Raw genomic sequence first — 56774 nt, 5'->3', positions numbered from 1 at the left:
ACATGCCGCGCGCGATCCCCGAAGCGCTGCTCGAGGGGCTGGGCTGGGATGCCTCGGGCCGCCGCTATCAGACCCTGTCGGAGCTGCGCGATTATTCCGCGCGCGTGGCCTCAACGGTGGGCGTAATGATGTGCGTCCTGATGCGCGTCCGCGAACCCGACGCGCTGGCCCGTGCGGCCGATCTGGGTGTTGCGATGCAGCTGACCAACATCGCCCGGGACGTGGGTGAGGATGCCCGCGAAGGGCGCCTCTACCTGCCGCTCGATTGGCTCGATCAGGCAAGAATAGAGCCGCAATCCTTCCTCGATCATCCGGAACCGAGCGCCGCGATCCGGCGCATCGTGCGCCGTCTTCTGGCCGAAGCCACGCGGCTATACCTCAGGGCCGAGGCCGGTCTGTCGGCGCTGCCGGTGGATTGCCGCCCGGGCATCTACGCCGCGCGGCACATCTATGACGGCATCGGCGGCAACCTCGCGCGGGCCGGTCATGACAGCATCACCCGGCGGGCCCGCACGACCAAGGCGCAGAAGATCGGCTGGCTCGCCCTGTCGACCATGCGCACCGGGCTCAGTACGGTGACGCCGCACTCGGCGGTGCTTTATGCGCGACCCTTGGCCGAAACCGCGTTCCTCGTGGATGCGGCGACCATCGGGGCGCCGGAAAGCTGGACCCGGCAGGACACGCTGTTTTCGGTGCTTGCCCAACTCGCCGAACGCGACCGGAGGAGCGGCATGACCTTGATGGAGGACGGTGTCCGCTCTACTTGACTCCAATGTTCTGGGTCCTTTTCCTGATTTTCCTCGCGGCGTGCTTCGCCGCCGGCACGACCGGTGCGATCTTTCCGCCGGGCCCGTGGTATCGTGACCTCGACAAACCTTCCTGGACGCCGCCCGACTGGGCCTTTCCCGTCACCTGGACCACGCTCTATCTGTGCATGGCGGTGGCCGGTGCGCGACTGGCGCTGAGCGAGGACAACCAGATCGCGATGGCGCTCTGGGCGCTGCAGATCGCGCTCAACGCGCTGTGGACGCCGGTTTTCTTCGGGCTGAAACGCATCCGCAGCGGCATGCTGGTGCTGTCGCTGCTCTGGCTTTCGGTCGCGGCCTGCACGGTGGTCTTCTGGGGCGTCGACCGGCTCGCGGGGTTCCTGTTCCTGCCCTATCTCGTGTGGGTCAGCATCGCCGGGGCGCTGAACGCCGCTGTCTGGCGCCTCAATCCCGAAGTCGCCAGGAACCCGCCGGAACAGGCGCGCTGACCGGGCGCATTCGGGGCCTGCTCAATCGTCGAAGCGCCACCGCGTGCGACGCGGCACGCGCACCGCGATCATCGGCTTCAACCAGGGCTTGGCGAACCGGGTGAGGTCGAGCGCCTCGTGCACGCCGACAGCCGGCTCGCCCTGAAGCTCGGTCTTCACCATGGAGCGGGAATAGAACGGCGCATCGAGCATGTTCATCACCTGCGTCGGCTCCGCGCCCTCGTCGCCCCGGGTCGCCCGCTTCACCTGCCAAAGGCTGCGCTGCATCGGGCGTGTCTCGGGCAGTTCGGTATTGTGGACATTGCCGCCCTCATCGAAGGTCGCGGCCTGCGCCAGATGCGTGCCGTCTTGGCGCTGCGCGTCGTAGAAACAGGTTGCGCCGGCCCGCGTGGGATAGCGCCCCCAGGTCCAGTAGGCGAAGTCGTCCTCAAGCGCGCGGGTGCCGAAATTGGCGTCGAAATAGCCATGCCCCTGCCATTGCCAGCCCTGCGCCTCCATATCGACCTCGATCCGGGAGACCGGCGCGAAAGGCCGCCAGACATGCGCCCCGTCCTGCGTCAGCGGCAATTCCTGGTCGGTGATCGCGCTGGGCGTCACGCGGATCATGCCGCGCACCCGCGACAGCTGCGGCGGGGCCGTGACCTCGTTCACCTCGATCACCAGCTGATTGCCGTTCCAGCCCATGGACGAGGGGCCGATCTGTATGCGCTGCGCGCTTTGGCGCAGAGCGGAGCGGCCCCGGTCGGTCATGGTGAAGCGCCCCTTCGGTCCGTAGGTCGCGACGTTCATGCAGATGTGGTTTTCCGGGTCCTTGCGGCCCGACCAGCGGTACCAGGGCGAAAAGACCGATCCTATGAAGGCGATGATCGAGATGGCCCGGCTGCCGTCGTCGCTGATGCCGTCGACATACCACCACGCGTAGCCATTGGGCGGGACCGCGAGGTTGAAGCACGGTCCGTCATGATCGCCGCGGCCGCGTGCCGTCCGGAAAGCGCCGCCATCGGGACGCCCGGCCCCGGATGCGTCCCGCCCCCGCAGAGATACAGCCCCGGAATGCGCGTTCTCGCGCGGGGCCGAGACAATGCCGCCGTCAGACCATGCGGGCTCTGCCCGTAAAGGGAACCGCGGCTCTCCGGGAACAGTGTTGCGAAATCCTGTGGCGTGGCCAGATTCTCTGGCCCGGGCATCGGATCGACGGTCAATCGGTGACGGGCGAGTGCCGCAAAGGTTCTGGTCTGACATGCTGCGAAATCCTCCGGAGCAGAAGGGCTACGTCCAAGCGGGGCCGCGTTGACGATCAACTCGATACGTTCGGCCTCCGGTACGGGATGGCCGATCCCGCGATCCTCGGCGCATAGGTAGACGGTGGGGTCGGGCGCGTTTGCACCCTTCGACAAGGCGTCGAATTCAGGTCGCGGATCGTCTCGGAAGAAGACGTTGTGATGCACGAGGTCGGGGCCCGAGATCCGCGCCCGGAAGCTCCAGACATTGGCGGAGAGGGCCCGCGGCGCGTCGGTGAGATCGGGGATCGCCCGGCGCATGTCGTCGCCGAGCGCACCGGTCGACAGCGCGCGCGGATCGCCGTTGAAGAGAATCTGCGCGGCCCGGACATATCGGCCGTCCCGCGTTTCGACCCCGGTGACGCCGTCGCCATCGGTCACGATGCGGGCCACATGGGTGTCGCAGCTGATCTCGGCTCCGAACCCCTCCAGAAGCCGGGCCAACGTGGCGGCGAGGGCGGTCATCCCGCCATCCACCGCCCAGACACCGGAGGCTTCCGCGTCCCAGATCAGCGCCAGAAGCGCGGGGACACGGGCCGGATCGCCGCCGATATAGGTGGCGTAGCGCCCGAAAAGCTGCCGCAGGCGGTGATCGGTGAATCCCTGCCGCAACAGCCCGTCGAGACTGCGCCACGGCGCCATGTCCAGAAGCAGGCGCGGATCGGTCGCCACCCGGCGGGTCAGCGCCAAGGGATCGGGATCGGCGGCCAGCATCATGGGATCGCGGAACGCCGCGAAAAGCCGCCGCGCCCGGGCCGAGAAGGCGTCGAATTCGGCGGCGCCCTTGGGGCCGGACATGGCCCGGATCGCCTCGACGCTCCGGTCATGGTCGGCGAACAGGTCGAGCACGCTGCCATCCTGCCAGAAATGCCGGGCCAGAACGTCCTGCCGCACCAGCGTCAAGTGATCGGCGATGCGCGTGCCCGCCGCCTCGAACAGCGCATCGAAAACCCAGCGCATCGTCAGGACGGTGGGGCCCGCATCGACACCGTCGATCTGGCGCATCTTTCCGCCGGGCATCGCGGCGCGTTCGAGCACATGCACGGCATGCCCGGCCGCGGCCAGGCTTAGCGCGGCCGCAAGTCCGCCGATCCCGGCGCCGATGACGATGATCGGATCATGGCGCGTCGTCGGAAAGAAGGGAGTCTCTGAATTCACCTCTGAATTGTTGACTCGACATACCAATGTGTCCAGTGTGATTTACACATTAATGTAAATCGTGATCGACACCGGTCGCGGGAAAGAGGGCCGCATCATGGGCGTATCCCAGCGTATCGACACCGCCATCACGCGTGCCATCCGCCTCGGACAGGACGGACAGGCCGCGCCGAAGCAGCTTGCCGACGCGCTGATGTATGCCTGCACACCCGGCGGCGCCCGCATCCGTCCGACGATCCTCGTCTCGGTCGCGATGGCCTGCGGCGATGACCGGCCGGAAATGACCGATGCCGCCGCCACCGCGCTTGAACTGATCCATTGCGCGAGCCTCGTGCATGACGATCTGCCCTGTTTCGACGATGCTGATCTGCGGCGCGGAAAGCCCTCCGTACACCGCGCCTTTTCGCAGCCGCTTGCCGTGCTGACGGGCGACTCGCTGATCGTCATGGCGTTCGAGGTTCTGGCCCGCGCCTCCGCGGTTGCCCCCGATCGGCTTGCGCCCCTTGTGTCGCTTCTGGCGCGCCAGACCGGCATGCCGCACGGTATCTGCGCAGGGCAGGGATGGGAGAGCGAGGACAAGATCGACCTCTCGGCCTATCACCGCTCGAAGACCGGTGCGCTGTTCATCGCTGCCACCCAGATGGGTGCCGTTGCCGCCGGTCAGGATTCCGAGCCGTGGTACGAGCTGGGCGCGCGCATCGGTGAGGCCTTCCAGGTCGCCGACGATCTGCGTGACGCGCTGGGCTGCGAGGAAAGCCTCGGAAAGCCCGCCCATCAGGACGAGGTGCACAACCGGCCCAACGCCGTCGCCGCACTGGGCGTCGAGGGCGCGGTCACCCGGCTGACCGATATCCTGTCGGGCGCGATCGCCTCGATCCCGTCCTGCCCCGGCGAGGCGATGCTGGCCAAGATGGTGCGGCTGCAGGCCGAACGCCTGACCCCGGGCCTGACCCCGGTCCGGGTCTGAGCCATGGCCTGGGTCGCGGGCGACATGCCTCCGACGGTCGCCCGTCCCTCCTGGCGCATGCGGCTGGCGAAACTGGCCGCAAAGCCTTCATTTCAACGCTGGTCCGCCCGCTTTCCGCTGACCCGGACCCATGTCCGCAAGGAAGGTGAGGCGCTGTTCGACCTCGTGCAGGGCTTCGTCGCAAGCCAGGTCCTGCGCGCGCTGATCGAGCTGCGCCTGCTGCACCGCGCGATGGACGGCCCGCTTGATCCGCGCGCGCTGTCCGGACCGCTGGAGATCCGGGCCGACCGGCTGGCGCAGCTGCTTCAGGCGGGCGCCGCGCTGGGCCTTTTGCGCAGAAACAGGGACAGATTCGAGATCACGACGCGCGGCGCCGCCCTCTTGGGGGTGCCCGGCCTCGAGGGCATGATTCGGCACCATGACGTGCTCTATCGCGACCTCGCCGACCCGGTCGCGCTGCTGCGCGGGCAGGTCGATACCGAGATGGTCGGATTCTGGCCCTATGTCTTCGGCGGCGCCGCCGGCGATCCGGACACGGCCAGGCTCTATTCCGGCCTGATGAGCGATACGCAGGGCCTCGTGGCCGAGGATACGCTGGATGCGGTTTCGCTGTCCGACGTGACCCATCTGATGGATGTGGGCGGCGGGCACGGCACCTTCGCCAAGGCGGTCGCGGCCCGGTATCCCCGCCTTGCGCTGACGGTGCTGGATCTGCCGGTGGTCGTCGATGGCGCGCCCGATCTGCCCGGGATCACGTTCCGGTCCGGCTCGTTCCGCGACGCGGCCCTGCCCGCGGATAGTGGCGCCGATGCGATCAGCCTGATCCGGGTGCTCTACGACCACGACGACGACACCGTACGCGACCTTCTGCGGAAGGCCCGCGCGGCGCTGCCCGCGGGCGGGCGGATCATCATTTCCGAACCGATGTCGGGCGGTGCTGAGCCCGATCGCGCCTGCGACGTCTACTTCGCGTTCTACACGATGGCGATGCGCACGGGCACGGTGCGGTCCGCCGCCCGAATCTCGGAATTGCTGGACGCCGCCGGTTTCGCGGCCACGCGCCGCCATGCGTCCCGCCGCCCCTTCGTGACGCAGCTCGTGGAAGCGCGCAGAGCCTAGGCTTCCGGGAAAACTGTCTATTCTGATTGACACATCTGTATGTCATAGTAATCTTACAACAAGAACTGTAAGAGTCGTCTGACAGAAGGATGCGCTGACGCATCCGATCCGGCGCCGTGTTCGAGGGAGTGATCGATGTTCGCAGAGGCCGTCTTGCTGCAAAGCCCCAAAGAGCTTTCGCTCGACGCTTTGCCGTTGATCGCGCCCGGGGCGGACGACCTCGTCGTCGACATCGCCTATTCTGGCATCTCCACGGGCACCGAAAAGCTTTTCTATACCGGCGAAATGCCGCCCTTCCCGGGCATGGGCTATCCGCTGGTCCCCGGCTACGAGGCCGCGGGCGAGGTGGTGGAAGCCGGACCCGGCAGCGGCTTCAAGCCCGGCGATCATGTCTTTGTGCCCGGTGCCGCCTGTTTCGAAGGCGCGCATGGCCTCTTCGGCGGTGCCGCGACGCGACTTGTGACCAGCGCCGACCGGATCAGCCGAATCGATCCCGCGATGGGTGAAACCGGCGCGCTTCTGGCATTGGCCGCGACCGCGCGTCACGCGCTTGCGGGCTACCGCGCCGACCTGCCCGACCTGATCGTGGGACATGGCGTTCTGGGCCGCTTGCTGGCGCGCCTGACCCTTGTCGCCGGAGGTGCCGCGCCGACGGTCTGGGAAATCGATCCGCAGCGCATGTCTGGCGGTCATGATTACCAGGTGCTGCGCCCCGAAGACGATCCGCGCCGCGACTATCGCAGCGTCTACGATGCCTCGGGCAACGGCGCGATCCTGAACGAACTCGTGGGGCGGCTTGCCCGCGGGGGCGAGATCGTGCTGGCGGGCTTCTACGCCGCGCCGCTGTCTTTCGCCTTTCCGCCCGCCTTCATGAAGGAGGCGCGCTTTCGCGTCGCCGCCGAATGGGCGCGCGAAGACCTCGTCGCCACACGGACGCTGATCGAGACGGGCGCGCTGTCGCTCTCCGATCTGGTGACCCACCGCACCGACAGAGGCGGCATCGCCGCGGCCTACGAGACCGCGTTCAGCGATCCGGCCTGCCTCAAAATGATCATCGACTGGAAGGACGCCGCATGAAGGACGAAGTGCAGAAGCACGCAGGGTCGGACGAGGTGCCGAATCTGAAGGACTTCGATCAGCGCCTGCGCGACGAAGCGGGCGAGGACCTCGCAGATATCGTCACGGACGAACCCAAGAGCAAGACGCAGATCATCGCGATCTACGGCAAGGGCGGTATCGGCAAGTCCTTCACGCTGGCCAATCTCAGCCACATGATGGCCGAGCAGGGCAAGCGCGTGCTGCTGATCGGCTGCGACCCGAAATCCGACACCACCTCGCTCTTGTTCGGCGGCAAGGCCTGCCCCACGATCATCGAGACCTCGACCCGCAAGAAGCTCGCCGGCGAAGAGGTGCAGATCGGCGATGTGTGCTTCAAGTCCGGCGGCGTCTTCGCGATGGAGCTGGGCGGGCCCGAAGTGGGTCGCGGCTGCGGCGGGCGCGGGATCATCCACGGCTTCGAACTGCTCGAGAAGCTCGGCTTCCATGACTGGGATTTCGACTACGTTCTGCTCGATTTCCTGGGCGACGTGGTCTGCGGCGGTTTCGGCCTGCCCATCGCGCGGGACATGGCGCAGAAGGTCATTCTGGTCGCTTCGAACGACCTGCAATCGCTGTACGTGGCCAACAACGTCTGCTCGGCGGTGGAATATTTCCGCAAGCTCGGTGGCAATGTCGGCGTCGCGGGCCTCGTGGTGAACAAGGACGACCATTCGGGCGAGGCGCAGGCTTTTGCGGAAGCCGCGGGTATCCCGGTTCTGGCCGCCATCCCGCAGGATGACGACCTGCGCAAGAAATCCGCCAATTACCAGATCGTCGGCACCTCGAAATCGCCATGGGGCGACCTTTTCGCAGGGCTCGCCGCCGAGGTCGCGGAGGCGCCGCCGATCCGGCCCACCCCGCTCGATCAGGACGGGCTTCTGGCGCTGTTCGATGCGTCCGAAGTGGGGGGCGGCGTCGTGCTGGAGCCCGCGACCGACGCGGATATGCGCGGCAAGCACGCGGCCACCAGGACCAGCCTGGAAGTGATCTACGACGACGCTTGAGCGACCTGCCGGACCGGGGGTCAGCCCCCGGACCCCCGGCAGTATTTGACAAGAGGCAAGACAGGAAGAGACGTGAAAGACGAGACGCATCATACCGCGAAAGACGCATCCGAGACTGCCGCACCCCGGGAAGGGATGGGCTGTCATTCGGGCGCGGAGCTCGAGCGGGCCGCGCGCGAAGCCGGGGCGTCCGATATCCTGGACCGTTACGCCGAGGACTATCCCAAGGGCCCGCACGACAAGCCGCAAAGCATGTGCCCGGCCTTCGGGTCGCTGCGCGTCGGCCTGCGGATGAAGCGGGTCGCCACGGTCCTGTCCGGGTCCGCCTGCTGCGTCTACGGCCTGACCTTCGTGTCGCATTTCTACGGGGCGCGGCGGTCGGTGGGCTACGTGCCCTTCAGCTCCGAGACACTGGTCACCGGCAAGCTTTTCGAGGACATCCGCGAGTCGGTGCATGAAATGGCCGATCCGGATGCCTATGACGCCATCGTCGTGACCAATCTCTGCGTGCCCACCGCGTCGGGTGTGCCGCTGCGGCTGCTGCCGCGGGAAATCAACGGCGTACGCATCGTGGGCATCGACGTGCCGGGCTTCGGCATCCCGACCCATGCGGAAGCCAAGGACGTGCTGGCCGGTGCGATGCTGGCCTATGCCCGCGAGGAGATCGCGGCAGGCCCGGTGCCCGCACCCGAGACGCGCGTGACCGACCGCCCGACGCTGACCCTGCTGGGCGAGATGTTCCCCGCCGATCCGATGATGATCGGCGCGCTCTTGGCCCCCATGGGCATCGCGGTCGGTCCGACCGTGCCCTGCCGCGAATGGCGCGAGCTTTACGCCGCGCTCGATTGCGGCGCGGTCGCGGCGATCCATCCATTCTACACCGCTGCCGTACGCGAGTTCGAGGCCGCGGGGCGTCCCGTCATCGGCTCAGCCCCTGTGGGCCATGACGGGACCGAAGCTTGGCTCGAGGAGATCGGCGCGGCTTTCGCCGTCGAACGCGAGAAGATCGACGCGGCCAAGGCGGCGATGCTGCCTACGATCAAGGCGGCGCTCGCCGCCAATCCCGTCGAGGGCAAGATCACCCTGTCGGGCTACGAGGGCTCGGAGCTTCTGGTGGCGCGCCTGCTGATCGAAAGCGGCGCGGATGTGCCCTATGTCGGCACCGCCTGCCCGAAGACGCGGTTCTCCAAGGCCGATGCGGATTGGCTCGCGGCGCATGGTTGCCGCGTGCAGTACCGCGCCTCGCTCGAGGACGATCTCGCGGCGATGAATTTCCACAAGCCCGACCTCGCCATCGGCACGACGCCCATCGTGCAGAAGGCGAAGGAGCTGGGTGTTCCGGGACTTTACTACACCAACCTCATTTCCGCGCGTCCGCTGATGGGGATCGCCGGGGCCGGATCGCTGGCCGAGGTCGTGAACGCGGCCATCGGGGGCAAGGCCCGGATGGACAAGATGCGGGACTTCTTCGAAGGCGTCGGCAGCTCGGACACGGCGGGCGTCTGGGAAGGCGCGCCGAATCTGCGGCCCGATTTCCGCGCGCAGCATCAGAAAAAGCTCGACAAGGCGGCGAAGAAAGCCGCGGCGGAGCGGATGATATGACCGCAGTTTGTTTCCATGAAACGCGCCGCACGCGGGTTAACGTCTGGCGCAGCCAAATGTGGCCGCGCACCTCCGAATGGGGGATGGGCACATGCTGATCCAGGATCACGACCGCGCCGGCGGCTATTGGGGGGCGGTCTACGCCTTCTGCGCCGTGAAGGGCCTGCAGGTCGTCATCGACGGACCGGTGGGCTGTGAGAACCTGCCCGTCACGTCGGTTCTGCATTACACCGACGCGCTTCCGCCGCATGAGCTGCCCATCGTGGTGACCGGCCTCGGCGAGGAAGAGCTTGGCCGCGACGGCACCGAGGGCGCCATGCGCCGGGCCTGGGAAGTGCTCGACCCGGCGCTGCCCGCCGTGGTCGTCACGGGCTCCATCGCCGAGATGATCGGCGGCGGCGTCACGCCGCAGGGCACCAACATCCAGCGCTTCCTGCCGCGGACCATCGACGAGGACCAGTGGCAGGCGGCCGACCGCGCCATGACCTGGATCTTCACCGAGTTCGGCATGACCAAGGGCCGGATGCCGCCCGAGAGGAAGCGCGCGGACGGCGAGAAGCCGCGGGTCAACATCCTCGGGCCGATGTACGGCACCTTCAACATGCCTTCCGATCTGGCCGAGATCCGGCGCATGGTCGAGGGCATCGGGGCCGAGGTGAACATGGTGATGCCGCTCGGTGCGCATCTCGCCGAGATGCGGAACCTCGTGAATGCCGACGTGAATATCGTGATGTATCGCGAGTTCGGGCGCGGCCTCGCCGAGGTGCTGGACAAGCCTTACCTGCAGGCGCCCATCGGGATGGAATCTTCGACCCTGTTCCTGCGCAAACTGGGCGAACAGCTCGGTCTCGACCCAGAGCCCTTCATCGAGCAGGAAAAGCATTCGACGCTGAAGCCCGTCTGGGATCTCTGGCGCTCGGTCACGCAGGATTTCTTCGCGACCGCGAATTTCGCCATCGTCGCGAACGAGACCTATACCCGCGGGATCCGCAAGTATCTCGAGGACGATCTGGGATTGCCCTGCGCGCTTGCGGTCGAACGCAAGGCCGGCGCCAAGACCGACAACGATCACGTGCGTGCGACGCTGCATTCGGCGCGGCCCATCATCGTGATGGGCTCGATCAACGAGAAGATGTACCTCGCGGAGATGAGCGGCGGCCACGGGCCGAAACCGGCCTTCATCCCGGCCTCGTTCCCGGGCGCCGCGATTCGGCGCCATACGGGCACGCCCTTCATGGGCTATGCGGGGGCCGCGTATCTTCTGCAGGAAATCTGCAACGGACTGTTCGACGCGCTGTTCCACATCCTGCCGCTCGGCTCGGCGATGGATGCGGGCGATGCGACGCCCACGCCGCTGCGCCGCGACTTTCCCTGGGATGCCGATGCGCAGGCCGAGCTTGACCGCATCGTCGCCTCCCATCCCGTTCTCACCCGCATTTCCGCGGCCAAAACGTTGCGCGACGCCGCAGAGGCAGAAGCGCTCCGCCAGGGGGCCGAACGCGTCGTTCTCGAAACCGTCGCGGCCCTCGATCCATCCACGAAAGGACAGACCCCATGACCGATATCAGCTCGAACGCGCCTCAGCGGACCCGCTCGGCCAAACGCGGCACGGAGTTTCTTCTCTATTTCAGCCTGATCTTCGTGCTGGCGATCCCCTTCGCCACCGTCTTCTGGCTGCTCGAGGTGTTCCAGAAGCAGACGCTCAACCTGCACGGGCCGCTGGCCCGCGCCTGGGCCGAAGCGGATCGGATCACCCCGCTCATTTTCTCGGCTTAAGACAGCCGAGTCCCGAGACTGACCGCTTCGATCCGGAGTGGGCAGGCCTGGAGGGGGAGACCCCGAAAGGACCCGGCCGTGGGGGTGCCACGGCGTCAGCGTAACGTTCCGGAGGAAAGTTAATGGCTGATAATACCGACCTGTCGTTCACGGGTCTTACCGACGAGCAGGCGCAAGAACTGCACTCCGTCTACATGAGCGGCCTCTGGCTGTTCTCGGCGGTTGCGGTGGTCGCACACCTGGCGACCTTCATCTGGCGTCCTTGGTTCTGAGGAGGGAAGAGGCATGGCAAAGTTCTACAAGATCTGGCTCATCTTCGACCCCCGCCGCGTTTTCGTGGCGCAGGGCGTTTTCCTCTTCCTGCTCGCGGCGATGATCCACTTGGTCGTTCTTTCGAACGGCATCAACTGGTTCGAGACCGCAGCAGCAGCTGGCATGGCCAACTGAGAGGGACGGTGCGCCATCCGTGCGTGCCGGTCCAAGGTGAACACGACAAAGCTGTGGGCGGATGAGGCAGAGGTCGCAACCGCCCACGGCAAACCACCAACAACAAGAATACGACGAATCGACGGCACACGGTCGCTGACCGCACGACGCCGCCACAAGCGGAGACAAAGACGATGGCTATGCTCAGCTTCGAAAAGAAGTATCGCGTCCGCGGAGGGACGCTGATCGGCGGCGATCTGTTCGACTTCTGGGTGGGCCCGTTTTACGTGGGCTTCTTCGGAGTCACGACCGCCTTTTTCGCGCTCCTGGGGACAATCCTCATATTCTGGGGCGCGGCACATCAGGGCACGTTCAATCCCTGGCTCATCAACATTCCGCCGCCCGACCTGTCCTACGGTCTGGGGGCAGCCCCGCTCATGGAGGGCGGGCTCTGGCAGATCATCACCATCTGCGCGATCGGGGCGTTTTCGTCCTGGGCCCTGCGCGAGGTGGAAATCTGCCGCAAGCTCGGCATCGGCTACCACGTGCCCTTCGCCTTTTCCGTGGCGATCTTCGCCTACGTGACGCTCGAGGTTTTCCGCCCGCTTCTGCTGGGCGCCTGGGGACATGCCTTCCCGTATGGCATCTTCAGCCATCTCGATTGGGTGTCGAACACCGGCTACGCCTACCTGCACTTCCATTACAACCCGGCGCACATGCTGGCGGTGACGCTGTTCTTCACCACCACGCTCGCGCTTGCGTTGCATGGCGGTCTGATCCTCTCGGCGGCGAACCCCGAGAAGGACGAGATCATGAAGACCCCCGATCACGAGGACACCTTCTTCCGGGACTTCATCGGCTATTCGGTCGGCACGCTCGGCATTCACCGCGTCGGTTACCTTCTGGCCATCAATGCAGGCTTCTGGTCGGCCGTCTGCATCATCATCTCCGGTCCCGTCTGGACCAAGGGCTGGCCGGAATGGTGGAACTGGTGGCTCGAAATGCCCATCTGGGGCCATCTGTGAGGAGGATGTGAACAATGCCTATGGTTGAATATCAGAACATCTTCACGCAGGTCCAAGTCCAGGGCACGCCTGAGATGGGGATGAACGACAACGGCCGGATGATGGAGGAGCGGACCAAGAATCCTTTCTTCTCCACCCTCGCCGGCTTCTTCGGAAACGCCCAGATCGGGCCGATCTACCTGGGCTGGACGGGTCTCGTCTCGCTCGTGACCGGCATCCTTGCGCTGAACATCATCGGTCTGAACATGCTGGCGCAGGTCGGCTGGTCGATCCCGGAGTTCATCCGCCAGGGCTTCTGGCTGGCGCTCGAACCGCCGAGCCCGGAATACGGCCTCAAGATCCCGCCCTTGCAGGATGGCGGCTGGTACATCATCGCGAGCTTCTTCCTGCTCATTTCGGTGATGACCTGGTGGGCGCGCTCCTACCTGCTCGCGAAAGAGCAGAAGATGGGCAAGCACATCTTCTGGGCCTTCGGCTCGGCGATCTGGCTGTTCCTGGTCCTGGGCCTCTTCCGCCCGGTGCTGATGGGCTCCTGGTCCGAGGCGGTGCCCTACGGCATCTTCCCGCATCTCGATTGGACCACGGCCTTCTCGATCCGCTACGGGAACCTCTACTACAACCCGTTCCACGCGCTTTCGATCGTGTTCCTCTACGGCTCGGTCCTGTTGTTCGCCATGCATGGCGGCACGATCCTCGCGGTGACCCGCTACGGCGGCGACCGGGAGCTCGAGCAGATCGTCGATCGGGGCACGGCCACCGAACGCGCCGCGCTCTTCTGGCGCTGGACCATGGGCTTCAACGCCACGATGGAAGGTATCCACCGCTGGGCCTGGTGGTTCGCGGTCCTCACGCCGATCACCGGCGGGATCGGGATCCTGCTGACCGGCACGGTCGTGGACAACTGGTTCATCTGGGCACAAGAGCATCACTTCGCTCCGGCCTATGACGGCAGCTACGGCTACCAGTCCTACGGGACGACCTATCAGTCCTTTATCGGCGGAGGTGAGTGACATGCTACCCTGGTTCAAGAAGTGGAATGAGGATCGTCCCACCGATATCTACGGCCCGGCCATTCTGGTCGGAGCCGTGGGGGCCGCCGTCATCGTCGCAGCCTTCCTCGTGGTGGTGGGCCAGCCCTTCGCCACGAAGTCGATGCAGACCGGTCCGGCGGGCACGGGCATGGTGGTCACCGAGTTCGTGAACGAAATCGAAGCCGCCGATCCGACCATCGCCGACTATTACACCGAAGCGGCCTACGTGCCCGAGGAGGGCGATCCGCTCGCCTCCGAGGTCTACGAGAACGTGCAGGTGCTGGGCGGCGTGACCGAAGGCAACTTCCTGCGGCTCATGAACGCAATGACCCAGTGGGTCGCACCCGAACAGGGCTGCGTCTACTGCCATGCGGGCGCCAATGACGGCAACTATGCCGGTGACGATCTTTACACCAAAATCGTCTCGCGCCGGATGATCCAGATGACCCAGAACATCAACGAGTACTGGGCGGGCCACGTGAATGCCAACGAGGAGGTGGGTGTGAACTGCTATTCCTGCCACCGCGGGCAGAACGTGCCGTCCGAGATCTGGTTCAAGATCGCGCCCGTGAACGAGGCGGCGGCAGGCTGGGCGGCGGTGCAGAACCGCGTCACCGTGCAGAGCCAGTTCACCTCGCTGCCTTCGGACGCGCTCGAGAAGTACCTCCTCGATGGCGAGCAGATCAACGTGCACAACCTCGAAGCGCATGTGGCCGAACTGCCCAGCCAGGAAGGCGTGCGGAACTGGCAGCAGACCGAGCGGACCTTCAGCCTGATGAACTACGTCTCGAACTCGCTCGGGGTGAATTGCAACTTCTGCCACAACAGCCGGGCCTTCTACGACGGCGGGCAGATCACGCCGCAATGGGCGACCGAGAGCCTGGGGATCCAGATGGTGCTCGAGATGAACAACGATTATCTCGTGCCGCTCGAGGACCAGTATCCGCCCGAGCGCCTCGGCCCGGTCTACGCGGATGCACCGAAGGCCGCCTGCAAGACCTGCCACAAGGGCTATCAGCAGCCGCTGCAGGGCATGAACGTGATCGCGGACTGGCCGGAACTGGCCACCACATCGGGCGATTACGTCTACGAATGATGCGATCCGGGCGGCGGCCTCCCCGTCGCCCGGAAGCGTCGCCGGATCCGGTCATTTTCCTTTCCCAGGATGACCGGATGTCGGGGGGAGACCCCCGGTTCCCTTCCTGTTGGCTACAGGAGCTGGCGCCGCGTCGCGTAGAACGAGAGTTTTGCATGACGCGGCGCCGTTTTCAATTCTGGAGACCGCGCCATGACCCGTCCCGACACTCCGATCCTCGACCGCGTCGCAGGACCCGCCGATCTGAAGCGGATGGACGACCGGACGCTTGCCAAATTGTCGGACGAGCTGCGCGCCGAGGTGATCTCGGCAGTGTCGGAGACCGGCGGGCATCTCGGCTCCTCGCTCGGGGTGGTGGAACTGACCGTCGCGATCCACGCGGTCTTCAACACGCCGATGGACAAGCTGATCTTCGACGTCGGCCACCAATGTTACCCGCACAAGGTCCTGACCGGGCGGCGCGACCGCATCCGGACGCTGCGCCAGAAGGGTGGGCTGTCGGGGTTCACCAAGCGCTCGGAAAGCGAATATGACCCGTTCGGGGCCGCGCATTCCTCGACCTCGATCTCGGCCGCTTTGGGCTTCGCGGTGGGCCGCGACATGGGCAAACCCACGGGCGACGCGATCGCGGTGATCGGCGACGGATCGATCTCGGCGGGCATGGCCTACGAGGCGATGAACAACGCGGGCGCCGAGGGGCGGCGCCTTTTCGTGATCCTGAACGACAACGAGATGTCCATCGCGCCGCCTGTCGGCGCCATGTCGACTTACCTGTCGTCGCTCTACGGCCAGGAGCCGTTCCAGAAGATGAAATCGCTGGCCGAGGGCTTCGAATCCGCGCTGCCCGGGCCGATGCGCGACGGTGCGCGGCGCGCGCGCGAGCTCGTGACGGGGCAGGGGGGCGAAAGCGGCTCGCTCTTCACCGCACTCGGATTCGACTATCTCGGGCCCATCGACGGGCATGACATGGGCCAGCTTCTGAGCGTGCTGCGCTCCGCCCGCGCGCGGGCCACGGGCCCGGTTCTGATCCATTGCTGCACGGTGAAGGGCAAGGGCTACGCGCCTGCCGAAAAAGCCGCGGATTGCGGGCATGGCGTGTCGAAATTCGACCCTATTACGGGCGTACAGGCGAAATCCAAACCCAATGCGCCAGCCTATACCAAGGTCTTCGGGCAGGCGCTTTGCGATGCCGCCGCGCGCGATCCCGACGTCGTGGCGGTGACCGCGGCGATGCCCTCGGGCACCGGGGTGAACATCATGGCCGAACGCTTCCCGGCGCGGGTCTTCGACGTGGGTATCGCCGAACAGCACGGGGTGACCTTCGCTGCGGCGCTCGCGGCCTCGGGGCTGAAGCCTTTCGCCGCGATCTATTCGACCTTCCTGCAGCGCGGCTACGACCAGGTCGTGCATGACGTGGCGTTGCAGAACCTGCCGGTGCGCTTCGCCATCGACCGCGCGGGGCTCGTCGGCGCCGACGGGGCGACCCATGCCGGGGCTTTCGACATCGGCTATCTGGCCTCCCTGCCCAACATGACGGTGATGGCGGCTGCCGACGAGGCGGAGCTGGCGCGCATGGTCGAGACCGCGCGCGGCCATGATACGGGCCCAATTGCCTTCCGTTACCCGCGCGGCAACGGCACCGGGGTCGCGATCCCGGACGTGCCGCAGGCGCTCGAGATCGGGAAGGGGCGCATCGTGTCGGAAGGAGCCGATGTGGCGTTCCTGTCCTTCGGCGCGCATCTGGGCGAGGTCGAGACGGCCGCGTCGATGCTGGCCCTGCAGGGGGTCACCGCGACCGTGGCCGATGCCCGCTTCGCCAAGCCTCTGGACATGGACCTGATCCGTCAGCTCGCGCGCCATCACAAGGCGGTGCTGACCGTCGAGCAGGGAGCCCAGGGCGGGTTCGGCGCACAGGTGCTGCACGCGCTGGCCGCCGAAGGGGCCTTCGACAAGGGCCTCGCGATCCGAACGCTGACCTTGCCCGACCGCTTCATCGATCAGGCCAGCCCGGCGGACATGTATGCGGATGCGCAGCTCTCGGCGAACGACCTGGTGCTGGCGGCCATGCGGGCGCTAGGACGGGACGCCAAGGTGGTGCCGCTGCGCGCCTGAATACGGCCCGGACCGCGCATCGAGCGCGGCCCGGCCCGACGAGAGGCCAGCCTCTCGCGCTCTCCGACGTTTCTTGGAAAGATGAAGGATAAGGGCGGTCAGCGCATGCTGAGCGTCGGCGCGGATATGCGATGCCGGAGCCGAGGGTGGCCAAACGGGTCGCGGTTATTCGGCCGCCTGGTGCATCCGGTCCGGGAAAATCCGCGCCGCATGGTCGGTCAGGTAGATCCGAAGCCAGGGCGTGTAGGCTTGCGGCGCTTCCTGGATGCGTGCGCGCAGCGCTTCGAGCGGCACCCATTCGGTCGCCATGACCTCGTCGGGATCGGGCGCGATGCGCAGGTCCGAAGGCGCTTCGGCGGTGTAGAGATCGACCACCTCGTGCTCGATCAGGCCGCCGCCCACATCGGCGCGGTACTCGATCCGGTCGCGGTATTCGAGGTCGAGGCCGCGAATGCCCAGCTCCTCTTCGAGACGGCGGCGCGCGCAATCGCCCGGTTCCTCGTCCCAATGCGGATGGGTGCAGCAGGTATTGGCCCAAAGCCCGGGCGTGTGGTACTTGCCCAGCGCCCGGCGTTGCAGCAGCACCGCGTCATCCCGCATCACGAAGACCGAGATCGCCTTGTGGCGCAGGCCGCGGCGATGCACCTCCAGTTTCTCGATGGCGCGCAGGGCGCCGTCTTCCCATGCGGGAATGAGCGTCGTCATACATGCGTCTCCGGCACCAGGCCCGCGAGGTGGCGCAGGTTCTTGAAGCCGATCTTCAGATGCGCCATGGGCCTCGCCTTGACCAGCTTCTTGTTCATGTAGGCCTCGAAGGTCAACCGCTGCACGTCGATGTCGTGGCAGAGCGAGACGAAGCGTTCGCGCCGCTCGTCGGAGCGGTAATAGGCGCTTTGCATCGAGGCGAGGACCCGGAAGACCGTCTTGTGCTCGCGCATGAACAGCTTCCGCGCGAGCTTCAGCGCACGCGGATTCGCCGTGGCGAGATAGGCCTCGGCGGCGGCGGCAGCGACGCGGCCGCCGGTCATGGCGTAGTAGATGCCTTCGCCCGAAGACGGCGCCACGACGCCCGCCGCGTCGCCCGCGAGGATCAGGTCGCGGCCATTGTCCCAGCGATCCAGCGGCTTGAGCGGGATGGGCGCGCCTTCGCGGCGCAGCGTTTCGCAATCGGCAAGACCGGACGCGACCCGCAGATCGGCGGTGGCCTGTTTCAGATTCACCTCGGCGCGTTCGGTGCCCATGCCGACCGAGACAGTGTTGCCGTGCGGAAAGACCCAGCCGTAGAAATCGGGCGAGATACGCCCGTCATAGATCACGTCGCAGCGCTGCGGATCGTAATGCGCCGACGGCTCTGGGGCGGCGATGATCTCGTGATAGGCGAAGACCAGCGGGATACGGTCGGCGCCGGGGATCTCGCCGCGGGCGACGCGGCTTTTCGCACCGTCGGCGGCGATGATGAGGCGGGTGCAGAGCTGTTTCTCGTCGCCGCTGGCCTTGTCGCGGTAGATCACCCGGGGCCAGCCGCGGGAACGGTCGATCCGCAGGAAGGTCCCCACCACCCGCTCGGCACCGGCCGCCACCGCGCGGTCGCGCAGCCAAGGGTCGAAATCCTTGCGGTCGACCATGCCGACGAAGCCGTTCTCGACCGGGATATCCACATGCCGCCCGCGCGGCGAAATCATGCGCGCGGTCGAGATCTTGGTCAGCAGCTGGTCTTCGGGGATATCGAAATCCTGCATCAGCCGGGGCGGGATCGCGCCGCCGCAGGGCTTGATCCGGCCTTCGCGGTCCAGAAGCGCCACGCGTTGGCCGTTCGTGGCCAGATCATGCGCGGCAGTGGCCCCGGCGGGCCCGCCTCCGACAACAACGACATCATAGACCATGGTTATTCTCCGGGTTGCAGGACGGGTGCGGCGGACGGGGCCGCCATGACATGGCGCGCCAGCCAGGCGGCGGCGACGAAGAGAGCGGCCTCGATCAGGAAGACCGAGCCGAAGGCGGTGGCATCGGGTGCGAATTGCCGCGCGAGATCGGCAAGACCGGCCCCGGCCAGCCCGCCGAAGCCCGCGGCAATGGCCTGCGCCGCGCCCCAGAGGCCCATGCGCGTGCCCTCGCGGGCGGCGCGGCCTTCCCCGGCCAGCGCCATCATCGAACCGATGGCGGCGACCGCGAACATGCCGTTGAAGAAGCCGAGCGTGACCGTGGCCGGGATCAGCGGCGCATTCGGACCGGCCTGACCCAGCAGCGCGATGGCGACCAGCGCCGCGGCAGAGCCCAGACACCCGGCGATCACCCAGTGCCGCAGCGCGCCGATGCGCAAACCGGTGGCCATGATGCCGACCGTCAGCATGCCGAGGAACACCCCGCCATTCTGCGCGCCGGAAAGCTGCGTGGATTGGCCCGGCGTGAAGGCGAAGACCAGACCGGCATAGGGTTCGAGGATCAGCTCCTGCATGAAATAGGCGGTCATCGACAGGAACACGAAGATGGTGAAGGCGCGGGCATGCGGCTCGGCCCAGATCTCGGCCATGCCCTCGCGGAAGCGCATCGGCGCGGGACCGGGTTCGCTCCGGGCGACGAGACCCGTTTCGATGCGCCAGGTGGCGAGCAATGTCAGGACAAAGGAGAGCGCGGCGACGCTCGCGACGATGGTCAGCAGCCGCGCCGGCGAATAGGGATCGAGCAGCCCGCCCACGACGCCGGCCGTCATCGCGATGCCGAAGATCATCATCAGCCAGGTGATCGTGGCAGCCGCGGCCCGGCGGTGCGGTGCCGTGGCGGTGGCCAGCAGCGCCAGAAGCGACGTGCCCGCGGCACCGACGCCGAGGCCGATCAGCGCATAGGCCAGGATCGACAGGGCGAGACCCGCGGCGAAATGCGTCTCCAGCAATACCACGCCGCCGGCGGCACCGACCCCGCCCGCGCCCAGCGCCAGCATGCCGCGCAGGATCCACGCGGTGCGGTTGCCGCCGGTATCGGACAGAAAGCCCCAATTGGGCCGGGTGATCTGGATGCCGTAATGCAGCGCCACGAGGAGGCCGGGCAGCACCGCGGGCAGCGCGAGTTCCACCACCATCAGCCGGTTCAGCGTCGAGGTGGTCAGGACCACGACAGCGCCCAGACACATCTGCACGAGACCGAGCCGCACGATCGAGGTCCAGGACAGGGTCATGGCGCCACTCCCAGCGAGCGCAGCGCGAAGGCCGCCACCATCATGCCGGACACGTAAAGCAGGACCCCGGTTCCGTTGTACCAGGGCGCCTTCGCCTTGGGGTCGCGCAGCATGACGCGCATCGCGAGCAGCTGCAGGCCGACAAGCGCGCCGATGGCCAGCGCATGGACCGGGCGGTCCAGCGAGACGAGCAGACCGATCACGCCGAGCTGCGGCAGGATCATCCCCCAGCAGGCCACGCGCGCGGCGCGGTCGGGGCCGAGCGTCACCGGCAGGGAGGCGACGCCGGTCTGGCGGTCACCCTCCAGCGCCTTGAAATCGTTCAGCGTCATGATGCCATGCGCGCCGAGGCCGTAGAGAAGCGCGGTCAGGATGACCGGGCCGGAGGGCAGGCTTTGCGCGAGGATCGCGGCGCCGGTGAACCAGGGCAGGGTCTCGTAGGAGAGGCCCACGAGGCCCGGACCCCACCAGCCCGACTTCTTCAGGCGCAGCGGTTCGGCGGAATAGGCCCAGGCGGCGGCGACGCCCGCCATCGTGGCGATGAAACCCCAAAGGCCCAGGAGCGATCCGACCGCCAGGGACAGCACCGACATCGCCAGCGCGATCCAGAGGCCCCAGCGTCCGGGCACGCGGCCCGAGGGAATGGGGCGGTCCGGCTCGTTGATCGCGTCGACGTGGCGGTCGCACCAATCGTTGGCGGCCTGGCTCATGCCGCAGACGATGGGACCGGCCAGCAGGATGCCCAGAACGACGAGACCCGGCTGGCTGCCGAGCGGCACGCCGGAGGAGACCGCGCCGCAGAGATAGGCCCACATCGGCGGGAACCAGGTCACGGGCTTGATCAGCCGCAGCATGGCCGCCGGTTCGGGATATCGCCGTGTGTGTAAACTTAAGCTGACACTCATACGTCAGTTAGACACGACAGATTGAGTCGGCGCAAGTATTTCGCGCCGTCCGCATCGTCGCGTCGGTGGAGCTTCGGCCAATTGTGGGACAGGTCAGTCCTGATCGCCGCTTTCGCGGTTCAGCAGCCCGTATTTGCGCAGCTTCACATAGAGCGATTGCCGCGACAGGCCCAGCATCTCGGCGGCGGCGACGCGATTGTTCCGGGTCAGGTTCACCGCGGTCTCGATGCACATCTTCTCGACCACGTCGGTCGTCTCGGCCACGATTTCCTTCAGCGTGGCGGAGCCCACGAGCTCCATCACGTTGCGGCTCGATTCCTCGGAGGCATGCATCTGCGACCGGCGCATCGTCTCGGTGCGGGACGTGTCGCGGATGATGAAGCCGAGCATCGGTTCGGAGCGGGTGGCGATCATCGTCGCCGACATCTCGATGGAGGTCTCCGCGCCGAATTCGTTCACCACCTTGGTGGCGTAGAAGCGCATCTTGCCGGTGCGGCGCGCATTCTCGATCACCACATTCATGTCGATCTGACCCCGGCTCAGGAAATCGGCGAGCTTGCGGCCCTTCACGTCGACGAAATGCGCCGCGTCGATCATCTCGAGGAAGCTGTCATTGGCGCTTTGGATGAGCCCCGAGGCGGAGGTCAGGACGATGGCGTCCGGACCCTGTTCGAACAGCGCGGCGAATTCGTCCTGCCCGCCGGTGCTGCGCTGGTCCCGCGTTCCCGATGCGTCGAGGCGCAGGATCAGCACCCGCTCGCCGGCGGCGCGGAACACATGCGGCACGAAGGCCACTTCGCCCTGGCCGCGGCGCGTGCGCGCGGTGACCGGCTGCGAGCCTTCCGAGATCGCGGCGTTGACGAGGCTCTCGATGAATTCCTCGCGGCCGCGATCCACGAATTCATTCGCGAAGATGGCGCCGATGAAGTCTTCCCGCGACGATCCGAGCAGGGCCGCCGCCGGATCGTTGAGGTCCTTGATGCGGCCACCCGAGACCGAGACGAAGACGATGGGATCCTCGACGGTGCGCAGCAACAGGCGGTAGCGGGCATCGAATTCGCGCCGCGCCTCGTAGCCCTGTTCCAGCGACATCTGCGCCTGGACGAGCTGCGCCTGCGTCTCGGCGACGATGCTCAGATCGCGCCCCAGTAGGATCACCCCGCGTCCGGCCGGATCGGCGAAGAAGTTGTAACGGATGGGAAATTCCCAGCTGCGCCCGTCTTCGTGATTGAGTTCGACGGGACGCGCGACCGTTCCGGTCTCGAGGAAGGTCCGGTAGGCGCTTTCGAATTTCGGCTGGCTTTCGATGGTCAGCACGTCCGTGATGGACTTGCCGATCCAGGTCTCGACCTTGGCGGGCGCATGTTCGCCCAGCACCTCGTGGATGCGGGCCTCGTTGTCGAGGATCAGCGCGATATCGCATGCGGAAGCAAGAAGACCGTTCAGCACGTCCCGATCTTCGGCCAATCCCGACCACGGGGTCTGATCATGTGCTTCGGTCTGTGACATTACCTCACCTTGGGTGGGTCTGTTTTCATGCGGCGCCGACAGAATTCGAATGCAGCGAGGGCGTTGTCCGTCACCAGGTCGGCACGGGACGCTTTGGCTTCTTTTTCCGCAGAAGTCAAAGCGAGGCCACCGAGGATAAGCGCTGGAGGCCGCGTGAAAGAGGATTTAATGCGCGTCATCATTTCTGCAATGGCGGGCAGCTTCGATTTCCGCGTGCAGCTAAAGAACACGCCGTCGAAGGGATCATTGCGCAGAATTCGCAGAAGCGTCGCGGTGGTCGGCCCGAACAGGAGCCGGACGGAGGCGTTCTTCCGGCGCAGCTGCGCGGTGATCACGTGCACTCCAAGCGTATGGGTTTCGCCATCCGGCAACACGATGGCGATGGCGGGTTCGCTGTCGCCGTCGCTGGGAACGCTCCAGGGCGGGGCGAGCAGGCTCAGCAGGCCCTGAAGACGGGCGCTGCCGATGGTGACCTCGGCGAAGTTCAACTGGTCCTCGCACCACATCGCACCTAGGACCCGGGCGGCGGCAGGAATGCAGACATCGATGAGGTCATCGGCATGCAGCCCGTCCGACAGCAATTCGGAAACCAGCTTGTCGGCGGCGAACGGACCCGGGGCGCGCACGCGCAGCACCAGATGATCGGTCATCGCTTGGAGGTGGCGTTCGACCTTGCGCTTGGTGTTGTCCTGCATGAGGGACACGACCGTATGCGCCAGCGCCGAGATCTCGGGGCGATCTTCCTGCACATTGGCTGGGTTCGAGAGAAAATCCGACATGGGTATGGGGCTCCAGATGCCCTGTCCCCATCGGAACGATTCCCGCGGGACATGAAGGAACCGTGCCGCGTTCGCCAAAAAATGTCAAATCAAACTGACAATCCGCGATTTTCGACGGCGTCAACGACAGGAAATCGCGGGATATTCCAACCTTTCACAGCGGAACTGTCTGCCTTGTTTTACAGATTATCCGGAACAATCGCCGAATACACCGGAGCACTGTAAGTTTGAATTGACACTTTTCGGCTTGGGCAGCTACCTTGAGCCCATGACCCACGCGGAATCGCCCCTGAATTACCCCGAGCGCCAAGCGGGCCGCGCGCCTCGTGCCGTGCCGCTTTACACCCCGGAGGAACGTGCCCGGCGTGATGCCACGCGCTGGACGCTGGTGCAGGGCATCCTGGCGCCGCTGCAATTTCTCGTCTTCCTCGTGTCGCTGGTCCTGGTGGTCCGCTACCTCGTCTCCGGCGACGGCTATGCCGCCGCGACCTGGTCGATCATCGCCAAGACCGGCATCCTCTACCTCATCATGGTGACCGGCGCGATCTGGGAGAAGGTCGTCTTCGGCCAGTACCTCTTCGCGCCCGCCTTCTTCTGGGAGGATGTGGTCAGCTTCGCGGTGATCGCGCTGCACAGCTATTACCTCTGGGCCCTGCTCACCGGCAGCCTTGGCCCCGTGGCGCTGATGCTCGTCGCGCTGACCGCCTATGCGATCTACGTGGTCAACGCCGCGCAATTCGTCCTCAAGCTGCGCCGCGCGCGCCTCGACGGGGGTGCGGCATGAACGATCATTCCCCCCCGACGCCGTCGCGCGGCTGCCTTGACACCCCGGTCCTGAAGGAGCGGGGCCAGCACGAGGTGTTCTGCGGGCTGACCAGCATCGTCTGGCTGCACCGCAAGATGCAGGACGCTTTCTTCCTCGTGGTGGGCTCGCGCACCTGCGCGCATCTGCTGCAATCGGCCGCCGGCGTGATGATCTTCGCGGAGCCGCGCTTTGCCACGGCGATCCTCGAGGAAACCGATCTGGCCGGCATGGCCGACGCGCAGGAAGAACTCGACCGCGTGGTGCACGAACTGCTCGCGCGGCGTCCCGATATCCGGCAGCTCTTCCTTGTGGGCTCCTGCCCGTCCGAGGTCATCAAGCTCGATCTCGCCAAGGCGGCGGAACGTCTGACCGTGGCCCATGCGCCCAATGTGCGCGTGCTGAACTATTCGGGCAGCGGGATCGAGACGACCTTCACCCAGGGCGAGGATGCCTGCCTTGCCGCCATGGTCCCGGTCCTGCCCGAGACGCAGGCGCGCGAACTTCTGCTGGTGGGCGCATTGCCCGACGTGGTCGAGGAACAGGCGCTGGGCCTTCTCGAGGCCATCGGCGTCGGGCCCGTGCGCGTGCTGCCCGCCCATACCAAGGCCGAGGAATACGGCGTCGGGCCCAACACGGTCTTCGCGCTGACGCAGCCTTTCCTGGGCGAGACCCATGCGGCTCTGATCCGGCGCGGCGCGCAGCATATCCCCGCGCCCATGCCCTTCGGCGAGGAAGGCACGACGCGCTTTCTCGAAGCCATCGCCGCCGAGTTCGGCATCGGCGCCGACGTGGTCGCTCGCGTCACCGAAGGCCCCCGCGCCCGCGCCCGGGCCGCCATCGCCAAGGTGTCCGAACCCCTGCGCGGTAAGCGCATCTTCTTCTTCCCCGACAGCCAGCTGGAGATCCCGCTGGCGCGTTTCCTGACCCGCGAATGCGGCATGGACGCGGTCGAGGTCGGCACCCCCTACCTGACCCGCGACATCCTCGGGCCGGACCTCGCACTCCTCCCCGCAGGTCCGCGCATATCCGAAGGACAGGACGTGGACCGTCAGCTTGCGCGCGTCCGTGCGGACAAGCCCGATCTGACGGTCTGCGGACTTGGTCTCGCGAACCCGCTCGAAGCCGAGGGGCTCGCCACGAAATGGGCCATCGAGCTCGTCTTCACGCCAGTGCATTTCTACGAACAGGCCGCCGATCTGGCGTCGCTCTTCGCCCGGCCCCTCCGCCGCCGCGCGGCGCTTCGGGTGGAGGCGACCTGATGGCTTGCCTCTTTACAAATACGCAGCCCGGAGGTCGCAAGTGAAGCTGACCGTCTGGACATATGAAGGCCCGCCGCATGTCGGCGCGATGCGCGTGGCCACGGCGATGAAGGGTCTGCACTACGTGCTGCATGCCCCCCAGGGCGACACCTACGCCGACCTGCTTTTCACCATGATCGAGCGGCGCAACCACCGCCCGCCGGTGACTTACACGACCTTCCAGGCCCGCGATCTGGGCTCCGACACGGCGAACCTCTTCAAGACCGCCTGTCTCGAGGCTTATGACCGGTTCAGGCCGCAGGCGATGATCGTCGGGGCCTCCTGCACCGCCGAACTCATTCAGGACGATCCCGGCGGCATGGCGGAGACCATCGGCCTGCCGATCCCGGTCATTCCGCTGGAATTGCCGTCCTACCAGCGCAAGGAAAACTTCGGCGCGGACGAGACCTTCCTGCAGATCTGCCGCCACCTCGCGCGGCCCGTCGAGAAGACCGCGCATCCGAGCGCGAACCTGATCGGCCCGACGGCGCTGGGCTTCCGGCACCGCGACGACATCACCGAGGTGACGGCGCTGCTGGAGGACATGGGCATCAGCGTGAATGTCTGCGCGCCCTATGACGCGACACCCGAGGACATCACCCGGCTCGGGGCTGCGCAGTTCAACGTGCTGATGTATCCCGAAACCGGCGAAAGCGCCTGCCGCTGGATGGAACGCGAGCTGGGCCTGCCCTACACAAAGGTGGTGCCCATCGGTGTCGGCGCGACCCGCGATTTCGTGGCCGAAGTGGCTGCTTTGGCCGGAACAGAGCCGAAATTCGACGAAAGCCGCCTGCGTCTGCCCTGGTATTCGGCCTCGGTCGACAGCACCTACCTGACCGGCAAGCGCGTCTTTCTGTTCGGTGACGGCACCCATGTCGCCGCCGCCGCGCGCATCGCCCGCGACGAGATGGGCTTCGAGGTCGCGGGCATGGGCTGCTACAACCGCGAGATGGCGCGGCCCATCCGGGCGTTGGCCCGGGAATACGGCGTCGAGGCGCTTATCACCGACGATTACCTCGAGGTTGAGGCGACGATTGAGGCGCTGGCCCCCGAGATGATCCTCGGCACCCAGATGGAGCGCCATATCGGCAAGCGGCTGGGCATTCCCTGCGCGGTGATCTCGGCCCCCGTCCACGTCCAGGACTTCCCCGCGCGCTACTCGCCCCAGATGGGGATCGAGGGCGCGAACGTCATCTTCGACACCTGGGTGCATCCGCTGGTCATGGGGCTGGAGGAACACCTGCTGACGATGTTCCGCGAGGATTTCGAGTTCCACGATGCGGCCGGGCCTTCGCATCACGGCGGCCATGCCCCGCGCGTCCTGGGCGAGACCGAGGCGGCGCACCGTGCCGAAAAGGCACCGGAAGCCGCCGCACCGGCCTCGAGCGTCGAGGTGGTCTGGCTGCCCGCCGCCGAGAAGGAGCTGAAGAAGATCCCCTTCTTCGTGCGCGGCAAGGCCAAGCGCAACACCGAGACCTTCGCCTCCGAGCGGGGCCAGTCCGAGATCAGCGTCGAGACGCTTTACGAGGCAAAGGCCCATTATGCGCGATGAGCTGGCACATATGGGCGGGTATCACATCGCCATCGTCACGCTCGACGCCCATAGCGCCGGGCCCGTGGCCCGTGCGAAAGCCCGGCTGGCCGAGGATTTCCCCGGCCTCGAAATCAGCGTGCATGCCGCGGCCGAATGGGGCGAGAGCCCGCAAAGCCTGACCGACGCCAAGCGCGCGGTTGCGCGGGCCGACATGATCGTCGCGAACCTTCTGTTTCTCGAAGAGCACGTCAAACATATCCTGCCCGACCTGCGCGCCGCGCGCGAGCGCGTCGATGCCTTCGTGGGCGTCATCGCCGATGCGGAGATCGTCAAGCTCACCAAGCTCGGCAAGCTCGACATGTCCGCTCCGCAAAGCGGCATGATGAAGCTGATGAAGAAGCTGCGCGGCTCGTCCAAGCCCTCCTCCGAGGATGGCGCGAAGAAGATGCGCATGCTGCGCCGCCTGCCGAAGATCCTCAGGCTCGTTCCCGGCAAGGCGCAGGACCTGCGGTCGTGGTTCCTGATGATGCAGTATTGGCTCGGCGGGTCGGACGACAATTTCGAGGCGATGATCCGCTACCTGATGTCGCGCTATGCGGGCCCGGAATCGCTGCGGGGCGGCGAAGCGCCCGAGCCGCTGGAATACCCCGAGGTCGGGCTGTATCACCCGGATCTCGACAGCCGCATCACCACCGATCCTGCCGACATCCCGGGCCCCGCGAACCCCGTCGCCACCATCGGCATGCTGATGATGCGCTCCTACATCCTCGCGGGCGACACGGCGCATTACGACGCCACGATCCGCACCTTCGAGGAGAAGGGCATCCGCGTTCTGCCCGCCTTCGCGGGCGGCCTCGACGGACGGCCCGCGATCGAGGCGTATTTCCAGGATCAGACCGGCACGAAGATCGATGCGCTGGTGTCCCTGACCGGGTTCAGCCTCGTGGGCGGGCCCGCCTATAACGACAGCGACGCCGCGGTCTCGGTTCTGAAGGCGCTCGATGTTCCTTATGTGGCCGCGCATCCGCTGGAGTTCCAGACGCTCGGCCAATGGGCCGAGGCGAATCAGGGGCTGGGTCCCATCGAGACGACGATGCTGATCGCGCTGCCCGAGCTTGACGGCGCGGTCTGCCCCACCGTTTTCGGGGGCCGTCACGGCGAGGCAGGCTGCGATGGCTGCACCCATCGCTGCCGTCCGCAAAGCAGCGTGAAGGCCATGGCGCCCTGCCCGGAACGGATCGAAAGCCTGTCCGAAAAGGTGCTGCGCCTTGCGCGGCTCCGTCGCAAGACGCGCGCCGAGACGAAGATCGGCATCGTGCTCTTCGGCTTCCCGCCCAATGCCGGGGCCGCCGGAAGTGCCGCCTATCTCGACGTGTTCGAGAGCCTCTTCAACGTGATGCACGCGATGAAGCAGCGCGGCTACACAATTGTGCCGCCCGCCTCCGTGGCAGAGCTGCGCGCTGCCGTGCTCGAGGGCAATGCCACGCAATACGGTCAGGACGCCAATGTCATCGACCATGTCAGCGCCGACACGATCGTGCGCACCACGCCGCCCCTGAAGGCCATCGAGGCGGTCTGGGGACCGGCTCCGGGCCGCATTCAGTCCGACGGGCGCGGCGTCTTCGTGCTGGGGCAGCATTTCGGCAATGTCTTCGTCGGTCTGCAGCCCGCCTTTGGCTGGGAAGGTGACCCGATGCGGCTGCTGTTCGAGGGCGGTTTCGCCCCGACCCATGCCTTCACCACCTTCTACCTGTGGCTGCGCAACACCTATCAGGCCGATGCGCTGCTGCATTTCGGCATGCATGGCGCGCTGGAATTCATGCCCGGCAAGCAGGCGGGCCTGGGCGCGCGCGACTGGCCCGACCGGCTGATCGGCGAGATGCCGAACGTCTATCTCTATGCGGCGAACAACCCCTCCGAAGCGACGCTGGCAAAGCGCCGTTCGGGCGCCGTGACCGTCACCCATCTGACGCCGCCGCTGGCGCAATCGGGGCTCTACAAAGGGCTGCAGGCGCTCAAGGAAAGCCTGACGCGCTGGCGGTCGATGAATGCCGACGATCCCCGCCGGGACGAATTGCGCGCGCTCATCGCCGAGGAGGCCGAGGCCGTCGACATGGCGGGCCGCGATCCCGAAGCCCTGTGGCTCGCGCTTCTGGAGACCGAGGACGCGCTCATTCCCGAGGGCCTCCATGTTCTGGGCCGCACGATCACGCCGGAGATGCGGGCCGATTATCTCGCATTGATGGCCGATCAGGACGACGCGGCGCAGGCCCATGCGGCGGAGATGCTGGACAATGGCAGCGAGATGGCCGGCCTGATGGCCGCGCTCGAGGCGCGCTTCGTGGCCCCGGTGCCCGGCGGCGACTTGATCCGCAGCGCCGACATCCTGCCCACGGGCCGCAACATCCATGCCTTCGACCCGTTCCGCATGCCGACGGCCTTTGCCTGCCGGGACGGAGCGCGCCAGGCGCAGATGCTGCTCGATACCCATGCCAGCCTGCCGCGGTCCGTCGCGCTGGTCTTGTGGGGATCGGACAACATCAAGTCGGACGGCGCACCGCTGGCGCAGGCGCTAGCGCTGATGGGCGCGGTGCCGCGGATGGACAGCTTCGGGCGCATTTCAGGGGCCGATCTCGTTCCGCTGGAAGCGCTGGGCCGCCCGCGCATCGACGTGGTGATGACCCTGTCGGGCATCTTCCGCGATCTTCTGCCGCTGCAGACCCGCATGCTGGCGGAGGCGGCGCTGAAGGCCGCCGAAGCGGATGAACCCCTGGAGATGAACTTCATCCGCGCCCATGCGCTGGCCTACCAGGACGAGCATGGCTGCGATCTGGAGACCGCGGCACTGCGCGTCTTCTCGAATGCCGAAGGCGCATACGGCTCGAACGTGAACCAGCTCGTCGAAAGCTCCGCCTTCGGCGACGAGGACGAGCTCGCCGACGCCTACCAGTCGCGCAAGAGCTTCGCCTACGGGGCCAATGGCAAGGCCGCCGCCAACCCTGCGCTACTGCAGGCCACGCTTGCGCGGGTCGAAGTGGCCTATCAGAACCTTGAATCCGTGGAGCTGGGTGTGACCACGGTCGATCACTATTTCGACACGCTGGGCGGCATTTCCCGCGCGGTGAAGCGCGCCCGCGGCGAAGAGGCGGCGGTCTATATCTCGGACCAGACGCGCGGGGCTGGCAAGGTGCGCACACTCGCCGATCAGGTCGCGCTCGAGACGCGCTCGCGCTCGCTCAACCCGAAATGGTTCGAGGGCATGCTGAAGCATGGCGCGCAGGGCGTGAAGCAGATCGAGGCGCAGGTCACGAACACGATGGGCTGGTCGGCCACCACCGGGAAGGTGGAGCCGTGGATCTACCAGCGCCTGTCCGAGACCTTCGTTCTCGACCCGGAGATGCGCGCGCGGCTCGCGGCGCTCAACCCGACCGCGTCGAGCCGGATGGCGAACCGCCTCCTCGAGGCCCATGACCGCGCCTATTGGCAGCCCGATGCGGAAACGCTCGCGGCGCTCGAGGCGGCGGCGGACCAGCTGGAAGACCGGATGGAAGGGGTGGCCGCGGAATGACCATGCGCGCGCATATCCCCGGCTGCGGCCAGCCCTGCGGGGCGGGTGCGTATTTTGAAAGAGGCAAAGCAGGGGTCTGCGCCCCTGCCGGAAGGAGTGCTCCATGAGCCCGCTCGACAAACAACCGCCGAGCCACCGCGCCGCGATGCGCGAAGCCGCCGGGCTGAAAGAACGCTGGGTGCAATCGCCCCCCGTTCTGAAAGGCCAGGACGGCGAGGGATCGGTGCAGGTGCATCAGGACGATTCCATGAAGATCGAGGGCGCGAAGGTGTTCTCGGTCTACGGCAAGGGCGGGATCGGCAAGTCGACGACATCCTCGAACCTCTCGGCCGCGTTCTCCAAGCTCGGCAAGCGGGTGCTGCAGATCGGCTGCGACCCGAAGCACGATTCGACCTTCACCCTGACGGGGCAGTTGCAGCCCACGGTGATCGACATCCTGAAGGAGGTCGATTTCCACGCCGAGGAATTGCGGCCCGAGGATTTCGTGACCGAAGGCTTCAACGGCGTGAAATGCGTGGAAGCCGGCGGGCCGCCCGCGGGCACCGGCTGCGGCGGCTACGTGGTCGGCCAGACCGTGAAACTGCTCAAGCAGCATCACATGCTGGACGACACCGACGTGGTGATCTTCGACGTGCTGGGCGACGTGGTCTGCGGGGGCTTCGCGGCCCCGCTGCAGCATGCCGACCGGGCGGTGATCGTCACCGCCAACGATTTCGACTCGATCTACGCAATGAACCGCATCATCGCGGCGGTGCAGGCCAAGTCCAAGAATTACAAGGTGCGGCTCGCGGGATGCATCGCCAACCGGTCGAAGGACACCGACGAGGTGGACCGCTATTGCGACGTGGTCGGCTTCAACCGGATCGCGCACATGCCCGATATCGATGCCATTCGCCGGTCGCGTCTGAAGAAGAAGACCCTCTTCGACATGCCCGACGAGGAGGACATCGTGATGGCGCGCAAGGAATACATCCGCCTTGCCGAAGCGCTGTTCAACGGCACCGAGGCGCTGGCGCCCGCGCCGCTGCCCGACCGCGACATCTTCGAGCTTCTGGGATTCGACTGATGAGCTACGAGCTGACCCGCGCCCGCGTCGAGACCTATTTCGACCGCACCGCCACCCGCACCTGGGAGGCGCTGACCTCGGACGCGCCGGTCAGCCGGATCCGCGAGACCGTTCGCAAGGGCCGCGACGAGATGCGGGCCCGGATGCTGTCGGCGCTGCCTGCCGATCTGCGGGGCGCGCGGGTGCTCGATGCCGGATGCGGGGCGGGACAGATGACGGCAGAGCTGGCCGAGCGTGGCGCGGAGGTTGTCGCCGTCGACATCTCGCCCGAGCTTCTCAAGGTCGCGGCGCGCCGCTTGCCGGACCACCTGCAGGGCCGCGTCACCTTCCGGGCGGGCGACATGCTCGATCCCGGGCACGGGACCTTCGACGCGGTCTTCGCGATGGACAGCCTGATCTATTACAGCCCCGCCGATATCGACGCGGCGCTGTCGTGCCTGTCGTCGCGGTCCGAGAAGACGATCTTCACCGTGGCGCCCCGGACCCTGCCGCTGATGGCGATGTGGTATACCGGCAAGCTCTTTCCGCGCTCGGATCGTTCGCCGGTGATGGTGCCCCATGCGCCGGAGCGCCTGATCGCGCGCCATAACGGGCGGGACCTCGGGCGCGTCTCCTCGGGCTTCTACATCTCCCACGCGATGGAGGTCCGCGCATGAGCCAGCCGCGCCTCATCCACCTGACGAAGCGCTTCCTGCCCTTCGCCGATGCGGCCTCCACGGAGCTGCCGCTGGCGCAGCTTCTGCGGCTGTCGCTCTTTCAGGTGTCGGTGGGGATGGCGACGGTGATGCTTCTGGGCACGCTCAACCGCGTGATGATCGTCGAGCTGTCGCTCGCGGCGACCATCGTCGCAGTTATGATCGCGCTGCCGGTTCTCATCGCGCCGTTCCGCGCGCTTATGGGCTTCCGGTCGGACACGCATCGGTCGGCCATCGGCTGGAAGCGGGTGCCCTATCTCTGGTTCGGCTCGCTCTGGCAGATGGGCGGCCTCGCGGTCATGCCCTTCGCGCTGCTGGTGCTGGGCGGCGACGTGGTCCACCAGGTGCCCTTCGCGGGCGAGGTGCTGGCCGCGTTGGCCTTCCTGATGACGGGCCTCGGCCTGCACATGACGCAGACGGCGGGCCTCGCGCTGGCCTCGGACCGCGCCACGGACGAGACCCGCCCGCGGGTCGTGGCGCTGCTTTACGTGATGTTCCTTCTGGGCATGGGTGTCTCGGCGCTGATCATCGGCTGGCTCTTGACCGATTACACGCCGCTCCGGCTCATTCGCGTGGTGCAGGGGGCCGCGGTGGCGGGTCTGGTCCTGAACCTCATCGCGCTCTGGAAGCAGGAGCAGGTGCGCCCGATGTCGGCCGCCGAGCGCGCCGAGCCGCGCCCGAGCTTCCGCGACGCCTGGGCGGATTTCGCCAAGGGCGGCATTGCCGGGCGGCTTCTGGTCGTCGTCTTCCTCGGGACCATGGCCTTCAACATGCAGGACGTGCTGCTCGAGCCCTATGGCGGCGAGATCCTCGGTCTTTCCATCTCCTCGACCACGCTGCTGACGGCGATGTGGGCGGCGGGCGCGCTTCTGGGCTTCGGGCTCGCGGCACGGGTTCTGGCGCGCGGCGGCAATCCCTACCGGATGTCGGCAGCGGGCGTGCTGGTGGGGGTCGCGGCCTTTTCGACCGTGATCTTCGCGGCCCCGATGAATTCCGCAGCGCTGTTCTTCGCCGGGGCCGGGCTGATCGGGCTGGGCGGCGGCTACTTCGCGGTCTCAACCCTCATGGCGGCGATGACGATGCCGGCCGAGGGCCTTGCCGGACGCGGACTCGCGCTAGGGGCCTGGGGCGCGGCGCAGGCCACGGCCGCGGGCCTGTCGACGGCCTTCGGCGGCGCGATCCGCGACTGGGTGAATATGCATGCCATGGCGGGCGATCTCGGCACCGCCCTGGCTACGAAAGCGACGGGCTATTCCGTCGTCTACCATATCGAAATCGGACTTCTGTTCCTGACGCTGGCGGTTCTCGGGCCGCTCGTGACCCGGATGCGGAAGCCCATCGGGGGTCCGGCGAAGTTCGGCCTCGCCGACTTCCCGACCTGACGCAACCATGATGGAGGACCCTAACAATGGTTGAAGACTACATTTTCGGAAATCTGGACCTCGCGAGCATCTCGCTGTGGCTGTTCTTCATCTTCTTCGTGGGGCTGGTCATCTGGATCCAGCGCGAGAACCAGCGCGAGGGCTATCCGCTCGTCAATGACGACGGCAGCCAGGCCGATGCGGGCGGGGTATTTCCGAACCCAAAGGACAAGACCTTCCACCTGCCCCATGGCCGCGGCACCTATACCGTGCCCTCGCAGCAGCCGCCCGATCGCGACGATCACCACGCCAACATGACCCGCGAATTCGATTCGGGCGGTTTCCCCTGGGATCCGGTCGGCGATCCGCTGGCCAACGGCATCGGCCCCGCGGCCTGGGCCAATCGCCGCGACGAGCCCGAGCTCGACGGTCACGGAAAGCCCAAGATCATCCCGATGGGTGGCGAGGGGCATTTCCACGTCGCCGCGGGACGCGATCCGCGCGGATTGCCGGTGCAGTCGGGTGACATGAAGGTGGTCGGCATGGTCTCCGACATGTGGGTCGACGAGCCCGAGCAACTGGTCCGCTACCTCGAGATCGAGCTGGAAGGCGGCGCGGGCAAGCGCCTGGTCCCGCTGACCCTGGCGCGGATCTGGGGCAACCGGGTCGATGTGAAGACGCTCTACGCCGATCAGTTCGCCGGCGTGCCGCAGATCAAGACACCGGGACAGGTGACGAAGCTCGAAGAGGACAAGATCAGCGCCTATTACGGCGGTGGCGTCCTCTACGCGGACAAGTCGCGTCTCGAACCGCAGCTTTAAGCCGAAGCTGTTCGCCGCATAGGAGGGAAAGCCATGCACCACGATGATTTCGCAACCGAGCCCGTCCGCGGGCTGCCGGAAACCCCGCCGGAGGGAGAATGCATCCTCTGGCAGGGGCGTCCGAACAGCTGGGCGCTCGCCCGCGAGGCGCTGAACCTCAAATGGGTGGCGGGATATTTCGTGGTGCTGGTCCTGTGGCGGTTCCTCGCCGTGGTCGACCTGATGCCGCTGGGCCAGGCGATCGGCGCGGCGGTGCCGATCATGATCCTCGGCGCGATCGCGCTGGGGCTTCTCTATCTCATCGCCTACGTTCAGGCGCGCGCCACGGTCTACACGATCACCAATCGCCGCGTGGCGATGCGGATCGGCGCGGCGCTGACGATGACGCTGAACCTGCCCTACAGCCAGATCGCTTCGGCGGATCTGGCGCGGCGGCGGGACGGCACTGGCACGATCTCGTTCCAGACGCTGGGCAAGACGCGGCTGTCCTACCTCGTCTGCTGGCCGCATGTGCGGCCCTGGAAGATGAACCCGACGCAGCCCGCCTTGCGCTGCATTCCCGAGGCCGACCGGATTGCCACGCTTCTGGGCGAGGCCGCGATGACGCGCATCACCGACCCGCGGGTCGAGCGCCGCGCGCAGACCGACACGCCCGCACGCGGGGCCGATGCCGGCGCCGCCGTGGCCGCGGAATAGGGAGGGTCAGCCATGTCCACGAACACACAGCCGAGCCTGCGCCACGAAGACCGCGACCTGGTGCCGCTGGTCCTGGTGCGGGCGATGACCGCGCTCGTCCTGGTGATCCTCGCGCTCACCAGCTTCTGGGTCTGGACCGACCGTCCGCTGGAGGCGCTGCCGCCGGAAAGCCCGGTCGCGCAGGAACGCATAATCTTCCTTGCCGGCGAGATGTCCGGCGCGGCGCGGGTCCTCGACCAGAACGGCACCGTGATCGTCGATTTCGGGCCCAAGGAAGGCGGGTTCATCGCCGGTGTCGCACGCGTTCTGGAACGCGAGCGGACCAATGCCCGCCAGCCGCTCGACGGGCCGGTGCGGCTCGTCGCCTACGAGAACGGCCGGATGGGGATCTTCGATCCCTCGACCGGATGGCGCGCCGACCTCATGGGGTTCGGCGCAGACAACGCAGCGGCCTTCGCCAGGCTTCTGCGGGACTAAGCAAAGGGAACAAGACCATGGGAATACTGACACGCGAGATCGAGAGGGCGCCCTGCACCGTCGAGATCTCACATAAATTCGAAAGCCTGCACGCGCATGTGCGCTTCAACAACGGCGCCGTGATCTATCCGGGCGACGAAGTCACCGTCCAGGGGCCCGAGATCATGGCCCCCTTCGGCGAGATCGTCTCAGAGGACCGCGAGGCGATCATCGTCCGCGCCTCCAAGCTCGAACAGCTCTGGACCCGCATGACCGGCGATCTCGAGGTGATGGAGCTGTGTGAATTCTCGTTCTCCGAGGAGGTGCGGCTATGAATGTCCAGAACACATCCGACATGAAAGGCGCCAAGCCGACGCATACCGCCGACATCACCAATGTCGAGGACAGCCTCGCGCTGCAGCAGGAGCAGGCCAAGTACGACGACGATTTCGCCACCAACACGGCGATGTCCAACACCCTTCTGACGCCGCGCTTCTACACCACCGATTTCGACGAGCTCGACGCGATCGACGTCTCCCCGGTGCGCGAGGACTGGGACAAGCTGATCGCCCAGATGGTGAGCGACCCCAACAAGGGCCACTTCAAGAAGAACGAAGACTGGGATCACGTCGACTGGGAGAACATGGAGCCGCAGCTAAAGAAGGAATTCATCGACTTCCTGATCTCGTCCTGCACCGCCGAGTTCTCGGGCTGCGTGCTTTACAAGGAGATGAAGCGGCGCGGCAACAACGACGATATCGTGCAGCTCTTCCAGCTCATGGCGCGGGACGAAGCGCGGCATGCGGGGTTCATCAACGACGCGCTGCGTGAGGCGGGCCTGCGGGTGAACCTGGGCTTTCTGACACAGTCGAAGAAATACACCTATTTCCGCCCGAAGTTCATCTATTACGCGACCTACCTCTCCGAGAAGATCGGCTATGCCCGCTACATCACCATCTTCCGGCATCTCGAGGCGCATCCCGAGCACCGCTTCCACCCGATCTTCAAGTGGTTCCAGGAATGGTGCAACGACGAGTTCAGCCATGGCGAGGCCTTCGCGCTTCTCATGAAGACCGACCCCAAGCTGACCTCGGGGCGCAATGTCCTGTGGATCAAGTTCTTCCTCACGGCGGTCTATGCGACGATGTATGTCCGCGACCACCAGCGTCCGGCCTTCCATGAAGCACTGGGCGTCGATCCGGACTGGTACGCGCATGAGGTCTTCACCAAGACCTCGAAGCTGTCGGAGCAGATCTTCCCGATCACGCTCGATATCGAGCATCCGCGCTGGCAGCCGACGCTGGAGCGTCTGCAACGCGCCAACGTGGCGATCGCGGAGGGCAAGGAAGCCGGCGGGCTGGGCGGCAAGCTGAAGGCCTGGGCGAACTCGGCCAAGGCGGCTTTGTGTTTCGCGCAGCTCTACACGATCCCTGCCCACAAGCACCGGGTGCCCGAGAGCACGCGTCTGGAGCCGGTCTATTGAGCCCCGCGTCGCACCGGCCGCGTTTTCCCGCACGGAAAACGCTCCGAATTCCCGCGCGGAATTCGGGGCGGCCGGGCGACACCGGTGCGACCCTTGCGCATGCCGCGGACATCCGTGCCCGCGTTTTCGCGTCGAAAACGCACCGCGCTCTTCGCAAGAGCGCGTTAGGCGAGGCTTGGCCATGCTGACCGACCCCTGGATCGCGGCGCTTCTGGCGCTCTTTGCCTGGTGGTTCTCCACCGGGCTGATCCTTCTGGTCGTGCGCGGTGCGGATCGCGGCAACCGCTCCCTCGCCGTCACGCTTCTGTCCCTGCCGGTGCTCTGTCTCGGTGCGTGGGGTCTCTGGACGTCCGGATCGCAGGCCAGTGTGGACGGCGTCTATATCGCCTTCCTGTCGGCCCTGGCGATCTGGGGCTGGATCGAGCTTGCGTTCCTTGCCGGTGTCGTCACCGGTCCCAACACCCATCCCTGTCCCGAGGGACGCCCGGGCTGGGAGCGCTTCCTGCGCGCCTGGGGCACCATCGCCTATCACGAGATGGCGCTGGTCTTCTCGCTCATCGCCATGTGGGGCGCGCTGCACGGCTCGGCCAACATGTTCGGCGTCTGGACCTTCGCGGTGCTCTTCGTGGCGCGCGTCTCGGCCAAACTGAACCTTTTCCTGGGCGTGCCCAAGATCAACACCGAGTTCCTGCCCTCGGCCTTGTCGCACCTGCCCAGCCATTTCCGGATCGCGCCGATGAACGTGCTCTTTCCGGTCTCGATCACCGCGCTCAGCTTCGCCACCGCCTGCTGGCTCGAGCGTATCTATTCCGCGACCTCGCCTGCCGAGGTTGCCGGATTCGCGCTTCTTTCTGCGCTGACCGCCCTCGCTCTGCTCGAGCATTGGTTCATGGTTCTGCCGCTGCCCGACGAGAAGCTTTGGCGCTGGATGTTGCCCGCGCCCAAACAAAACCAGAAGACCCGGGAGGACGCCCATGGACTTTGACGCCCTTTTCAACGCCGAGCTCGACAGCCTGCGCGAGGATGGAAACTACAGGATCTTCGCCGAGCTGGAGCGCAAGTGCGGCGCGTTCCCGAAGGCGAAAAGCCATGACACGGATGCGCCCGACGAGGTGACGGTCTGGTGCTCGAACGATTATCTCGGCATGGGCCAGCACCCCGAGGTGATCGCCTCCATGCAGAACGCCGTGGCCAGGCATGGCTGCGGGGCAGGGGGCACGCGCAACATCTCCGGCAACACCCACCAGCACGCGCTGCTGGAGGCGGAGCTCGCGGACCTGCACGGCAAGGAAGCGGCCCTTCTCTTCACCAGCGGATACGTTTCCAACTGGGCGGCCCTGTCGACCCTGGGCGCAATGCTGCCCGACGCGGTGATCCTGTCGGACGAGAAGAACCACGCCTCGATGATCGAAGGCATCCGCCATTCGCGGGCCAAGAAGGTCATCTGGAAGCACAACGATCCCGCGGATCTCGATCGCAAGCTGGCGGCCCTGCCGTCGAACGCGACCAAGATCGTCGCCTTCGAATCGGTCTATTCCATGGATGGCGATATCAGCCCGATGGAGGCGATCCTCGATGTCGCCGAAAAGCACGGCGCGATGACCTATCTCGACGAGGTGCACGCGGTGGGCATGTACGGCCCGCGCGGCGGTGGCCTTTCCGAAGAGCTGGGCCTGCGCGACCGGATCACCCTGATCGAGGGCACGCTCGGCAAGGCCTACGGCGTCGTCGGCGGCTACATCACCGGTTCCGTGGCGCTGTGCGACTTCATCCGGTCCTTCGCTTCGGGCTTCATCTTCACCACCGCGCTGCCGCCCGCCGTGGCCGCGGCCGCGCGCACCTCGATCCGGCACCTGAAGCACAGCAGCGCCGAGCGCGACCGCCAGAAGGCGCAGGTCGCCAAGTTGCGGATGCGTCTCGACGCGCTGGGCATCCCGCATCTCGACAATCCGAGCCATATCATCCCGGTGATGATCAAGGACCCGGTCAAGTGCCGCCAGCTCGCGGACATCCTGATGCAGGATTTCGGCATCTACGTGCAGCCCATCAACTACCCCACCGTGCCCAAGGGCACGGAGCGGTTGCGCTTCACGCCGGGGCCGCTGCACAGCGATGCGGATATCGAACACCTCGTTCAGGCGCTTGCAACGCTCTGGAAACGCTGCGCGATTGCCCACGCGGTCGCGTGATCGTGTGATCGGAGACCGTGCAAGAGCAGGCGCGGCGCGCTAGGATCACAGGCCATTGAGGCCGAAAAGTGATTTGTATGCCGCGCCTGTTCCTTGTCTGTCTTCTGCTCCTGCCCCTGCCCGTATCCGCCCAGGACGGCGCACGGCTTTTCGAACGCTGTGCGGCCTGCCACTCGGTGACCGCCCCGGATGGCACGAAACTGGTCGTGGGCGGTCGCATCGGCCCCGATCTCTACGGCATCGCCGGGCAATCCGCGGCGGCCAAGCCCGGCTTCAACTATTCCCGTTCCCTGCGGAAGGCGGCCGCGCAGGGGCTCGTCTGGTCCGAAGACGCCTTCGTGAGCTACCTGCGCAATCCGACGGAATTCCTCAAAGCCTATCTCGACGATCCATCCGCCCGGGCCCGCATGGCGTTCCGGCTCGAACGCGGCGGTGACGCGATCTATCGCTATCTCGCCGATCTTTCGCGCTGAACCGCGCGACCCGCGTCCAATCCCCGAAAATTCGCACTATTCGCCAGAATCCTGCCGCAGTGGCGCCCGGAGATCGGAAGGGGTGCCGTTCTATACCGAGGGCAAGGTGAAAAAGGAGTGGGTGAGTTGTCGAATGGCATGTCCCGCAGCAACGCTGCGCCGATCATTATCAAGCGGAAGAAAATCGTCAAAGGCGGAGGCCATCACGGCGGCGCCTGGAAAGTGGCTTACGCCGATTTCGTGACCGCCATGATGGCGTTCTTCATGCTCATGTGGCTTTTGAACGCGACGACCGAGAAACAGCGCAAGGGCCTTGCGGATTACTTCGCGCCCACCGTCTCGATCAGCAAGATCTCGGGCGGCGGCTCGGAATCCTTGCAGGGCAATTCGGTCTTCGCCGAGGAAACCCTGCCGCAGAACGGCACCGGCGCGTCGAGCTTCCAGCCGGTCGTGCAGGGCGGCAATCGTGAGGATTCCGGGGAAGACGGCGTTCAGAGCAGCATGGATTCCGAGCTGGCCGACATCGAACAGACCTTCCGCGAGCAGGTCGTCGAAAGCGCCAGCGGCAATGCGCTGATGGCGCATATCGCGACGCGCATCACGGATGAGGGGCTGGTCATCACCATGTCGGACCTGCCCGATGCGCCCCTCTTCACCGGAGAGGCCGAGGTGACGCCCGTTCTGGAAGAGCTGCTTTGGCTGGTTTTGGAAATGGGCATGCTGGTGGAGAACGAGATCGCCATCGGAACCCATGTGCAGCGGTTCCCGGTCGTGCTGGAAGAGGACCCGGCATGGCAATTGTCCCGCGCGCGCGCCGATGTCGTGCTCGACCGGATGATCGCAAGCAACCTGCCGGAGCGGCAGATCCGGCGCGTCACCGCCCATGGCGACCGCGATGCGGATCGCCGGGCCGAGACCCATGCGCGCAACAACCGCGTCGAGGTCGTCTTCCTGCGCTGAGCGGATACCGGCGGTCCTCGCGGGCCGCCGGAAAACGATACGGAGAATTTTACGCGTTAGTGAGACCTTAAAGGTCCGCACGATACCAAGGCCCGGACGCGACAGAGCAGAAAGGCCAGTCATGACGATCTCCTCCTCCATGAATGCCGGCGTGTCCGGGTTGGCCGCGAATGCGAACCAGCTCGGCACCATCGCCGACAACATCGCGAATTCCGAAACCTACGGGTACAAGCAGGCGGAGACGGATTTCCATTCCGTGGTCCTGGCAAGCTCGGGGGGCAAATATACCGCGGGCGGCGTTCGGACCTCGACGAGTTACGAGATCGATCAGAAAGGCGCCTTGGTCTCGACCTCGAACGCCACGGACCTCGCCGTGAGCGGTCCGGGCTTCCTTCCCGTCGCCCAGGCGTCCGAGGTTCAGGCCGGAAGCACCGATCCGCAGATGTTCCTGACCACGACCGGCTCATTCTCGACGGACGAGAACGGCTACCTCGTGTCGCCGGATGGGCTGATGCTCCTGGGCTGGCCGGCCGAACCGGACGGCACCATCGGCACCTATCCGCGCGACACGTCGGACGGTCTCGAACCGGTGCGGATTGACGCGAACCAGCTGTCGGGCGAGCCGACGACAATGGTGACGCTCGGTCTCAATCTGCCCGCGACCGAAACCGATGCCTCGGCCAGCGGCGACCCTCTCGTTCTGTCGGTGGAATATTACGACAACCTCGGCGTCTCCGAGACGCTGAACATCACCTACACGCCGACGATCCCGGCCACGGGCACTTCGAACACCTGGACGATGGTGATCGAAGACAGCGCCACGCCCGGCGTCGTGATCGGGGAATACCAGGTTGTGTTCGACGATTCCCGCACCGCGGGCGGCACCATTGCCAGTGTGACCACCGTATCGGGCGGCGCCTACGATCCCGCCACGGGCTCGGTCATCGTGAACGTCGCCGGCGGACCGATGGAGCTGACCATCGGTCAGATCGGGGCCAGCGACGGGATCACCCAGCTGTCCGATACCTTCGCACCGTTGAACATCTCGAAAGACGGCTCGCCCGTCGGTAGCATGACCTCGGTCGAGGTCGATGCGAACGGTATGGTCATCGCGACCTTCGATACAGGCGCCACTCGGGTGATCTACCAGGTCCCGCTGGTGAACGTGCCGAACCCGAACGGCCTCATTCCGCTGCCCGGCCAAATCTACGCTACCTCGATGAACAGCGGCAGCTACTTCCTCTGGGACGCGGCGACCGGCCCCACCGGGGAAATCCTGGGCTTTGCGCTCGAGGAATCCACGACCGACGTGGCGTCCGAACTCACGCAGCTCATCCAGACCCAGCGCGCCTATTCGTCCAACGCCAAGGTCATCCAGACCGTGGACGAGATGCTGCAGGAAACCACCAACATCAAGCGCTGAGGCCATGCCTAGGCGCCGAACCGGAGCTTGCCCATGTCGATGAGCATCGCAGTCAACAAGGCTCTGCTGGGGCTTGCGCGCAATGCGCAGGCGACCAGCGTCGTGTCGAGCAATCTCTCCAACGCGTCGGAGCCGGGTTACGCGCGGCGCGTCATCGTGGGCGACCAGATCCTGCGCGTGGTCGATCCGGCTCTCCTCTCGGACCGCCGCCTGTCGGATGCCGAGATGGCGGCGGCGCAGACGATGCAGGATTATGCGCAGCGTCTCGACGCGCTGGCCGGATCGGCCGAGGATCCGGGATCGCTGCAGAACCTGATGTCGATCTTCGATTCCGCATTGCTGTCCGCCGCGGCCGACCCTGCCTCCGAGCAGCGATTGAACGCCGTAGCCGTCGCGGGCTCGGATCTCGCGCAGGCGATCGGCTCCGCATCGGGCGAGATCCAGGCCGCCCGGGCCGATGCCGATACGGCCATCGCGAAGGATTTGGCGCAACTCAATGCCCTTCTCGAGGAGGCGGCCTCTCTCAACCAGGCGCTGGCCCGCGCACAGCCCGGTACCGCATCGACCGCGTCGCTCTTCGACCAGCGGCAGAAGGTCATCGATGCGGTGGCTGAGATCGTTCCGATCCGCACCGCGCCGCGCGATCAGAACGGTATCGCGCTCTACACCACCAACGGTGCGATCCTTCTCGACGGGCAGCCCGCGACCGTGGGCTTCACTCCGACCCCGGTCATCGCTGCCCAGATGACCGAGGCGAACGGTCTGCTGGGCGGGCTTACCATCAATGGGCGTGCCGTCTCGTCGGGCCCGAAGGGACCGCTCTCGGGCGGGCGGCTGGGCGCAGCCTTCGAGGCCAGAGACGTCATGTTGCCCGAAGCGCAAGCGCGGCTCGACGGGATCGCCTACGATCTGATCGAGCGCTTCGGCGCCGGGGGCCCCGATGCGACCATTGCGCCCGGCCAGATCGGCCTCTTCTCCGAATTGGGCGCGCCGCCCGGACCACCGCCCGTCCCGGGCCTTTCCGAACGTCTCATCTGGAATCCGGCCGTCGCGCCGGGATCGACCGATCTGTGGAAATTGCGGGATGGTCTCGGCGCGACCGCGCCCGGCGAGGTCGGTGACGCGGCTCTGCTGAATGCCCTGTCCGACAGCTTAAATGCGCTGCGCGCCCCCACGGATCCCGCTCTGGGCGGATCGGTGCGCTCGGCGCGCGGTCAATTCGCGGCATTTGGTGCTTCCATCGAAGCCACACGCATCCTTTCGGAAGACGCCCTGACCCGGTTCTCCGCGCGCAACACCGCGCTGAGAGAAATCGAATTCTCGCAAGGTGTCGACTCAGACGTTGAACTACAGCGCCTTCTGGAAATCGAACAGAACTACGCCGCGAATGCGCAGGTTCTGCGCAGCGTCGACGAAATGCTGAATCAGCTGTTGAGTATCTGAGGAGATGTCCATGCTATCCATTGGTGATCTTGCACAATCCCTCGTGCAAAAATCTCGACAAGGTTTCCTGAAAGCCCAGATCGACCGCTTCGGACAACAATTGACCACCGGTCTTGCCGCGGATCCGGCACGCCGGCTCGGCGGTGACACATCCCGGTTGAACGGCATCGTCGGCGATATCGCGCGCCTGACACTCGCGCGTGACCTGGTGAACGAGGTCGGCATCCGCGCCACCTCGCAACAAACGAGTTTGGAGACCTTGGATACCACCTGGTCTGCGCGCAGCGCGGACATGCTGCGGGCGGACCTCATGGTTCTTCCAAGCGAGCGGGCATTGGTATCCGCACGTGCCCGGGATGCCTTCGATGCAAGCATCGCCACGCTCAACACGCAAAGCGCCGGGCGATCGATCTTCGGTGGCACGGCGACCGACCGGGCGCCCCTGGCCGACCCCGAGACCATTCTGGCATCAATCAACGCGGCGCTCGCGGGAGCGAGCGATGCCGCGGATGTGACCGCGCGGCTCGACAATTGGTTCGATGGACCGACCGGCTTCGCAACTGACGCCTATCTCGGCAGTACCACGTCGCTTGCGCCCCAGAAACTGGGCAATGGCGCTGAGGTGTCGCTCGGTATTCGCGCCGATAATGCGGCGATCCGGGCGGGATTGAAGGGTCTCGTGACCGCCATGGTTGCCACCGATCCTGTCCTGGGATTGGCTGAGACGGACCAGACAAGACTTCTGGAAAGCGCGGGATTGCGGATGATTGAGGCGCAAGGCCAGCTTTCCGTCCTGCGATCCGACCTCGGTGCGACGGAAGCCCGTATCGAGACATCCGCGACCCGTATTTCGGTCGAGCTCTCTGCGGTTCAGTCGCTGCGCCTTTCCCTCGTGGGAACCGATCCTTTCGACGATGCCGCCAAACTGGAAGCGGCGCAGTTCCAGTTGGAGAGCTTGTATACGGTCACGCTCACCGCGAGGCGCATGTCCTTCCTGGAGGCCATGAGATGATCCGCCGCGCGCTGAGCCTCCTATTGATCGCGATTCCCGCCTTGGCCATTTCGGGTCTCGCCGAGGCGCAACAGGTCCGGATCAAAGACCTTGTGGAGTTTGAGGGCGTTCGGGGAAATGATCTTGTCGGCTACGGTCTGGTGGTCGGATTGAACGGAACCGGAGATGGTCTGCGAAACGCGCCTTTCACCGAAGATCTGATGGCCAATATCCTGGAAAGGCTGGGCGTCAACGTTACCGGTGAGCAGTTCCGCCCGAAGAACGTGGCTGCCGTCATGATCACATCGGTTCTCCCGCCCTTTGCGCGGTCCGGCAGTCAGATCGATGTGACGGTCTCGGCCATCGGCGATGCGACCAGCCTGCTGGGCGGCACCCTGATCATGACACCGATGAACGCGGCCGATGGGAAAATCTACGCCGTGGCCCAAGGCACGATCATTGCTGGGGGAGTCACCGCGGAAGGCGAAGGGGCCGTGGTCACGAAAGGTGTGCCCACATCCGGTGCCATTCCCGCAGGCGCGCGCGTGGAGCGGGAGGTGGGGTTCGATTTCGCTGGATTGCGCGACATGACACTGGCCTTGCGCGAGGCCGACTTCACCACCGCGATACGCATAGAATCAGCAATCAACGCGGCGTTCGGGCGCGATGCGGCGCTGATGCTCGATTCAGGAACGGTCCGGATCGATCTGACGCGCGTCAGCAGTCGATCCACGGCGCACGCTGTGCAGCGCATCGAGAACATCCCTGTTGCACCGGAAAGCCGCGCACGGGTCGTCGTCGATCAACGCTCCGGCACAATCGTGATGGGCCAGGATGTTCGCATTTCTCGCGTCGCGGTCAGTCAAGGCAATCTCACGCTGCGTATCCAGGAGGCACCCATCGTGGCGCAGCCCAATCCTTTCGCGGAGGGTGAAACGGTCGTCGTGCCCAGGACCGAAGCCGCGATTGAGGAAGAACTCGGTCCGGGCCTCGCGGAAGTGCAGGCTGGCACCTCCCTGTCGGAAGTGATCGCGGGCCTCAATGCGCTCGGCGTCCCGCCACGCGACATGATCGACATCCTCAAGACGATCAAGGCAGTCGGTGCGCTGCATGCGGAACTGGTAGTGCTGTAGCCGGACTCCGGCCCTTTTTCGACCAAAACGGAGCGAGCAAAATGTTCGGTATACTCGGCATCGTCGTGATTTTCGTCATGGTGTTCGGCGGTTATCTTCTCGCGGGCGGCAAGATGGGGATCATCCTGGCGTCCCTGCCTTTCGAGATGATGATCATCGGCGGCGCCGCGGTTGGCGCCTTCCTCATCGCAAATGACATATCCGCAATCAAACATGCCGCAAAGGATATCGGCAAGGTCTTCAAGGGCCCGAAGTGGAAGCAATCGGACTATCGTGACCTCTTGTGCCTGTTGTTCGAACTGATCCGATTGGCGCGCCAGAGCCCGGTCGCTGTCGAACCACATGTCGAAAACCCTGAAGAGTCAGAGATTTTCGGCAGGTATCCCAAAATTCAGAAAGACCGGGAAGCCGTCGATCTGATCTGCGACACGCTGCGATCCATGTCGATGAACTACGATGATCCACATCAGGTCGAGGAGGTGCTGGACAAACGGATGGAGGCTACGCTGCATCATGCGATGCATTCCAGCCATGCACTTCAGACGGTCGCGGATGGTTTGCCAGCGCTCGGCATCGTGGCTGCGGTTCTCGGCGTGATCAAGACGATGGGCTCGATCGATCAGCCTCCGGAAGTTCTTGGAAAACTGATCGGCGGGGCCTTGGTCGGAACCTTTCTCGGAGTGTTTCTGGCCTACGGCCTCGTCGGGCCAATGGCTGGGAAGGTCGGCGCCGTCGTTGAGGAAGATCGCCACTTCTACCAACTGATCCGCGAGGTCCTCGTTGCCAACTTGCACAATCATCCCGCCAATATCTGCATCGAGGTCGGCCGCCAGAACACGCCCGACCACATGCGTCCCAGCTTTTCCGATGTGGAAGAAGCCTTGCGCAATGCGAAGAGCCAAGCGGCATGAAATATGCGCTCGTCTTTGTCGCGCTTATCCTGCCTGGCGTTGTCTTTGCCCAGAATCTCGATGTTTTCACCGGTGACCATGGACGTTTCACCCGCATTGTCGTCCAGCAGCCCACGCCAGGTCAGTGGTCGCTCGAGACGGATGGCCCGCGCCAGCTCGTCTTGACACGAAGTCCGAATGCGAATGATCGACGGCCCGATCTTACAACCTTCTACGACCGCATTGACCGAGCCCGGGTTGCATCGGTCATGGCTGAGGATTCCGGTGATTTGTCTCTGGGACTGAATTGTGAATGCCAAGTGACGTCCTTCACCCTGCCGCGTGGATATCTCGTTCTGGACATTTCCGACCCGACCGAAGGTTCGGTGGAGATCGTGACAGAAAGTGCAGCCCGGGGGGACGTCCCGTCCGACTTTGCAGACTTCCTCACGAACAACGCAACACGCTTGAGCGCGAGCTTCCCGGATCCGCAGACACAGACAATTGCACCGCTGCTTTCGGAGCTGGAGCAAGCAATGCCTCCCACATTCGACATAGAGACTGGCGCAGTCAATGTGTCCACCACGGCGAAACGTCTGTTGCAGGAATTCGAAGGCGCCCTCCACCTTGGCGCTTTGACTCCGCGGGATGGCGATACTCCGCGCGGCTTGTCCGACCTCATCGCGGGCACTCAAGAGCATGATCAGGCAGGTATCCGTCCTGGCCAACCGTCACCGGATATGTGCCGGAAGATCAGCGATCTCACCGACTTCAGTGAGCTGAAGGGTGATTATCTGGATCTCCGCCGGACGAAGGTCTCACTGGTGGGTCTTGACGGCGAGATCTCGGAATCCGCTTTGACCGGATTCGCGAAATCCTATCTCGCACTTGGTTGGGGCCAAGAGGTAATGGCGCTGGCACCAGAGCGCGATGATCCGGAATGGGCCGTCCTTGCTGCACTCGCAAGCAGCGTCGAGACCGGTGACGATCCGACCAATTTTTTCGCGCGTCATTTGGGATGTGGGGGCGCAGCCAATCTTTGGGCGCTCCTGTCGCGGAACGTGCCTGCCGATTTTCTCGATGAGAGTATCGCGCGTCGGGCATATCAGACATTGCCCGAAGCTCTCCAGCTTCGACTTGCACCACACCTCGCGAAGGCCGCCAAGGCGCATGGGATCAATCGGATCATCGAGGGTGTGACGACGGACCTCGCTTATATCGGGGACGAGCCTCCCGATGCCTATACCCTGGCGACACACGAGGGCTCTGCTGCCTCCAGTCGGGAGGTCCTGAAAAACCTGACCCGATCGCGGGACGACGAGGTGGCCGCTGCGGCACTCCTCGACTTGGCCGAAACGACCGAAGACGCAGATGAAGCAGCCCTGCTCGCACCGCTCGCGGCCGCGATCGGGTCGGAACTGGCCGGAACGGACGCGGCTGGAGAGGCCCGCGCTGCGGAATTGTCTGCGCTCATAGGATCGGGGGAGTATCGATCGGCATTCAAGAGGATCCTCGAGGACAGCACGCTTTCCTCTGAACGGGCGGGTGAGCTTGCCAAAATGGCGTTGCGGGCGGGTCTTTCAGATGCTGACGATGCCCGCTTTCTGGAATTCATCTTTGACATTCGCGACGCGCTGGCACGGGATGCGAAGCTGCCGGAAGGCGATCTGCTCGATCTCTCGGAACGCGCGATCGATTTGGGGATCGACCGACCGCTCGACCAGCTCCTTGAAAAGGTCTCCGATCCGGGCCTGCTGCGACGCCGAACGCTTCTCGAGGCGCGGATCGCCCTATCTGTGGGTGATTTTGCAGAGGCGGAGCTTCTGACCATCGCGCTCGATGGGCCCGATGCGCGGGAAATCCGCCGCGCGGCCCGCACCGGGATGGAGGATTTCGCCTTCCTGACCTCCGGAGAACCAGCAGATGACACGTCCGGTCTCGCCGATGAAGCCGCTATTCTGGCAGAGGCCTGGGACCGGGTGAGCGAAGATGCCGGTGCCTGGGCACCGGTATCGCGTCTTGCGACGAGCAATCCGGGTCCGCTTGATCCCGCGACCCTCGACGATTTCGAGTCACTTCTGGAAGAGAGCGAGGCAGCGCGGTCATCGCTGGGCGCTCTGTTGACCGAGACCTCGGTCTCACCCTGAGGGCCGAACTTATAAGCGCGCGTGTTAACACCGTGCTCACCAATATCTGCAACAGATTGACCTGACTTAGCCCGCAATCCATGCGTCGGAGAAACCAACGTGAGCGACCTGCGCCTGTCCTGCTGTTCGGAGCTACTGGCACCGATCTGTCCTCGATCCCTGGCACCTACTCACGACCGCAAGGATCGTGACGACACTCCATGCGCGGGCAATTGCCGATGATTGCCGGACGCGCCAAGGGCATTTTCCAGCCTACCGTCCTTCTCGCCGTCGCGCTGATGGCGGTGATCGTGATGATGATTCTGCCGATGCCCGCCGTGGTCCTGGACATCGGCCTCGCGGCATCTTTTGCTTTGGCAATCCTGATCTTCACCGTCACCCTCTTCGTCGAACGGCCTCTCGATTTCTCGGCCTTTCCCACGGTTCTGCTCGCGGCGATGATGCTGCGACTGTCGCTGAACGTGGCTTCGACGAAACTCATCATCGGCAATGGTCATGAAGGCCCCCACGCCGCGGGTCACGTCATCGAGGGATTCGCATCTTTCGTCATGTCCGGCAGCATCTTTCTGGGATTGGTGGTCTTTGGCGTGCTGCTGATCGTCAATTTCACCGTCATCACCAAAGGCGCGGCCCGCATGGCCGAGGTCGGTGCGCGCTTTGCCCTCGACGGCATGCCGGGCAAGCAACTCGCCATCGACAGCGACATGTCGGCCGGCGCCATCGATCATGCCGAAGCCAAGGCGCGCCGCGAACGGGAATTGCAGGAAACGACGTTTTTCGGGTCGCTCGATGGCGCATCGAAATTCGTGAAGGGGGATGCCGTCGCCGGCCTCCTGATCACGCTCCTGAACCTCGTCATGGGTCTTGCCATGGGCGTCTTCGTGCACGACATGGCAGTCGGCGACGCGTTCTCCACCTATGCCATCCTGACCGTCGGCGACGGGCTCGTCTCCCAGATACCGGCCGTCATCATTTCCATCGCGTCGGCGCTCCTGCTGGCCCGTGGTGGCGCGATCGGCGCGACGGATGTCGCATTGGTCGGTCAATTGGGTCGCCACCCGGCCGCTCTCGGAACCGTCGCGGTCCTGATGAGCCTCTTCGCCTTCGTGCCCGGCCTGCCCTTTCTGCCGTTCATCCTCGGCGGCGCGGCCCTCGGCGCTGCCGCCTTCTTCGTGGCGCGCCGCAACGCTGCGGCACAATCGGAACCGGCACCCGAACTGGAGGCGCCGCCGAGAAAATCCATCGGTGACGTGCTCGATCTCGAAGATATCCACCTCGAATTCGCGCCGGATCTGGTCAACATGGTTCTCGATCCCGCAACGGGCCTCGATGTCCGGATCGAAAACATGCGCACGCATATTGCGCAGAATTTCGGCCTCATCATGCCCGAGATCAGGCTGACCGATGCCGCGGCGCTGGACCCCGGCACCTACACGATTCGTCTGCACGGGGTCGAGGTGGCGCGCGGGGTTCTGCACCCCGACCTGATGCTGGCGCTCTTGCCCGATGGTCAGCACGGTCTGCCGGGCGGCGAAGACGTTCAGGAGCCGGTCTATGGCGCGCCGGCGCGTTGGATCCGCATGGCCGATCAGGAGGAGGCCGCCATGGCCGGCGCCACAATCGTAAACCCGGCGGAAGTCTTGGCGACGCATCTGCTCGAGACAATCAAGCGCAATTTCGGCCGGCTGATGACGCTCAAATCGTTGCGCCGCATCCTCGACGAACTGGTCCGCCTGTCCAATGACGGCCGGGCCAATGCGAACAAGCGCCTCTTGGATGAAATGGTGCCCGACAAGGTGCAGATCGACACGCTGCTCGCGGTGATGCGGCTTCTCCTGGAAGAGCAGGTCTCGGTGCGCAACCTGCCGCTGATACTCGAGGCGATCGCGGAGTTGCGGCATACCAAGATGCCGCCCGAAGCGGTTTGCGAACATGTTCGACAGAAGCTCGGTTTCCAGATCGTTTCCGGCTTGAAACGCGGGGATGGTACGATCCCGCTCATCCAGCTCGCCCCCGATTGGGAGGAGACCTTCCGGACCTACCAGATCGACGGCGATGGTGCAGGCCTCGACGTGGCGCTTCCCCCCGAAGCCTTCGAGCGGTTGACGAGAAGCGTCGCTTCGGAAGTGAACGCCGCCCAAAGCCGGGGCGTCTATCCCGCCCTCGTGACCTCTTCGCGCCGCCGCCGCTTCCTGCGAACGATCCTCTCGGCCAAAGGCGTGCAAAGCCCGGTTCTGTCCTTCGAGGAGATCGGCGTCGAGGCGCGGCCCTCGCTCGTCGGTACAGTCGCGGCTTGACGGGCCTCGAGGCACTGACCGGTCTGCCCGCAGCCATGCTCTGGGCGGGCGCGGTCGTGTTCTTCCGGGTGGGGGCCGTCCTCGCGGTTCTGCCGGGGCTCGGGGAGCAGAGTATTCCCGTCCGCGTCCGCCTCGTGCTCGCCCTTGCCCTGACCGTGATCGCCGCACCGGCGGTCACCGCGGCGCACACCTTTCCCGAGCCTGGCCTCGGCACCGTCGCCCGACTTGTCCTGACCGAGGTCGTCGCGGGACTGGCCCTTGGCCTCGCGCTGCGCCTCATGGTCATGGCGCTGCAGATCGCGGGCTCCATCGCGGCGCAAGCCACCTCCTTGTCCCAGCTTCTGGGCGGCGCCGCCGGAGAGCCGCTGCCGACGATCGGGCACATTCTGACGGTTGCCGGTCTCGCCCTTCTCATGCTGACCGGGTTGCACGTGAAGGCCGCGGCGCTTCTGATCCTGTCCTATGACCTGCTTCCGATCGGGCTTTTTCCGGATCCGGCCTCGGTGGGCCAATGGGGACGGGCCGCGGCGTCGCAGGCGTTCATCCTGGGCTTCACCCTAGCCGCGCCCTTCGTCCTGATCTCGGTTCTGTACAATCTGACGCTGGGCGTGATCAATCGCGCGATGCCGCAATTGATGGTCGCGCTTGTCGGGGCGCCCCTCATCACCTTCGGCGCGATTGCCCTCCTCGCGATCACCGCGCCGTACCTTCTTCAGGTCTGGCTTGACGCCGTCGACCGCGTCATCGCCAATCCCTTCGCCGTGGTGCGCTGATGGCAGAAGAGGCGGAGAGCGGCGAGAAACCACACGAACCCTCGGCCCGGCGGCTGGAACAGGCGCGGAAGAAGGGCGAGATCGCGCGGTCGCCCGACCTTCTGACCGCCGCCGTCTACGCGGGCGTGCTGCTGACCGCGCTCGTCGCCGGCGCGGATCTGGCGCGGATCAGTGCCGAACGGTTCCTTCCGTTCATCGAACAGCCCGACCGACTGATATCGCTCTTCTTCGGCGACGCGGCCACGGCGCCGACCGGCGGACTTCTCCAGCGGAGCCTCGTGCCGGGCCTGCCCTTCATTCTGGTGCCTGCAACATTGGTCTTCGCGGCTCTCGTCGCGCAACGGGGCTTGGTCTTCACCCCGTCCAAGCTCGCGCCGAAGCTGAACCGGATCTCGTTGATCGCGAATGCAAAGAACAAATACGGTCGCCGCGGCTTTTTCGAGTTTGCCAAGAGTGCGACCAAACTGACGATCTACTCCGCTTGCCTCGGACTTGTCGTCTGGTCCGAACATGTCGCGATCCTCGAAAGCCTGCAATCTTCGCCCGGGGAAATCGCGCGCCGCCTGGGAACGCTGATGGTCAGGTTTCTCTCTTATGTTCTCGTGATCTCGCTGGCGATCGGGATCGTCGACGCGCTTTGGCAGGACGCGGAGCATCGCCGCAAGAACCGCATGAGTCACAAGGATCTGCGCGATGAATTCAAGGAGATGGAGGGCGATCCCGCGATGAAGCAGGAGCGTCGGCAAAGGGCGCATGACATCGCCATGAACCAGATGATGGCCGATGTGCCGAAGGCGGACGTGGTCGTCGTGAACCCGACCCATTATGCGGTGGCGCTGAAATGGTCGCGCCAGCCGGGAACGGCGCCGGTCTGCGTGGCCAAGGGCGTCGATGAAGTTGCGCACCGAATTCGGCAGGTGGCGGAAGAAGCGGGCGTGCCGATCAAGTCCGATCCGCCGACCGCCCGGGCCCTGTACGCCACGGTCGATATCGGCGCACAGATCGAGCCTGATCTCTACAAGGCGGTGGCAGCGGCCATCCGCTTTTCCGAGGAGATGCGGGCCAAGGCGAGGGCGCGCGGATGAGCAATATCGACGATCTCGTGCAGCTCGCGCGGTTGGTGGAACTCGACGCGCTGGCCCGCCTGCGCGAAGCGCGCGATGCCGAGATGGCCGCGCGGTCAGAGGCTGGACGCATCTCCGATCTGCAACGTCGCGCCATCGCGGAAGAAGGCCAGGACACCGCGCGGCGCGTCAGCCAGTCGGATCCGGCCTGGTCGATCTGGCTCGGTCAACGGCGCGGCACGCTCAACACCGAAATCGCACAGGCGCGGGTCAGGCAGGATTACCTTTCGCGGGAGACCGCGTATCATGTGGCTCGGCACGCCGCACTTGCGGGCATTCAAGCCCGTGTCGAGGTCGAAGGTCGCGCGGAACTCAGGAAGGCACAAGACGCGGAATTGCAGGCCCTGCTTCCCCTGCGTCCGAAGCGCTGAGGCCGACCGGGATCTTTCACGCGCCCTGACGCGCGATTTCCGTGATCAGGACACGCCTGATCGTCTGGCCGCCGATCCCCTGGGCAACCGAAAGCAGGTTGCGGCGCAGAAGATCGAGGGAGGCGTTTTCCGTATAGCCCACACCGAAATTCCCGGCATTGGCGTGATCGAAGAGCACCCGCAGGAACGCGTCGCGCAGGCGCGGGATCATCGTGAAGATCGGATCGCTTGTGCCCGGCGCCACTTCGAGGTCGAGGGAAAGGATAACGGTGGCGACGACGCGCTCGTTGTCGACCACCGGGACGAAGAACTGGTTGTTGATCTTGACGTATTCCGAGTCTGTCTCGGACGCAGCGATATCCGCGGTGTTCGGTGGCGCCGCGCTTGGTTCGGCCGCGCCGGCACCCTCCGGCTCCGGACAGGTTTCAGCCACATCCGTTTTCGTTTCCTTGGGCCCGCCAAGGACCATTGCCGCACCGATCCCGGCGCCGGTGCCCACAAGGGCCAGCAGAACAGGCAGAATGATCGCTTTCATCGCGGACCTCAGAATGGGGTGATGATGTCGAGGACTTGTTGACCGTAGCGCGGCTGCTGCATGTCGCTGATCTGACCGCGGCCGCCGTAGGAAATGCGGGCCGAGGCGATCTTGTCGTAAGTGATTTCGTTCTGGCGCGTGATGTCGGCGGGCCGCACATATCCGGTCACCAGCAATTCCCGTATCTCGAAATTCACCCGGACTTCCTGCGAGCCGGAAATCTGCAGGATGCCGTTCGGCAGAACCTGAAGCACGGTCGCTGCGACCCGGAGCGTCAGTTTCTCGTTCCGGCGCACCGATCCCTGACCGCCGGAGGCACTGTTCGAGTCGATGGAGATCGCGGGATCGATCGTCGCGCCAAGGGGCAGGTCTTCGGAGATGATTTGCGGCACACCGAACAATTGCGGAATGCCCAGGCTCTCCGATCCGCTGCGCGAGCGATTGGTCGAATTGGAGATTTCCGCTTTCTCGTCGATCTCGATGACGACGGTCATGATGTCGCCCTTGGCCCCGGCGCGGCGGTCGCCCAGAAGCGAATGGCGCCCGGAATCCCACAGCGAGGCGACGTCGGGCCGCCCGGTTCCGGGCAGCGGTTCGCCGACCATGGAATAGACCATCGCCTTGTGTTCGTCGCCGAGGCCGGGATTGGTGAAATCGGGCGCCTCGCCGACATGGCCGACCCGGTTGCATCCGGCCAACAGCAGCGCGAGGAGAAGCGTCCGTAGGAAAAGCGTCTTCATGGCGAAACCAGGATGCTGCCATCGGCCTGGATCGTGCCGAACAGCGTCGACCGGGAGGCGATATTCATCACCCGGATGCGATCTCCGGCGCCACCGCGGCCGAGCGCGCGGCCCTCGGTCTCGATGCGCAGCCCGGCGCTGTCGAAGATGACGGCAACCGATGCGTTGCGCTCGATGATCGCGGGCGCCGCGAGGTGGCGGGCAAGAATGGGCTGGCCCGGGAAAAGCGCCACACGGGCCTCTCGGCCGAGGGCGGCGGCGAGGTCGGAGACCGCACCCGGAATCGTGCCCTCCTGCAAGGCGACGACAGACGGGGAGATCACTTCCATGGCCGAGATCGGACGGGTTGCGACCACCACATCGGCGGAGACCGGCGCGGCGGCGCCGAGGCTGGCCAAGAGAAACAAGAGGGCGCGCATCACCGCACCTGCGTGGTGGCGCCGAGCATCTGATCGGCGGCGGACAGGACCTTGGCGTTCAACTCGTAGCCGCGCTGGGCCTCGATCAGATCGGTGATCTCGCGCACCGGATCGACGGAGCTGTCCTCGAGGTAGCCTTGTCGCAACGTTCCCAACCCCTCGGTGCCGGGCTGGGCGACGAGCGGCGGTCCCGAGGCTCCGGTCTCCACGAAGAGGTTGCCGCCGATTGCCTCGAGCCCCTTCACGTTCGCGAAGCCCGACAGGGTGAACTCGCCCAGAACCTGCAGTTCGCCGCCGAGGTCGAAATAGCCCCAGACCTCCCCGTTGGCATTGATCGAGACGGAGCGGACCTCGGGCGGAATGACGATGTCATTGGCGACCTCGAGCCCGTCCGACGTGACGATCAGCCCGTCGGCGTCGCGTTTCAGCGCGCCGTCGCGCGTATAGGCGGATTGCCCGGAGGGCAGGATCACCTCGAGATAGCCATCGCCGTCGATGGCGAGGTCAAGATCGCCGCCGGTGCCGGAGAGCGAGCCCTGCGCCGGCTCGAAGGTGACCGAGGACGGCCGCACACCGAGACCGAGCTGAATGCCGGTGGGCAGGACGGTGCCGTTCGAGGCGTTGACCGTGCCGGGGCGGGCCACCTGATCGTAATGCAGGTCCGCGAATTCGGCCCGCCGGGCGTTGTAGCCGGTGGTCGACATGTTGGAGAGGTTCTGGGAGATCACCTCGACCCGCATCTGCTGCGCGGACATGCCGGTTGCGGCGATTTTCAGGGCTCGCATGGAGGTTTCCTTTCGAGGTTAACGGGACATGGACTTGATGGCGTCGCGCAGGCGGTCGTTTTCGCTTTCCAGAAAGCTCTGGCCGAGTTCGTAGGCACGGCTGACCTCGATCATCCGGGCAAGTTCGTTCACCGGATCGACATTGGACGCCTCCAGAAAGCCCTGCCGGATGCGGGTATCGACCACCGGCTCGACCTCTCCATCGGGGTCGAAAAGCTGGCTGCCCTCACGGACCAGGCGGTTCGGGTCCACCGGCCGCACGAGCCCAAGTTCGGCGAAGGCGCGACCACCCAGCGTCATGGTTCCATCGGGTGCGACGCGGACGTCTCCGCCGGGGGGTACGAAGATCGGTGCGCCGCCGGCATCGAGGACCGCATTGCCGTCCATCGTCACCAGCGCCCCCTCGGGCGTCTTGGTGAAGGCCCCGCCGCGGGTGAGCCGGGGGCCGTCGTCGGTCTGGACCTGGAAGAAGCCGTCACCCTCGATCGCGAAGTCGAACTGCCCGCCGGTCTGACCGAGCGTGCCCTGGGCGAGGTTCGTGTGACCGATTCGGGCGCTGGCCATGGACAGGCTCGTATCGTCCACGCGACGGATATATTCGGAGAACAGGGCCTGTTCGGCGCGATAGCCGGTCGTGCTGGCATTGGCGATATTGTTCGCGACGACGCGCATCTCGCGTGCGAGACCCGACATCCGCGTGATCGTGGTATAGGACGATGCGGACATGGTTCAGCCTCCGACGATAATGGGCAAGATCTGGCCCTGGAAAAACGCGACCAGCGTGGAGGTCATGAAGCTCATCGACATCCAGAACACGACGATGATCGCGCCGAGCTTCGGCACGAAAGTCAACGTCATCTCCTGGATGGAGGTGAGCGCCTGGAACAGGCCGACGACGACGCCCGCGAGAAGTGCGACGCCGAGAATCGGGACGGAGATGATCGTCGCGATCCAGAGGCCCTGGCGCAGGGTGTCGAAGAAAAT

55 protein-coding genes (2 of these 55 only partly in view) are annotated in these 56774 nt (G+C 65.5%); 41 read left to right on the top strand and 14 right to left on the bottom strand.

The annotated features are described in order from the left end of the window. Both crtB and tspO read left to right on the top strand, forming a co-directional pair. A protein-coding gene (gene crtB, locus BW990_RS00545) for a 15-cis-phytoene synthase (protein WP_076443936.1) crosses the window boundary here: on the top strand, positions 1-767 show its 3' portion. The gene continues 274 nt to the left of window position 1, outside the view; the window shows 767 of its 1041 coding nt (coding positions 275-1041); the start codon falls outside the window, past its left edge; the stop codon is at positions 765-767. Between the two features lie 5 nt (positions 768-772). Continuing rightward, positions 773-1255: a tryptophan-rich sensory protein TspO gene (gene tspO, locus BW990_RS00540; protein WP_076443934.1), complete on the top strand. Its 483-nt coding sequence runs from the start codon at positions 773-775 to the stop codon at positions 1253-1255. Between the two features lie 21 nt (positions 1256-1276). On the opposite strand, the gene crtC is transcribed toward tspO, so the two are convergent. Both crtC and crtD read right to left on the bottom strand, forming a co-directional pair. Next, entirely contained in the window at positions 1277-2152 is an 876-nt protein-coding gene (crtC, locus tag BW990_RS00535; RefSeq protein WP_076445062.1) for a carotenoid 1,2-hydratase, read from the bottom strand. Continuing rightward, positions 2107-3693 (bottom strand): 1-hydroxycarotenoid 3,4-desaturase CrtD, encoded by a 1587-nt coding sequence (gene crtD, locus BW990_RS00530; protein WP_076445060.1) that lies wholly within the window; start codon positions 3691-3693, stop codon positions 2107-2109. The genes crtC and crtD overlap by 46 nt, the downstream gene beginning before the upstream one ends. A 97-nt stretch (positions 3694-3790) precedes the next feature. Between crtD and BW990_RS00525 the strand changes: the two genes are divergently transcribed. The 13 genes from BW990_RS00525 to dxs all read left to right on the top strand — a co-directional run bounded on the left by BW990_RS00525 (position 3791) and on the right by dxs (position 16949). After that, entirely contained in the window at positions 3791-4660 is an 870-nt protein-coding gene (locus BW990_RS00525) for a polyprenyl synthetase family protein (RefSeq protein WP_076443932.1), read from the top strand. Between the two features lie 3 nt (positions 4661-4663). Further along, on the top strand, positions 4664-5779 hold the full coding sequence (locus tag BW990_RS00520; RefSeq protein WP_076443930.1) for a methyltransferase: 1116 nt from the start codon (positions 4664-4666) through the stop codon (positions 5777-5779). Positions 5780-5914: 135 nt separating this feature from the next. Next, the gene (gene bchC, locus BW990_RS00515; protein WP_076443928.1) at positions 5915-6856 is read left to right on the top strand and encodes a chlorophyll synthesis pathway protein BchC; all 942 of its coding nucleotides are present in this window, start codon (positions 5915-5917) and stop codon (positions 6854-6856) included. Beyond that, on the top strand, positions 6853-7881 hold the full coding sequence (locus BW990_RS00510) for a chlorophyllide a reductase iron protein subunit X (protein ID WP_076443926.1): 1029 nt from the start codon (positions 6853-6855) through the stop codon (positions 7879-7881). Before bchC ends, BW990_RS00510 begins: the two co-directional genes overlap by 4 nt. 135 nt (positions 7882-8016) lie before the next feature. Next, positions 8017-9483, top strand: coding sequence for a chlorophyllide a reductase subunit Y (bchY, locus tag BW990_RS00505; protein ID WP_083950415.1), 1467 nt, complete (start codon positions 8017-8019; stop codon positions 9481-9483). Positions 9484-9574: 91 nt separating this feature from the next. After that, complete coding sequence (gene bchZ, locus BW990_RS00500; RefSeq protein WP_076443922.1) at positions 9575-11041, top strand: chlorophyllide a reductase subunit Z; 1467 nt, start codon at positions 9575-9577, stop codon at positions 11039-11041. Continuing rightward, a complete protein-coding gene (pufQ, locus tag BW990_RS00495; RefSeq protein WP_076443920.1) occupies positions 11038-11259 on the top strand; it encodes a cytochrome PufQ in 222 nt (73 codons plus the stop codon). Before bchZ ends, pufQ begins: the two co-directional genes overlap by 4 nt. Before the next feature lie 122 nt (positions 11260-11381). Then, positions 11382-11531, top strand: coding sequence for a light-harvesting antenna LH1, beta subunit (gene pufB, locus BW990_RS00490; protein WP_072778079.1), 150 nt, complete (start codon positions 11382-11384; stop codon positions 11529-11531). Positions 11532-11544: 13 nt separating this feature from the next. After that, entirely contained in the window at positions 11545-11706 is a 162-nt protein-coding gene (pufA, locus tag BW990_RS00485; RefSeq protein ID WP_076443918.1) for a light-harvesting antenna LH1, alpha subunit, read from the top strand. A gap of 173 nt (positions 11707-11879) precedes the next feature. After that, positions 11880-12710, top strand: coding sequence for a photosynthetic reaction center subunit L (gene pufL, locus BW990_RS00480; RefSeq protein ID WP_076443916.1), 831 nt, complete (start codon positions 11880-11882; stop codon positions 12708-12710). Between the two features lie 20 nt (positions 12711-12730). Continuing rightward, on the top strand, positions 12731-13720 hold the full coding sequence (pufM, locus tag BW990_RS00475; protein ID WP_200798010.1) for a photosynthetic reaction center subunit M: 990 nt from the start codon (positions 12731-12733) through the stop codon (positions 13718-13720). 1 nt (position 13721) lies between these two features. Further along, positions 13722-14837, top strand: a complete 1116-nt coding sequence (gene pufC / locus BW990_RS00470; RefSeq protein ID WP_076443912.1) for a photosynthetic reaction center cytochrome PufC — start codon at positions 13722-13724, stop codon at positions 14835-14837. Between the two features lie 192 nt (positions 14838-15029). Continuing rightward, the gene (dxs, locus tag BW990_RS00465) at positions 15030-16949 is read left to right on the top strand and encodes a 1-deoxy-D-xylulose-5-phosphate synthase (RefSeq protein WP_076443910.1); all 1920 of its coding nucleotides are present in this window, start codon (positions 15030-15032) and stop codon (positions 16947-16949) included. 165 nt (positions 16950-17114) lie between these two features. Here the strand turns inward: dxs and idi are convergent, their stop codons facing one another. The 6 genes from idi to BW990_RS00435 form a co-directional block, all read right to left on the bottom strand. Continuing rightward, complete coding sequence (idi, locus tag BW990_RS00460) at positions 17115-17654, bottom strand: isopentenyl-diphosphate Delta-isomerase (protein WP_076443908.1); 540 nt, start codon at positions 17652-17654, stop codon at positions 17115-17117. Further along, a complete protein-coding gene (locus BW990_RS00455) occupies positions 17651-18832 on the bottom strand; it encodes a geranylgeranyl diphosphate reductase (RefSeq protein ID WP_076443906.1) in 1182 nt (393 codons plus the stop codon). Before BW990_RS00455 ends, idi begins: the two co-directional genes overlap by 4 nt. A gap of 2 nt (positions 18833-18834) precedes the next feature. After that, on the bottom strand, positions 18835-20121 hold the full coding sequence (locus tag BW990_RS00450; protein WP_076443904.1) for a BCD family MFS transporter: 1287 nt from the start codon (positions 20119-20121) through the stop codon (positions 18835-18837). Next, entirely contained in the window at positions 20118-21026 is a 909-nt protein-coding gene (gene chlG / locus BW990_RS00445; RefSeq protein WP_076443902.1) for a chlorophyll synthase ChlG, read from the bottom strand. Before chlG ends, BW990_RS00450 begins: the two co-directional genes overlap by 4 nt. 93 nt (positions 21027-21119) lie before the next feature. After that, entirely contained in the window at positions 21120-22535 is a 1416-nt protein-coding gene (ppsR, locus tag BW990_RS00440) for a transcriptional regulator PpsR (RefSeq protein ID WP_076443900.1), read from the bottom strand. Further along, a complete protein-coding gene (locus BW990_RS00435; protein ID WP_076443898.1) occupies positions 22535-23314 on the bottom strand; it encodes a cobalamin B12-binding domain-containing protein in 780 nt (259 codons plus the stop codon). The genes ppsR and BW990_RS00435 overlap by 1 nt, the downstream gene beginning before the upstream one ends. A 268-nt stretch (positions 23315-23582) precedes the next feature. Between BW990_RS00435 and bchF the strand changes: the two genes are divergently transcribed. The 26 genes from bchF (at position 23583) to BW990_RS00305 (ending at position 53311) form a co-directional block, all read left to right on the top strand. After that, positions 23583-24098, top strand: coding sequence for a 2-vinyl bacteriochlorophyllide hydratase (bchF, locus tag BW990_RS00430; RefSeq protein WP_083950452.1), 516 nt, complete (start codon positions 23583-23585; stop codon positions 24096-24098). Next, the gene (locus BW990_RS00425; protein ID WP_076443896.1) at positions 24095-25378 is read left to right on the top strand and encodes a ferredoxin:protochlorophyllide reductase (ATP-dependent) subunit N; all 1284 of its coding nucleotides are present in this window, start codon (positions 24095-24097) and stop codon (positions 25376-25378) included. The genes bchF and BW990_RS00425 overlap by 4 nt, the downstream gene beginning before the upstream one ends. 40 nt (positions 25379-25418) lie before the next feature. Further along, positions 25419-26969, top strand: a complete 1551-nt coding sequence (gene bchB / locus BW990_RS00420; RefSeq protein ID WP_076443894.1) for a ferredoxin:protochlorophyllide reductase (ATP-dependent) subunit B — start codon at positions 25419-25421, stop codon at positions 26967-26969. Next, positions 26959-30519, top strand: coding sequence for a magnesium chelatase subunit H (locus tag BW990_RS00415; protein WP_076443892.1), 3561 nt, complete (start codon positions 26959-26961; stop codon positions 30517-30519). Before bchB ends, BW990_RS00415 begins: the two co-directional genes overlap by 11 nt. Before the next feature lie 145 nt (positions 30520-30664). Continuing rightward, on the top strand, positions 30665-31585 hold the full coding sequence (bchL, locus tag BW990_RS00410; protein ID WP_076445056.1) for a ferredoxin:protochlorophyllide reductase (ATP-dependent) iron-sulfur ATP-binding protein: 921 nt from the start codon (positions 30665-30667) through the stop codon (positions 31583-31585). Then, positions 31585-32241, top strand: a complete 657-nt coding sequence (gene bchM / locus BW990_RS00405) for a magnesium protoporphyrin IX methyltransferase (protein WP_076443890.1) — start codon at positions 31585-31587, stop codon at positions 32239-32241. The genes bchL and bchM overlap by 1 nt, the downstream gene beginning before the upstream one ends. Further along, positions 32238-33662, top strand: coding sequence for a PucC family protein (locus BW990_RS00400; RefSeq protein WP_076443888.1), 1425 nt, complete (start codon positions 32238-32240; stop codon positions 33660-33662). Before bchM ends, BW990_RS00400 begins: the two co-directional genes overlap by 4 nt. Before the next feature lie 26 nt (positions 33663-33688). Next, the gene (gene puhA, locus BW990_RS00395; protein WP_076443886.1) at positions 33689-34462 is read left to right on the top strand and encodes a photosynthetic reaction center subunit H; all 774 of its coding nucleotides are present in this window, start codon (positions 33689-33691) and stop codon (positions 34460-34462) included. A 33-nt stretch (positions 34463-34495) separates the two neighbouring features. After that, positions 34496-35158 (top strand): photosynthetic complex putative assembly protein PuhB, encoded by a 663-nt coding sequence (puhB, locus tag BW990_RS00390; protein ID WP_076443884.1) that lies wholly within the window; start codon positions 34496-34498, stop codon positions 35156-35158. A gap of 12 nt (positions 35159-35170) precedes the next feature. Further along, positions 35171-35635 (top strand): photosynthetic complex assembly protein PuhC, encoded by a 465-nt coding sequence (gene puhC, locus BW990_RS00385; protein ID WP_076443882.1) that lies wholly within the window; start codon positions 35171-35173, stop codon positions 35633-35635. A gap of 17 nt (positions 35636-35652) precedes the next feature. Continuing rightward, positions 35653-35949, top strand: coding sequence for a hypothetical protein (locus BW990_RS00380; RefSeq protein ID WP_076443880.1), 297 nt, complete (start codon positions 35653-35655; stop codon positions 35947-35949). Further along, positions 35946-37097, top strand: coding sequence for a magnesium-protoporphyrin IX monomethyl ester (oxidative) cyclase (acsF, locus tag BW990_RS00375; RefSeq protein ID WP_083950414.1), 1152 nt, complete (start codon positions 35946-35948; stop codon positions 37095-37097). Before BW990_RS00380 ends, acsF begins: the two co-directional genes overlap by 4 nt. Positions 37098-37278: 181 nt before the next feature. Further along, complete coding sequence (puhE, locus tag BW990_RS00370) at positions 37279-38082, top strand: putative photosynthetic complex assembly protein PuhE (RefSeq protein ID WP_076443878.1); 804 nt, start codon at positions 37279-37281, stop codon at positions 38080-38082. Continuing rightward, a complete protein-coding gene (hemA, locus tag BW990_RS00365) occupies positions 38072-39286 on the top strand; it encodes a 5-aminolevulinate synthase (RefSeq protein WP_076443876.1) in 1215 nt (404 codons plus the stop codon). Before puhE ends, hemA begins: the two co-directional genes overlap by 11 nt. A gap of 77 nt (positions 39287-39363) precedes the next feature. Continuing rightward, a complete protein-coding gene (locus tag BW990_RS00360; protein ID WP_076443874.1) occupies positions 39364-39759 on the top strand; it encodes a c-type cytochrome in 396 nt (131 codons plus the stop codon). Positions 39760-39897: 138 nt separating this feature from the next. Further along, positions 39898-40719 (top strand): flagellar motor protein MotB, encoded by an 822-nt coding sequence (locus BW990_RS00355; RefSeq protein ID WP_076445052.1) that lies wholly within the window; start codon positions 39898-39900, stop codon positions 40717-40719. A gap of 121 nt (positions 40720-40840) precedes the next feature. Continuing rightward, on the top strand, positions 40841-42142 hold the full coding sequence (locus tag BW990_RS00350; protein WP_076443872.1) for a flagellar hook protein FlgE: 1302 nt from the start codon (positions 40841-40843) through the stop codon (positions 42140-42142). A 33-nt stretch (positions 42143-42175) separates the two neighbouring features. After that, on the top strand, positions 42176-43585 hold the full coding sequence (locus tag BW990_RS00345) for a FlgK family flagellar hook-associated protein (RefSeq protein ID WP_076443870.1): 1410 nt from the start codon (positions 42176-42178) through the stop codon (positions 43583-43585). A gap of 10 nt (positions 43586-43595) precedes the next feature. Next, on the top strand, positions 43596-44597 hold the full coding sequence (locus BW990_RS00340; RefSeq protein ID WP_076443868.1) for a flagellin: 1002 nt from the start codon (positions 43596-43598) through the stop codon (positions 44595-44597). Further along, positions 44594-45709, top strand: coding sequence for a flagellar basal body P-ring protein FlgI (locus tag BW990_RS00335; protein WP_076443866.1), 1116 nt, complete (start codon positions 44594-44596; stop codon positions 45707-45709). Before BW990_RS00340 ends, BW990_RS00335 begins: the two co-directional genes overlap by 4 nt. Before the next feature lie 41 nt (positions 45710-45750). Beyond that, positions 45751-46620, top strand: a complete 870-nt coding sequence (gene motA / locus BW990_RS00330; protein WP_076443864.1) for a flagellar motor stator protein MotA — start codon at positions 45751-45753, stop codon at positions 46618-46620. Further along, a complete protein-coding gene (locus BW990_RS00325; protein ID WP_076443862.1) occupies positions 46617-48746 on the top strand; it encodes a hypothetical protein in 2130 nt (709 codons plus the stop codon). Before motA ends, BW990_RS00325 begins: the two co-directional genes overlap by 4 nt. 200 nt (positions 48747-48946) lie before the next feature. Next, entirely contained in the window at positions 48947-51043 is a 2097-nt protein-coding gene (gene flhA, locus BW990_RS00320) for a flagellar biosynthesis protein FlhA (protein WP_234990129.1), read from the top strand. After that, a complete protein-coding gene (locus BW990_RS00315; protein ID WP_407690119.1) occupies positions 51040-51816 on the top strand; it encodes a flagellar biosynthetic protein FliR in 777 nt (258 codons plus the stop codon). Before flhA ends, BW990_RS00315 begins: the two co-directional genes overlap by 4 nt. Further along, positions 51816-52901 (top strand): flagellar type III secretion system protein FlhB, encoded by a 1086-nt coding sequence (gene flhB, locus BW990_RS00310; protein WP_076443860.1) that lies wholly within the window; start codon positions 51816-51818, stop codon positions 52899-52901. Before BW990_RS00315 ends, flhB begins: the two co-directional genes overlap by 1 nt. After that, positions 52898-53311 (top strand): hypothetical protein, encoded by a 414-nt coding sequence (locus BW990_RS00305; RefSeq protein ID WP_076443858.1) that lies wholly within the window; start codon positions 52898-52900, stop codon positions 53309-53311. Before flhB ends, BW990_RS00305 begins: the two co-directional genes overlap by 4 nt. Positions 53312-53327: 16 nt before the next feature. On the opposite strand, the gene BW990_RS00300 is transcribed toward BW990_RS00305, so the two are convergent. The 6 genes in view from BW990_RS00300 to BW990_RS00275 are tightly spaced (at most 44 nt apart) and all read right to left on the bottom strand, a layout consistent with a single transcriptional unit that may run on beyond the window. Next, on the bottom strand, positions 53328-53810 hold the full coding sequence (locus BW990_RS00300) for a flagellar basal body-associated protein FliL (protein WP_143526030.1): 483 nt from the start codon (positions 53808-53810) through the stop codon (positions 53328-53330). Between the two features lie 44 nt (positions 53811-53854). Then, positions 53855-54586: a flagellar basal body L-ring protein FlgH gene (flgH, locus tag BW990_RS00295; RefSeq protein ID WP_076443854.1), complete on the bottom strand. Its 732-nt coding sequence runs from the start codon at positions 54584-54586 to the stop codon at positions 53855-53857. Beyond that, positions 54583-54984, bottom strand: coding sequence for a flagellar basal body P-ring formation chaperone FlgA (flgA, locus tag BW990_RS00290; RefSeq protein ID WP_234990128.1), 402 nt, complete (start codon positions 54982-54984; stop codon positions 54583-54585). Before flgA ends, flgH begins: the two co-directional genes overlap by 4 nt. A gap of 20 nt (positions 54985-55004) precedes the next feature. Then, positions 55005-55790 carry a flagellar basal-body rod protein FlgG gene (flgG, locus tag BW990_RS00285; RefSeq protein ID WP_076443850.1) on the bottom strand — a complete coding sequence of 262 codons (786 nt, stop codon included), beginning with the start codon at positions 55788-55790 and terminating at the stop codon, positions 55005-55007. Positions 55791-55808: 18 nt separating this feature from the next. Further along, positions 55809-56516, bottom strand: coding sequence for a flagellar hook-basal body complex protein (locus tag BW990_RS00280; protein ID WP_076443848.1), 708 nt, complete (start codon positions 56514-56516; stop codon positions 55809-55811). Between the two features lie 3 nt (positions 56517-56519). Further along, positions 56520-56774: the 3' portion of a flagellar biosynthetic protein FliQ gene (locus BW990_RS00275; RefSeq protein ID WP_076443846.1), read on the bottom strand. It continues 15 nt past the right edge of the window; 255 of the gene's 270 nt are visible here — the last part of the coding sequence; the start codon falls outside the window, past its right edge — the gene reads right to left on this strand; the stop codon is at positions 56520-56522.

Origin of the sequence: Roseivivax lentus, assembly GCF_900156805.1 — a bacterium.
Taxonomy (GTDB): Bacteria; Pseudomonadota; Alphaproteobacteria; order Rhodobacterales; family Rhodobacteraceae; genus Roseivivax; species Roseivivax lentus.
Note: the sequence above shows the minus strand (reverse complement) of the source record. Positions and strands in the feature narration are given on the sequence as shown.

Bases quoted from the DNA above. Each gene is read 5' to 3' on its own strand.
- tspO (WP_076443934.1), top strand. From the start codon at position 773: ATGTTCTGGGTCCTTTTCCTGATTTTCCTCGCGGCGTGCTTCGCCGCC.
- BW990_RS00525 (WP_076443932.1), top strand. From the start codon at position 3,791: ATGGGCGTATCCCAGCGTATCGACACCGCCATCACGCGTGCCATCCGC.
- BW990_RS00520 (WP_076443930.1), top strand. From the start codon at position 4,664: ATGGCCTGGGTCGCGGGCGACATGCCTCCGACGGTCGCCCGTCCCTCC.
- bchC (WP_076443928.1), top strand. From the start codon at position 5,915: ATGTTCGCAGAGGCCGTCTTGCTGCAAAGCCCCAAAGAGCTTTCGCTC.
- BW990_RS00510 (WP_076443926.1), top strand. From the start codon at position 6,853: ATGAAGGACGAAGTGCAGAAGCACGCAGGGTCGGACGAGGTGCCGAAT.
- bchY (WP_083950415.1), top strand. From the start codon at position 8,017: ATGGGCTGTCATTCGGGCGCGGAGCTCGAGCGGGCCGCGCGCGAAGCC.
- bchZ (WP_076443922.1), top strand. From the start codon at position 9,575: ATGCTGATCCAGGATCACGACCGCGCCGGCGGCTATTGGGGGGCGGTC.
- pufQ (WP_076443920.1), top strand. From the start codon at position 11,038: ATGACCGATATCAGCTCGAACGCGCCTCAGCGGACCCGCTCGGCCAAA.
- pufB (WP_072778079.1), top strand. From the start codon at position 11,382: ATGGCTGATAATACCGACCTGTCGTTCACGGGTCTTACCGACGAGCAG.
- pufA (WP_076443918.1), top strand. From the start codon at position 11,545: ATGGCAAAGTTCTACAAGATCTGGCTCATCTTCGACCCCCGCCGCGTT.
- pufL (WP_076443916.1), top strand. From the start codon at position 11,880: ATGGCTATGCTCAGCTTCGAAAAGAAGTATCGCGTCCGCGGAGGGACG.
- pufM (WP_200798010.1), top strand. From the start codon at position 12,731: ATGGTTGAATATCAGAACATCTTCACGCAGGTCCAAGTCCAGGGCACG.
- pufC (WP_076443912.1), top strand. From the start codon at position 13,722: ATGCTACCCTGGTTCAAGAAGTGGAATGAGGATCGTCCCACCGATATC.
- dxs (WP_076443910.1), top strand. From the start codon at position 15,030: ATGACCCGTCCCGACACTCCGATCCTCGACCGCGTCGCAGGACCCGCC.
- idi (WP_076443908.1), bottom strand. From the start codon at position 17,654: ATGACGACGCTCATTCCCGCATGGGAAGACGGCGCCCTGCGCGCCATC.
- BW990_RS00455 (WP_076443906.1), bottom strand. From the start codon at position 18,832: ATGGTCTATGATGTCGTTGTTGTCGGAGGCGGGCCCGCCGGGGCCACT.
- BW990_RS00450 (WP_076443904.1), bottom strand. From the start codon at position 20,121: ATGACCCTGTCCTGGACCTCGATCGTGCGGCTCGGTCTCGTGCAGATG.
- chlG (WP_076443902.1), bottom strand. From the start codon at position 21,026: ATGAGTGTCAGCTTAAGTTTACACACACGGCGATATCCCGAACCGGCG.
- ppsR (WP_076443900.1), bottom strand. From the start codon at position 22,535: ATGTCACAGACCGAAGCACATGATCAGACCCCGTGGTCGGGATTGGCC.
- BW990_RS00435 (WP_076443898.1), bottom strand. From the start codon at position 23,314: ATGTCGGATTTTCTCTCGAACCCAGCCAATGTGCAGGAAGATCGCCCC.
- bchF (WP_083950452.1), top strand. From the start codon at position 23,583: ATGACCCACGCGGAATCGCCCCTGAATTACCCCGAGCGCCAAGCGGGC.
- BW990_RS00425 (WP_076443896.1), top strand. From the start codon at position 24,095: ATGAACGATCATTCCCCCCCGACGCCGTCGCGCGGCTGCCTTGACACC.
- BW990_RS00415 (WP_076443892.1), top strand. From the start codon at position 26,959: ATGCGCGATGAGCTGGCACATATGGGCGGGTATCACATCGCCATCGTC.
- bchL (WP_076445056.1), top strand. From the start codon at position 30,665: ATGCGCGAAGCCGCCGGGCTGAAAGAACGCTGGGTGCAATCGCCCCCC.
- bchM (WP_076443890.1), top strand. From the start codon at position 31,585: ATGAGCTACGAGCTGACCCGCGCCCGCGTCGAGACCTATTTCGACCGC.
- BW990_RS00400 (WP_076443888.1), top strand. From the start codon at position 32,238: ATGAGCCAGCCGCGCCTCATCCACCTGACGAAGCGCTTCCTGCCCTTC.
- puhA (WP_076443886.1), top strand. From the start codon at position 33,689: ATGGTTGAAGACTACATTTTCGGAAATCTGGACCTCGCGAGCATCTCG.
- puhB (WP_076443884.1), top strand. From the start codon at position 34,496: ATGCACCACGATGATTTCGCAACCGAGCCCGTCCGCGGGCTGCCGGAA.
- puhC (WP_076443882.1), top strand. From the start codon at position 35,171: ATGTCCACGAACACACAGCCGAGCCTGCGCCACGAAGACCGCGACCTG.
- BW990_RS00380 (WP_076443880.1), top strand. From the start codon at position 35,653: ATGGGAATACTGACACGCGAGATCGAGAGGGCGCCCTGCACCGTCGAG.
- acsF (WP_083950414.1), top strand. From the start codon at position 35,946: ATGAATGTCCAGAACACATCCGACATGAAAGGCGCCAAGCCGACGCAT.
- puhE (WP_076443878.1), top strand. From the start codon at position 37,279: ATGCTGACCGACCCCTGGATCGCGGCGCTTCTGGCGCTCTTTGCCTGG.
- hemA (WP_076443876.1), top strand. From the start codon at position 38,072: ATGGACTTTGACGCCCTTTTCAACGCCGAGCTCGACAGCCTGCGCGAG.
- BW990_RS00360 (WP_076443874.1), top strand. From the start codon at position 39,364: ATGCCGCGCCTGTTCCTTGTCTGTCTTCTGCTCCTGCCCCTGCCCGTA.
- BW990_RS00355 (WP_076445052.1), top strand. From the start codon at position 39,898: ATGTCCCGCAGCAACGCTGCGCCGATCATTATCAAGCGGAAGAAAATC.
- BW990_RS00350 (WP_076443872.1), top strand. From the start codon at position 40,841: ATGACGATCTCCTCCTCCATGAATGCCGGCGTGTCCGGGTTGGCCGCG.
- BW990_RS00345 (WP_076443870.1), top strand. From the start codon at position 42,176: ATGTCGATGAGCATCGCAGTCAACAAGGCTCTGCTGGGGCTTGCGCGC.
- BW990_RS00340 (WP_076443868.1), top strand. From the start codon at position 43,596: ATGCTATCCATTGGTGATCTTGCACAATCCCTCGTGCAAAAATCTCGA.
- BW990_RS00335 (WP_076443866.1), top strand. From the start codon at position 44,594: ATGATCCGCCGCGCGCTGAGCCTCCTATTGATCGCGATTCCCGCCTTG.
- motA (WP_076443864.1), top strand. From the start codon at position 45,751: ATGTTCGGTATACTCGGCATCGTCGTGATTTTCGTCATGGTGTTCGGC.
- BW990_RS00325 (WP_076443862.1), top strand. From the start codon at position 46,617: ATGAAATATGCGCTCGTCTTTGTCGCGCTTATCCTGCCTGGCGTTGTC.
- flhA (WP_234990129.1), top strand. From the start codon at position 48,947: ATGCGCGGGCAATTGCCGATGATTGCCGGACGCGCCAAGGGCATTTTC.
- flhB (WP_076443860.1), top strand. From the start codon at position 51,816: ATGGCAGAAGAGGCGGAGAGCGGCGAGAAACCACACGAACCCTCGGCC.
- BW990_RS00305 (WP_076443858.1), top strand. From the start codon at position 52,898: ATGAGCAATATCGACGATCTCGTGCAGCTCGCGCGGTTGGTGGAACTC.
- flgH (WP_076443854.1), bottom strand. From the start codon at position 54,586: ATGAAGACGCTTTTCCTACGGACGCTTCTCCTCGCGCTGCTGTTGGCC.
- flgG (WP_076443850.1), bottom strand. From the start codon at position 55,790: ATGCGAGCCCTGAAAATCGCCGCAACCGGCATGTCCGCGCAGCAGATG.
- BW990_RS00280 (WP_076443848.1), bottom strand. From the start codon at position 56,516: ATGTCCGCATCGTCCTATACCACGATCACGCGGATGTCGGGTCTCGCA.